We start from the raw sequence: 57671 nt of genomic DNA on the forward strand, positions 1-57671 counted from the left end.
GGCGGGCATATCAGCCACATTCGTTTTCAGCGCGTCTAATTCAGGTACGGACGTGTTTTTAGGGCCGTAGATTTTGCTGCTGTCGGTGGCCGTCAGATACATCGTAGCCGGGTAATTAATGGGCATATCGTGGTAGAGACCCCGGTGGCGTTTGGCGGGCTGAAACTCCGCGTGAACGGCTTTGTGGGAGAGATACAGGCAAAACGGCTGGTCTCGGACCGGCGTACCGGACGGACCGTTTCTCTTATTCAGCGAACCGAGCCATTTCAGGGCGTAGTCGGTGAGCAGATCGGTCGTGTTGCTGCTGTCGCCGTGCGTCACCCGCTTCCCGTTGATGTTAAACGTTGGGTTGTAATAAACGCCCTGCCCCTGGAAACTGAGCCAGTAGTCGAAGCCGGGTTGGGGACCATCGCCCGTGTTGCCCATGTGCCACTTGCCCAGAAACGCCGTTTTATAACCCGCCCGCTGCAAATACTGCGGAAAGAACGTCAGCCCTTTCGGCAGATCGGCAAAATTATCCACCACCCTATGCGTGTGGGCGTACTGACCGGTGAGGATGCTGGCCCGGCTGGGCGAGCAGAGGGCCGTTGACACAAACGCATTGCGGACGTGGGCACCTTCGCGGGCCAGCCGGTCGAGGTTTGGGGTCTGCAAACCGGCCACCTTGCCCGTGAAACCCATGAAATCATGGCGGTGATCGTCGGCTAAGATGTAAATGATGTTTTTGGGTTTGTTCGTGCCGGACCGTTTCACCGACGGGCCGGGCGTTTGCCCAGCCGTCAGTGCGGGCAGCAGAGCGAGGATAAGGAGCAGGTAGTTCATAACGACATCACTTGATTCGGTTTTTGCCCAACCAGCCATCTGGTCAACCGGTTTCGGGCAGCTACTGCACACGGAAGCAGTACCGGCTGGAACAGAAAAGGCGTTTACTCCTTCGGTTTACCAGTCAGCCCGTCGGGTACGACTGCGTGAATCGTCAGTCGCTGCCCGTAGCCATCGCGATGGTGCTGGGTTGCACTAACCCAGTGCGCCCGTTTTTACTGACAAGAGCAGGTGGCCGATGGCTATGTGCGAACGGGATGTGCCAGGTCAACAGGGGTTGAAGCAACTTAATAGTCAGGCCATTGCACAATAGTCCTTAAAGTAGATAGACTATTTCGTAACTATCTGGCAATCATTTTTTTAGCTTTTTATTGCGCCGTATTTTTTCATGTACCAACTTTGCCCGACTGCTACTCCGGCTGGAGTGGGCGGGAGCAGCAGTCGAGTCAGTGTCGCCACTGGCTTATTTCTTTTCCCGATTAATCTATTTTGTTTATAGAATACAAGTAGTATTAATTCTTGCTGGGGCTACGTAGATAATGCCGTTCTACAGGACGAACACTGCCGCATTACGGACCTGTCGGGTGCGGGTGAAACAAACCAATTGACGCATGAACGAATTATTGATTGAATCAAAGCCTGGGCCAGTCAACCCCTACGCGAAGGCGTTTTTTTGGGTTTGGGGACTGACTTGCGTAGCGCTGGCCGGTTTCCGGGCTGACAACCCCGCCTACCGCGAGCAACTCGACGGCTGGCACCGGCAGCGCGTTGAATCGCTCAGGGGCGAAAGTGGCTGGCTCAATCTGGCCGGGTTGTTCTGGCTCAGCGAGGGCCGCAACGAAGCCGGTACGGACCCCGGCCACGATCTGACGTTTCCCGCCGACCGCGCCCCCGCTCAGTTGGGCACGTTTACCCTGACGAAGGGCGTGGTTACCTTTGAGGCCGCTCCCGGCGCGGTGGTGCAGGCCGACGGGGCACCCGTGCTGGGCACGAGGACTATCTTCGCCCCCGGTGGAAACAAGCCCGTTACGCTGTCGCATGGCTCGCTGCGGTGGTTTGTCATCAAACGGGGCGACCGCTACGCTGTGCGCCTGCGCGACCTGAACAGTCCGCTGCTGACCACGTTTGCGGGCATCGACCGCTTCCCGGCCAACGAAGCGCTGCGGGTAGAGGCCCGTCTGGAAAAACCCACGACACCCCGCACCATCCCGATTGTGGACGTCACCGGCCAAATTGCTCAGCAGCCACTGCTGGGTACGCTGGTGTTCGATCTGGCGGGGCAAACCCACCGGCTCGATGCAGTGGGCGAAGGCACCGACAAGCTGTTTATTCTGTTCGGCGATGCCACCAACGGCCACGAGACTTACGGCTCTGGGCGGTTTCTCTACGCCGACCTGCCGATCCGGTCCGACGCTTCGGCCGACGGGCTGACGACGCTGGATTTCAACCAGGCCATCAACCCGCCCTGCGCCTTCACGCCCTTTGCCACCTGCCCGCTGCCGCCCAAACAAAACCGACTGACAGTGGCGATCCGGGCGGGCGAAAAACGCTACAGCGACCACTAAGCACTTGTGTTTGTGTTTTTAGTGCTTGAGCAGACGCGCTGAACGTCACGAAGATTACGTCCCGGCTGACGGGTGGATCTACCCCATTCCCCAGGCTGAAATCGACACCTACAACAACCCGGCGACGTTCGCACAAAATCTGGACTATTGAACCGTAGGGGTTCGACCCGGTGTTGGGTTGGCAAACGAAAAAAATATGGGTAACCCACAAAAATTGATCGGTATTTATCACGAACACCCTGACTGGTTCAGGCCGTTGTTCGCGGAGGTGTCGTTTTCAAAAAGCCGGGTCGTCAACCACATCTCGCAAATTCCGACAGCGCTGCTCAGTTGCGGTTTCCGCTGGTGGTGAAGGTCAATATTGGCGGGGCCGGGGCGGGCATCGTTCTGGTGTAGCGGAAAGAAGGATAATGTACTAAACCGGACTAATTTTTCATGCAGCCTACTCAATTGCTTCCGTCAAAACTTCCCCGCGTCGGCACCACGATTTTTACGGTCATGTCGAAGCTGGCGGCTGATACGGGGGCACTCAACCTGTCGCAGGGCTTTCCGAGTTTCCCGGCCGACCCCGCCCTGCTCGACCTGGTGACGAAGGCGATGCGGGCGAACCACAATCAATACGCTCCAATGGCGGGCGTTCCGGTGCTGCGCGAAGCCATCGCCCAGAAAACCGCCCAGTGCTACGGCATCGGGTATGACCCGGAAACGGAAATCACCGTAACCTCAGGGGCTACCGAAGCGCTCTACGCAGCCATAACGGCGGTTGTACAGCCAGACCGGGGCGCCGGACCGGACGAGGCAATTGTGTTTGAACCAGCCTACGACAGCTACGTACCGGCAATTGAACTGGCCGGTGGCAAACCCGTTTTCATAACCCTCACCCCGCCCGACTACGCCATCGACTGGGCGCTGGTCGCCAGCAAAATCACTCATCGAACGAGGCTCATCGTCATCAATACACCCCATAACCCAACCGGCCGGGTCTGGACCACCGACGACCTTGACCAATTAGCTGACCTGGTTCAGGAGCGGGACCTGTTCGTGGTTAGCGATGAAGTGTACGAGCACATTACCTTCGACCGGCATGACGGCGCGGGGCGGGTGCACGTTTCGGCCATGCAGCATCCGGTTTTGCAGGAACGGACGTTTGTGATTGGCTCGTTCGGCAAGACGTTTCACGTCACGGGCTGGAAAATCGGGTATTGCTTAGCGCCTGCCGACCTGACGGTTGAGTTTCGGAAGATTCATCAGTTTTTGACCTTCAGCGTGTCGACCCCGATGCAGTATGCCTTGGCGGAGTACCTGCAACAGCCGGAGCGGTATCTGTCGCTGCCCGCGTTCTACCAGCAGAAGCGCGACCTGTTTCTACAGGCCATTGCCGGGTCGCGGTTCGGGTACGTGCCCACCGAAGGGACGTTTTTCCAAAACGTATCCTACGAGGGGATCACCGACAAATCCGACTATGACTTAGCCATCCGACTGACGCGGGAAATTGGCGTTGCCTCGATTCCTGTTTCGGTTTTTTACGATCAAAAGAACGATTACAAAATTCTCCGCTTCTGCTTTGCCAAAGACGACGAAACGCTGCTCCGCGCGGGCGAACGCCTTGTGCAATGGACCCTAAAAAACTAACCTATTTATACTATGCCCCGCGTTAATCCACTGCCCGAATCCGACGCGTCGCCCGACCTGAAAGCCGCCTGGGCGCAGCACATTGCCGACTACCCCGGCTCGCGCATCACCAACATGAAAGCCACGCTGAGCCACTCGTCAGTGGCATTCGACGTGTACATGCAGTGGTATCCTCTATACTACGAAGTCATCCGCATTGTGGGCGAGCGGTCGGCTTATTTGTTTGCGCACGCTGTTTCGGAAGCGGCCGACTGCCCCCTCTGCACGACGTTTTTCCGAAAAATCATCATTGAACACGGCGAACGGCCCGAAGACCTGCACCTGACCGACGATGAGCAGCATTTGCTGAACTTCGGCGCTGAAATCGCCCGCAACCGGGGTGCTGTACCTGACAATGTCTACGAACCCATCCGGCAGCGATTTTCCAACCCGGAGGTCGTTATCCTCGTCGCTTTTGCGGGGCAGATGATCGCCACCAACCTGTTCAATAACGTGCTGGACGTTGCCATCGACGACTACTTATACCCTTATTTACCCCTGACACAATCGGACCGCCGAACCGCCGTAACTCATGCCTGAATCAGCCGAAAGTCGGACCGCCGGAAAGGTCGCCTTCATCACCGGTGCCGCTCACGGACAGGGCCGGGCCGTTGCCTTAGCCCTGGCCAAACAGGGCGTGAACATCGTGGCGTTCGATATTGCCAAGAACCTGACATACCCCGCTTACACTTTCGGCTCGTCGCACGAACTGAATTCATTGCAGCAGGAAGTGGAAGCCCTGGGCGCGTGGTGTTTGCCGGTGACGGGCGACGTTCGGTCGGATACTGACGTGACAAACGCCGTGGAGCGGGCCGTGGGCAACTTCGGGCGCATCGACATTCTGTTTAACAACGCGGGAATCTGTGCCTACGGACTGGCCCACGAACTGACCGAGGACGAATGGGACGCCATGCTCGACATTAACCTCAAAGGCGCATGGTTAGTGGCCCGGCGCGTGATTCCGGTAATGATTGAGCAGCAGTCGGGGGTTATTATCAACAACTCCAGCATTGCCGGGCTGCGCGGCATGAACCGGCTGAGTCACTACGCGGCCTCCAAGTGGGGTTTGGTAGGCCTGACCAAATCGTGGGCCATCGAACTGGCTCCGTACAATATCCGGGTCAACTCGATTCACCCAACGGGCGTTAACACGCCGATGAACGACGGACTGGCCGCGCTGGAAGGCACCACCACGCAGGCCATTGCCGAACGCTCGGCGGGGAACCTGCTGCCCGTGCCCTGGGTCGAGCCGGAGGACGTGGCCGGTATGGTGCTGTATTTAGTGTCGGAAGCGGCCCGCTACGTTACCGGTTCGCAGTTCGTGCTCGATGCGGGGCTGCTAACGCGGTAGTTTTTGCCCAATATTACTTTACCGAAAAATAAAGCAATACGGTACGTAATAACCCGATGCGACGAACGATGGCTGCGTCCTTTTTGCTCAATACCTAATAGTATATAGGTAGAAAACGGCCCTTTTTAAGCAGTCATCCTACACATACTTTTCCATCTCCTGTCTGCTATGTCGAAAGCTACCGGTGCTTCGTTGCTGATTTTACTGACACTGATTAGCGCTACGACTGGCTTTACCCAGCCGACACGGCAAACCCTTTTATTCAATGATGGGTGGACGTTTCACAGAGGTGATGTGCCTGATGGCAACAAACCAACGATCAATGGGCCCGACTGGAAACCCGTAGACCTGCCGCACGACTGGAGCATCGAAGGACCGTTTGATGAGCGGTGGGCCAGCGCCACAGCCTATCTTCCCGGCGGTATTGGCTGGTACAGGAAAGCATTTGACATTGCTTCCAGTATGCGTTCAAAGAAGATATTCCTCCACTTCGATGGTGTCTACAAGAATAGTGAAGTCTGGATAAACGGACATTACTTAGGTAAGCGCCCCAATGGGTTCACCCCCTTTCAATACGAGATTACGCCCTACTTAGCCAAATCCGGCAAAAATACCGTGGCAGTAAAAGCCGACCATACTCAGTTTGCGGATTCGCGGTGGTACACGGGTTCGGGCATTTACCGCAACGTGTATTTAGTAGCAACCGATCCGGTGCACGTCGATCTGTGGGGTGTTCGCTTCGTTACGCCGGAGGTAACGCCACAACGGGCCACGGCGACGGTTACGGTGTCCGTGGCCAATCAGTCTGGTACGACCAAACCCATCCTGGTCAAATCGCAGTTGATCGACTCAACCGGGAAAACAGTAGCCACTGCCCAGCAGCAGATATCGGTTCAGGCTGGTAAAAAAACGGACGCTTCTCTGTCGTTTACCGTGCCGAATCCGTCGCTCTGGTCGACGGAGCAGCCTAATTTATACAAGCTCCTTGTTACTCTAAGTGCTAATGGAAAGCAACTTGATAACCTGACCGAGAACGTTGGCTTTCGCTTCTTCCGATTCGATAAAGACAAAGGCTTTTTCCTCAACGGAAAAAACATGAAGCTGAAAGGGGTTTGCATTCATGACGACGCGGGGGCGTTAGGCGTTGCGGTGCCGGAAGAAGTATGGGTTCGCCGGTTGAAAACGTTGCAGGAGGTCGGCTGTAACTCCCTGCGGATGAGTCATAATCCACACGCCGATTACCTGTATGACCTGGCCGACAAAATGGGTTTTCTGGTTATGGATGAATCATTTGATGAATGGGAGGAAGGCAAAAACAAATGGATAAAAGGCTGGAACGTAGGCAAGCCGGGTAACGACGGTTCGTTTTCGGATTTTAAGGAATGGGCTGAGCGTGACGTAGCGGATATGGTCTTGCGCAACCGCAACCGCCCGTCGATCATCTTCTGGAGCATCGGCAACGAAATCGACTATCCGAATGATCCGTATACGCACGAAATACTCAATACCGGCCGGAATCCGCAGATTTACGGGAAAGGGTACACGCCCGGTCATCCGGCAGCGAGTCGGTTGGGCGAACTGGCCCGGCAATTGGCGGCCGTCGTTAAGAAATACGATTCCACCCGACCCGTAACGGCCGCGCTGGCCGGGGTGGTCATGTCGAATGAAGTTGGCTTTCCAGAAGCGTTGGATGTCGTTGGCTACAACTACCAGGAGTACCGCTACCCCGACGACCACAAAAAATACCCGAACCGGGTAATTTATGGCAGCGAAAACGGGATGGCCTACAGTGCGTGGGCTGCGGTAGCCGATAATGACTACATCTCAGGTCAATATTTATGGACCGGCATCGATTACTTAGGCGAAGCCCGTACCTGGCCCTCTAAGGGCAATCAGGCGGGTTTGATTGATCTCGCTGGTTTTCACAAACCTGAATTTTACTTTAGAAAAAGCCTCTGGACGGCTAACCCCCTGGTGTATATTGGCACGGCCGCTGTACCCGCCACGACTGGCACAGCGGCTTCGGCAAACCCCGCTGTTAACCGGCGGGCGCTTACAGCCTCCTGGAATTATAAAGAAGGGGATAGCATTCGGGTAAGTTGTTTCACGAATTGTGATGAAGCCGAGTTGCTGCTAAACGGAAAGTCGTTGGGCAAAAAACAACTAACGGATGCCCCTGAGCGGGTTATGACCTGGACCGTTGCTTATCAGCCGGGCGACTTGTCGGTGAAAGGCTATAAAAACGGAAAGGAGTCGGCGCAGTACGCCTTAAAAACGGCCGGTGACGCCTATTCAATTGAAGCAAACGCCGACCTGACTTCGTTCGATAAAACCAAAAAACAGCTAAGCCATATTGCTATTACCGTATTAGATAAGAACGGTGTGCCGGTTTATACGGCGGATAGTGAAATTTCGGTTAAAGTCGAAGGTCGGGCTAAGCTGATCGGCCTGGAAAACGGCAGTACCACAAGCCACGAAGCGTACAAGGCCGACAAACGAAAAGTCTTTAAGGGCAGGTTGCTGGCCTACATCCAGTCGCAGCAAAACGCGGGTCCTGTAACCATTACGCTAACGTCACCCGGTCTGCAACCGAAGATCATCACGTTTAGGTAAGCAACCCGTTCTTCCTACCGTTTATGCCTGACTCCCGGCAACTGTCTCTGGTGCCAGCCGCTACGGGTAGCGGCTGGCACCAGCTTAAATTGAATCCAATCAAATACAAAGAAAAATCTAACCTTAACCTGACAGTATTCGTTAAATATCATGATCTATATATTAACTATAGAATAACACAATAAAGGCTTACTCAACTCAAGAATACAACCATGAATAATGAAAATCAACTCAGCCGACGCCAGCTCATTGGCGGTATTGGTAGCGGCTTAGCGGCTACCGTAATGGCAGCTCCGGTGTTTGCCGCTTCGGAAGGGCAAGCGTCAAATGCGGGTGCTCCGGCCCCTTTGGTCGACCCAACCACCAAGTATCCTAAGCCTCCCTTTAAGAGCCAACCCCAGCCCTGGCCGGGTCTGGCCAGCAAAATGGACCCTCGTCCCGACCACGGCGAAACCAGCTACAAAGGATCGGGACGGTTGGCAGGCCGGAAAGCGTTGATTACCGGGGGCGATTCAGGAATAGGCCGGGCAGCCGCCATTGCCTACGCCCGCGAAGGAGCCGACGTGGCCATCAACTATCTGCCCGCCGAGGAGCCGGACGCGAAAGAGGTGATTGCGCTGATTAAAGCCGAAGGTCGCAAAGCGATTGCCATACCCGGCGATATGCGCGAGGAAGCGTTTTGCCAACGCTTAGTAGCCGAAGCCGTTCGGGGTCTGGGTGGTTTGGATATTGTGGTGAGTAACGCGGCCCGGCAGCAGGCAAAAGAATCGATTCTGGATATATCGACCCAGGAATTCGACGCGACAATGAAGACCAATATCTACGCACCATTCTGGATCATTAAAGCGGCTTTACCCCATATGAAGCCAGGATCAGCCATCATTGGCACGACCTCCGAGCAGGCGTACGACCCGTCAGCTAACTTATATGACTATGCGCAGACGAAGGCGGCTACCATGAATTTTGTGAAGTCGCTGGCCAAACAGCTTGGTCCAAAAGGAATTCGGGTGAATGGTGTAGCGCCGGGTCCTATCTGGACACCGCTGCAACCCAGTGGCGGAGCGACCGACGAAAAGGTGAAGACCTTTGGGGGTGATACTCCGCTGGGCCGACCGGGTCAACCGGCAGAATTAGCGTCTATTTATGTGCAGTTGGCTGCCACTGATGCCAGCTATGCTACCGGGCAGGTTTACGGGGCCGCTGGTGGGGGTGGACAGCCATAGCACAATTATTCTGTTATCATGAAAAAAGCCGCGTTCAGTTTTTTGCTGACGCGGCTTTTGGTGTATTACCCGATTTAAGAACTACTTGTGTCTGCTCGAACAGCGTCCGGCTGATAGCACGTCAGGACTCAGGAGCCGTTCGACCGGAATTGGTACTGGCGGTCAGCGCATTGTCCCGCCTATCGCTTACGCTACGGTAATCGTCTGCGCGGGGATGTTGGTCGCCGGGTTCTTGGGCAGAACAACCTTCAGGATACCATCGGCATAGCTGGCCGAAATTTGGTCGGTGAGGACCTTGTCGTTCAACCGGAAAGACCGCTCAAACGCGCCCCGATTATATTCCTGGTACGTGTAGTTCCCCTGCGTAGTCGATTCGGAATTGGTGCCCGCATCTGCGCCGGGGTAGGCAATCCGCAGTACGTCGTCCTTCACCACGAGGGTCACCTGCTCTTTAACGAGACCGGCGGCAAATAGAGAGATGACATAATCGGCGTCTGTCTCTTCGATGTTGACTGGTGGCTGGGCCGACCCGCCCGCGTGGCGTCCAAACGCTGGCCCGCCCCAAAAACCACCAAATTTACCCTGGCTCCAGGGGCCGCCAAATCGACCCCGACCCATCGGACCGCAATTACCTTTATGTTCACCCCGGAATGCTTGTTTGTTATACATGATTGTGTTTTTTTTAGTCGTGTGTTTACTTGTTTATGCTGTTGTTTACGCCTTCTATCGGCTTAACTGATGGAGATTACCCGTTCAAACCCGCCCCAGTTCGCAGCGGAACGGTAGGTTGGGTTGTCGATGGATATGATGTCGGTTTCTCTTCCGCCAACGCGCCCCATCCGGTGGTAAAACCGGCCCGCCAACTGCCTGCCAACGACCCGGACCAACAGGACCGTTACGAACGCGATCAGCATTAATTTAAAAAGGAGGGAAATCAGAAACAGGGCCAATCCGGCCATCAGGACTACGCCTGCTACTCGCCAAATGTTCATACGCTTATTTTGTTTAGTGACTCGTTAAAAGCAGGTAATTACCCGGCGCTGACGGCCCAACGCACTGTTCGCTGGTGTTTGTCAGAACCCGTACTCACTGCTCTACGGGGATAGTCGCACCAGCGAAAACTATATTTTAAGCAGGCGCTTATTTTTTTATTACAGCAGCCGCTTACCGGGGCAGCAGCCTGGAAACTGTCTTTTTATTTACCGAAAAATAAATAAAGTAATCGTCGCTATTCGTAGACAGACGGGCGTAGTGCATCGTTTGTGTATCTTGCTTGTCTACCGGGTTAGTATTTCTTCGTGATTCCACCCATGCCTGCTTCCACGTTTCCAGACGCCGAGGGTCAATTAGACCAGCTCATCGACCGGCTGAGTCAGCTTCCTACTTACACCATTGGTCGGCACAGCGCCAACGCGATTGTCGTCCCGGAGGGGAAGGTTAGTAGTCAGCACGCCCGGCTGATTCAATGCACGGATACCAGTTTTGTGCTCGAAGATTTGGACAGTAAAAACGGCACGTTCGTCAACGGGGTGCGGATCACGCGCAAAATCATTGATTATCAGGATGCTTTGCAATTAGCCGATACCAACTACACCGTCGCTCAGCTTCTTCAGTTGCAGCGGGTTGATCCAGCGCCAGCAGCTCCCGCCCCACCTCAGGTGCCCCCCCTATCCGGGCCGGGTCCTGACAAGCCTCCGCTCGACTTTACCGATCAGTTTGCCGATCTGAAACGAGTTTTTGAGCAGTACCCCCAACTCCGCCGGAACTGCAGCCACCGCGAAAAAATGATCCGTACGGGCAGCGTCATTCTTTCCTCCATCATTGGCATCGGGGCTGTCGTATCCACCGGGGGCGGGGCATTGCTGCCGATCATGTCGGGAGCGGGGCTGAGTATGTTGATTCCTACCTTGTGTTCAGCGCTTCTATCAACGGAGGAAAAACTGGAGATCATCGACAAAGAATACCGCGAACGATACCGGTGTCCCAACCCCGCCTGCCGCGATCCATTCGGTATGCGCGAATGGGAACTTCTCGCCCAGCAAAAGACCTGCCGCCGTTGCCAGGCCATCTGGGTCGATTAATTCTGAATTTTTCACTCACATTTACGCAGCCAGTCCGATTCATTTACGTACGAACACCAACTTTTTAGTTACCATGGCACAACTTTCCAACCAGGCTGGTTCATCGACCGACGCGTATTCGACCACTCCCTCAACGGCCGCGCCCAAAACGGGGCTTACGAATAACCCCAGGAAAATGGGTGCTATCGCTGCGGCCACCGTGCTGTTGGGTGGTGCAGTTGGTTTAGTAATTGCCCGACCTAAAGACGGCGATCCCTCCGGCCCGGTAACAGACGAAAATTCCTCACCCGTGACCAAACAACCGATAGGTACTATGCCGGAGGACATTGACGTAGCGGGTAAAGTCATCGACAGCATGTCGTTTGAGCAGGCTTTTGGCGCGGCTCGTGATGAGGTCGGTATGGGTGGGGTGTTTAGCTGGCATGGTCGCTGGTACAATACGTTCGAGAAAGAGGAATGGACCGGATTATCGCTGGAGCAGCGTCAGGAGTATACCGAAATGATTACTGGCGAAAAGCTTCCGGTCAAACCGTACCATTCGTTGAAACCTGCCCCGAAAGGAAGTACAACATCAGAAAAAACCCAACCGGATCCGACTATGATCGAAGGCTACCTCAATGGTCGGCGGGTCATGGGCCTCGACTATGACCGGGACGGCGTTATCGACACGTTGGTGATGGATGGACCGGATGGCCAGACGTACCGGGTGGTCGACGCGTCCGGTGATCAGGGCTTGGATACCGTCTACCGCTATGACTCGCTGGACGGTCAGCTAACGGGAGCCGTTATTCTGGACCATCCGGTTATGCTGTCGAACGACGATTTCAGTCAGGGGCTGGAAGCCAGCATGTCGAAGGAAGTGGTCAATTCGATTCTCGAATCAGACGAGCCGACACCAGCCGCACCAACTGAAATGGACGAAACGGGTGATTTAGAACCGGATGATACCCTCTACCTGGCTACTTCATCGGAGCCGGACGACACGTATATTAACAATGGCAACGTCCGCGATATGGACGAATAGGCGGCATGAGTACTTTCAGAACAATGCTCATTACCTGCCAGCAATGCGGCCGTCGGATTATGGTCCGGGCGACCGATGCCGAACGGGAGACCATCACCTGTTCGCACATCGGCTGCGGAGCAGTTAATACCCTCCAAACGGGGTTTCACTACGACGAAGCCATCGTAAACGGACTGCCCGACTTCGGACAATTGACCTACTTAGGTACGCCCGAAACGACGTACCCACTTCAGTTTGGGCCGAACATACTTGGCACGGCTGACGGCTGCACGGTGCGGGTAAATCGGTTTGAGCACGGCGGTCGCTGTTTTATTAGCCGGTGGCACTGCACGCTGACCGTCACATTCGACAAATGGACCGGTCGACTGCGCTATTGTGTGCAGGACGGGGCCATTGAGCCGGGCGCTCAGTCGATGCGGTTCAGCCTGAACGGTACGCTGCTCAACGGAAAGACCCTGTTGAAGACCGAAAACATCGACGTTGGCAATGGTGATGTGATCACGCTGGGCGGGGCGGACCGGTTCCGGCTGGTCCACGCCCACATTAACCCGGCCATGCTCGACACTTACAAAGTTGACCTGGCCTTCAACCCTGACCGCACCCAGTAGTTTATGCATATCGAACCGACCCTTCCACTCGCCTTTTCGCACGTTGGCCAACGAGTCATCAACCAGGACGTTCTGTATCCGGCGGTGGGAGCGGCTACGGAGCACACCGGGCTTTTTGTGGTTTGTGACGGCATGGGCGGGGCCGACAAAGGTGAAATAGCCAGCCAGTTACTCTGCGACACCATCACTGCCTATGCCCGGTCTTTCGATTACCCGGTCTTCGATGCAGTTCATCTGCGAACGGCGCTGGGCCTGGCACTCGATACGTACCGGGCTTATTTGCATGAGCACCCGCTCGTGAACCGGATGGGGTCCACGCTCGCGCTGTTGCAGTTTCACGAACACGGGGTCACCGTTGCGCACGTCGGCGACAGCCGGGTCTATCAGGTGCGGGCCGGTGTTATCCTCTTTCAAACCAAAGACCATAAGCAGGTGGCCGATATGGTTGACGCGGGCATCATTACCGCGACGCAGGCGCTGACCCACCCCTGGCGCAACCGGTTGAGCCGGGCCGTTGTGGCCGAACAAAACACGGTCGATGAGCCGCCGAAGATTCCCACGCCCGACGTCACGATGCTAACCGACGTGCGGGCGGGTGATTGTTTTTTCATGTGTACGGACGGGGTGCTGGAACAGTTAGACGACCAGATGTTGACGGCACTACTGGCTGATTCTGTTGCGGATCAAACTAAGTTACAGTCATTGGTCGCTTTGTGTAACGATGGCCAAACAAAGGACAATTATTCGGGCTACCTGATTGGGATCAATCAGGTACGACAAAACCGTCCCGTTCCGTCGGTTCAACTTTCGTGACTATGATACGGACACCCGCACGTATGCTGACAACCCTGTGTCTCCTAACGGCAGCAACGGCGGCTGTTTCCGCCCAGAGACAGACGTACGCCGTTGTTGTCGGTATTTCTGATTATAAGTTTTCGTCTGACCGAACCGGTGACCTGCGCTTTGCCGACCGCGATGCCCGGCAGGTGGTGGCGTTTCTGCAAAGTAAAAATGGGGGAAGCCTACCCAACGACCACATTCAGTTCCTGACCAACCAACGGGCTACCCGGTCCCGTATTCACCAGGCTCTGGCGTTGTTTCGACGGGCTAAACCAGGCGACCGGGTGCTTTTCTACTTCTCGGGTCACGGCCTTGCCGATAGCTTTGTGCCCTACGATGCCCGACTCAATGATGGGCCCAGTTTGCTAACGCACCGGGACATCAAAGCCGCGTTTCGCCGGTCGGCAGCGTCCACGAAGCTGTGTATTGCCGACGCCTGTCTGTCGGGGAGTATGACCCAGCCGCGCCAACCTGATTCGTCACCGACCCAAACCAGGCCGGTTGTTGGTGAGGGAAACGTGGCCATGCTGCTGGCCAGCCGCGCCACGCAGTACGCCATCGAAAGCCGACGCCTGACGGGCGGGGCCTTCACGCACTACCTGCTCCTGGGACTCAACGGCCAAGCCGACCGCAACGCCGACCGGACGGTGACTATCCGGGAGTTGCACCAGTACGTTGCTCCGCAGGTTCGGCGGGCCACGCACGGCCGACAGACCCCGGTTTTTTACGGTCGATTTTCGGATAATCTTGCTTTAGCGTATCTTTGAAAGGACTGTTCGGTTACCCGCGCTCCACGCCATGAATCAATCCTTTACCTCTTTTGCTGATTTCAGGCGACGGTATCCAATCCGTCCGAACGACGCGGGCGCGTTGCTGGGCAGTGGCTCCTACGGCCGGGTTTTCAAAGTGGAAGACCAGCTCGAAACGGAATGGGTAGCCATCAAAATCAGTGAGTTTAAGGGAAACGATACCAAGTCGCTGAAAGCCGAAGTCGATTTGGCCCAGGGCGTACCCCGGCAGGGTAACATTGCCCGCTACGACGCCTGCTACCGGCTCGAAACCGACACCAGCGTCAGCGATTTTGCCATCATGAAATACTACCCGGATGGCAATCTGGCCGATCTGCTTCAACGCGTCACGTTGACGCCTTCCCAGATTTATGACATTACGCAGGGCATTCTGCTGGGCCTCCAGCACCTGCACCGCCACCGCATTGTTCACCGCGATTTCAAACCGGCCAACATCCTCATCTCCCGCGACAATGCCGGGCGGTATATTCCTAAAATTGCTGATTTTGGGCTGAGCAAACTGGTTACCAGCGACGAATTGGACAACTCCGATTTCGACCTGAGCGACGGGCGGGGTACGCCATCCTACAAAGCCCCGGAGCAAATTGAAGGCAGCCGGGTGAGTTTCAACCTCGACCTGTGGGCGTTTGGCGTTATTCTGTACGAAATCATGACGGGTGAGAAACCCTTTCGGGCCGACCGGCGCAGCAACAGTGAACAGTCGGCCCGGCGCGAAATCGAAATGAAAATCATGTCAGTAGAGCTGCCGACCCGAATCAACCAGGTTGCCGAACCCTACGCGACCATGATCCGGCGGTGTCTGATCCGCGACATCCACGAACGCGTTCGAAAGGAAACCGAATTGCTGGACCTGCTGGATCGCATTCCGCAACTGCTGAATGAAGCCAGCGCATTCGTCAATAACCAGCAATACACCGAAGCGCTTGCCTTGTTTGAGCAGGTACTCGCGAAGCGGGAAAATCAGGCCGAAGCGCAACAGGGAGCGGATCAGTGCCGGGCGGCTCTTGAGCGGCAACGCATCAACAATTTGCGAAACGAAGCGGCTGTTTTAATCGAACAGCAGCAGTTTGACAAGGCTAAAATCAGGTACGAGCAAGTGCTCCAGCTTGACCCGATAGATACTGCGGCTGCTTATGGACTGGCGGTATGCATAGAGCGACTCCGACCCAGGCCGGTAACTTTTGAGCCTGAACTTACCGATGTGTATCAGGAAGAACGAACCGACGTTTACGAAGCGCCAACGGCACGGGTCACGGTAAAAAAGGAATCCCAACGGACGGTTCTCACCGAACCCGTTGCGGTTGAGACAGCTACGGTCAGTAAAGTTTTGCCGGATAGCTTACCAACCACACCGGCCACGCGGTTGCCGGTTGGGGGGCATCCGGCGCGGAGTTTCCCCTGGTGGTCGGCGGTTCCGGCAGCGGTGGTGGTGCTGGGCGGACTTGTTTGGTATTTAAACGGCAGGGACCCCGTTACTCCAGCAACTGATAGCGCCCGTGAATCGACTGAACAACAGGCAAAAATTGGGCTTACTACGATTCCTGATGGCTCTGTAACGAAAGACCTGGGGGCGACCGTACCAGTGCCTAAGTTAGGCTCGCTGTCGGGTGAAGCGAGAGCCGTTTTAACCAAACGAATTGATGTAGCGCTCGGAAAGGCCCGGCGGGCGTATCTGCAAAAGGACTATGACGGAGCGGTAATGCTGACAAACAGCGCGTTGCAACTTGATCCAACACGCAAAGACGTAGCCACGTTACGGACGGCTGCGGTTAAAGAGATTCAGAAGAAAGCAGCCGATGAGGAGAAGGCAACAAACACAGTTGCCCCCATTACCGAGTCGCCAAAAGCAGTTGAACCAGCACCCGAGACGAAAGCACCCGAACCAGCCGAAGATGCCAAAGAAAAGAGTTTAAACGAGAAACGGGAGCAGCAGAGCACCTACGACCAATTGATTGAGGAGGGTGTGAAAGCCATTGCCAACGGCAACAACAAGCCCAAAGCGATTGCCCTGTTCAACAAGGCGCAGGCGCTGGCTAAAGAGCATGAACTGAGTAATGACCGGGCCGATGCGGCTTATGTCTCCTACATGAATAAAGCCAATAAAATTTTCGACAATGAGGAGTACGAAGGCGCGAAAGATTGGTATGAAGTGGCGCGGGCGCTGAAAAACACCGACGAAGTCCGCCGAAGAATTAAACAATGCCTAAATCAGTAACCCAATTTCATGACTAAATCACTACCCAAACTTATCCTTTTCCTGTTGCTGTCGGTTGTGCTGCTGCCCTCCATCCGGGCGCTTGGTCGGGCACCAGCCGCAGCCATCGTTGTCGATGATGAATATGATCGGTACAGGAAACGGGGTGACGACTTTTTTAAGGAAGGCAAATACTTCGAAGCCCGCCGACAGTATCAGAATTGCTTAGAAGTGCCCGGTTTTGAGAACGACCCTTACGCAAAGGAGCAAATTGAGGAATGCACAACCGCCCTGACGCTGCGCCAGCAGGTTGATGAGGCAATGCGGCAGGGCAAAGGCCAGGAGGCTGTCAATTTGTTTACCCAACTCTTAAATCTTAATCCCGACGACGCCATTACCAAGGTGCAGTTGGCCGATTATTACGAACGCGAAGGCAACAAGCTGTTCAACCAGCAACGGTATTTAGACGCTAAATACAAGTACCGGGAGTCGCTCAGCTACGCCACCGAAACCAAAAAGGAAATCCTCTCGATTCAGATTGCGAACATCGACAAAATTCTTTATCCGAAACCCTCCCGACGCATCGGGCTAAAACTGCTTACGGGGGGCGTTGCCGTAGGAGCAGGCGTATATGCTTTACTCCTGCGAAACGATTATCAGTCGAAAATGGGTGCATTAAGCCAAATCAGCCAAACCACCGACCCGTCCGGCACGGGTGTCATCGCTAATCCCGATAGCTATCGGCAATGGAAAGCAGCCTACGATGCAGCAGAAGCGGCTCAACGAAAAAACGGGCTGTTCAAAGCGTGTCTGGGCGTGGCGGCCGTTGCCACAGTGGCCGAGTTGTATCTGCTGATGCGCCGACCCAAACCCCGCGCCCGTGCGCTCAACTGGCACCCTTCGTCAACGTCGTGGGGGCTGGCCGTTACGTTCGCACTCTGAACCATATCCACATGAAAAAAACGATACTATCTTACCTGCTTAGCGTACCGCTGCTTTGTCTCGGCGGGCAACTCCTGCTGGGCTGCGAGGCCTGGGAATTACCCGCGCGCAAGACCCAGCGCGACTGCGTCCCACCAGCCGGGAATCTGGACGCATCGGCGCAGCAAAAGCAGGTCAATTTCTCGATCAGCAACGCGTCGGGCACCGTCGACGAGGTGCTTTGGGACTTTGGCAACGGCAGCACCACCATCACCACCGGCCTGACCGCGACCTACACCTACCCAACGTCCAACACGTACACCGTGCAGGCAACGCTGTCGAATACCTGTAAGGTTAAAACCACACTATTGCGCACGATTGGGGTGAGCGATGCCACATTGCCAACGGTGAGCTTACAGGCAATCACGATTGTGTCGACCACTTCGGCAACGGCGGGCATGGCCATAACGTCCACGGGTAACGCAACCATCACCCGCTACGGCATCTGTTATTCACCGACCAGTCCAACGCCGGAGGAAGATAAAGACCCGAAAGAAGAGCGGACCGGAGCCGTAGCGGCTAACACGCCCCTATCGTTTTTATTGAAAGATCTGCAGCCCAATACCTTCTATTACGCCCGCAGTTACGCCGTCAACTCAACCGGCCCTAACTACAGCAGCCCGGTACAAACGTTCCGAACGGGCCAGAATCCGGCTGTAACGACCAACGGTACGCCGAACGTGGGTATTACCACCGCCACCGTCAACTTTATCGCCACCAGCCCCGGTTACCCGGCCGCTGTTAGCTACGGCATTTGTTACTCATCGACCACCAACGCGCCGGATGTTAACAGCCCAACGGTAGACGTGCCAAACCCCACCATTGCCGCTAACACGGTCGTGAACCTGACCAACCTCGCCCCAAACACGACGTATTATTATCGACCCTACGCCAAGTCACCATCGGGGGAAATTACGTACGGAGCCGTTGCAACGTTTAAAACGCTGATCGACACCATAATTCAGGACCTGATTGCCTCCGTATCGTTCACCGACGGCTCGGTTACGGACGTCAGCGGCTTGAACAACCACGTGATCCTGGTCAACAATCCAATTTTCACGACCGATCACCGGGGCCAGCCCAACTCGGCCATCCTGCTCAACGGTTCCGGTAATTACTTCTACATGGCGGACAACAGCAGTCTACGCCCGGAAGCCCTTTCGATTAGCATCTGGATCAGGCCCAACGCGATCAATAACGTGAACGACCGGATGCAGGTTTATAACAAATCGCGGTGGGATGACAGTGCGTTCGAGATGTACAGTTCGATGATTAAGAAGAATCCCGATGGTGGCCCTGGTCTCATATTCCTGACCGATATTAAGCAGAACAGCCAGTGTCAATCCGGCAAACAATGGCAAAGTTTTCAGTTTGGCAGCAACCCCCTGCTGAACGCCTGGCACCATCTGGTTTTTTCCTACTCGGGCCAGTCCGTTCGCATGTATTTTGATAATGTGCTGGTGGATCAACGGGACGATCTTCCCGCCAGCACAATCGACGAATGTCCGGGTGGCGAGCTAAAATTTGGTGCTCAGATCAAGGATCTTCCTAATTATTTCAGTGGGGCCATGGACGACATCCGAATGTATAAGCGGGCGTTGACGGCCGCCGAAGTGCAAACGTTGTATAATCAGTAAGCCTACTCAACTGATCTTTTGCAGCACCCGCTGCGCCAATGCCCGGAAGGGGTGGGCCTTGTCTGTACTGATCCGCGTCAGAATGGGCAAGGCTTTCTCATTCTGGTCATTCTTGACATAAGCCAGCGCCAGACACCATTCTACTTTCTGGCGAAGGGGAGCCGAGGGCGTGGCTAATGCGCTGCTTAGCAACGGGATCGCTTCGGGGGGCTGCTGGTTGGCTAAGTAACTCAGCCCCAGAAAGTAATCTTTATAATACACCGTCTGTTTGTCGGCGGGCACCGTTTTTAAGCGCTCGATAACCTGATCGTATTTGCCCGCTTTGTAGTTCGTCAGCGCATCCAGAAACTGAGTGCGAACCTGGGGCGGGAGGTTATCGGACGGAAACCCTTTGGTCAGCTCGTCGGTCATAGTGTCGGCGTAGGCAACGTCAGTGCGTTGACCAGCCGTCTGCTGGTAAGCGTAAAAGCCGACTCCCAGAACAAGCACCGCCGATGCGGCCACGGCCCAGTAACGCCAGGTCGACAGCGACCGGACAAGGGTCGGTTGCCAGTTTGCGTTGGCACGGGTCGAGTCGGGCAGGGGCAGCGTTGCCCGGTACTGCGTCCGCGCCCGATCCAGCGTTCGTTCGATGCCGATGGCCCGCAAGCCCAGCCGCAGGTCGCGCTGCCGGTCGACCTCCGTCCGCAAGTCGGCGTCGGTTGCCATGTCGGTTTCGAACGAGGTCCGGTCCGACGCCGACAACTCGTTTTTCAGGTAAGCTTCAATTAGCTCGTATTGTTCTTCCGTAAGTCTCATAGTCCTTGTTTGTGGGCGGCTTCCTGATACAACGCCTTTAATTTTTCTGCACAACTGTACCGTTTCGACCGGGCCGACGATTCTTTCATACCCATGCGTTCGGCAATTTCCCGCAGCGAGAGTTCATCGACGTAAAACCATTCAATCAACTGTCGACAATCGGCCTTGAGTTGCCCCAGCGATTCCCGCACGATGTTGACGATCTCAAATCGCTCCAGATCCTCAAGAACGTCGGCGGAGTCGGCCGTGTTAACCTCGTCGGGCATAGCGCCACGCGTTCGTAACCGGGCCGATTTCAGTTCAGTCAGCCATACCCGTTTACAGTACTCAAAAACGACGGTAGTGACGCGGGTGCCTGATTGAAACTGATATTTTCCCGTTTCTATGTTGAGTAAAAAACCGAGCATGCCCTTCTGAAACGCATCTTCAGCGTCCATCTCCGACGCACTATTGTTGAGCATCCAATACCGAAATGAGGGGTACGATTCCGCGTACAAGTAGGTATAGGCGCGTTCATCACGTCGGCTCAGTGCGTCGTATAAATCCTGGTCAGTTGCGTATGGAGATCCGTTTCGGTGTTGCATGAGTGGGTAAACTGGACGAAGCCGAAACCTAACTGCACTTACTTACTCCGCCAGTTTAAGAATCACACTGTGCCGGTTAATCGGAGATAAGCGAAAAAGGTCAGTCAGCCGTGATAAATAAATGGAGATTTCTGCTTGTTCGCCCGTCGTTTGTTGGGAAAAGAGCCAATGGACTTAACCGCGTGTACACCCGCGCTTCGTAGGGTTGCAGTTCGCCCCCACTTTCGCGCTGGTAGTTCGACTGAACTTGTATACTTCCTTGCAGTGCATCAGTTAGTTCGCCGGGCAATCCAATAATCTCCGCTGAGAAATTGGCAATCACCCATAACCGCGTGTCCGGTAGCGTTCGTTCAAAAGCCCACAGCAGCGGGTGATCGGGCAGCAAATCCTGGTAGGTGCCCGTGTGCAGGGCGGGTGTCTGCCTGCGCCAGCGCAGCAGATTTCGGTAGTACGCCAGCACCGAGTTTGGCGCGGCATCCTGCTGCTCTACGTTTATGGCCGTATAGTTTGGATTTACTTTCAGCCAGGGTTTTCCGGTTGTGAAGCCTGCATTTGGGGCGTCGCTCCAGTGCATGGGCGTTCGGGCGTGGTCGCGGGCAATGCGGTTGGCGGTGTCAAGAAACACGTCGGCCGGGTATTTTCCCGACGCAACCAGGGACTGCCAGGCGTTTTTCACCTGAATATCGTCATATTCCGCAATGGCGTTGAACAAACAATTGGTCATGCCAACTTCGTCGCCTTGGTAGATGGTGGGCGTACCGCGCTGGGTGAGCAATACGGTCCCCAGCATCGTAGCCGATTCAACCGGATAGCGGTCGGGATCGCCGAAGCGGGACAGAACGCGCGGGTTGTCGTGGTTACCGAAATAAATATTTTGCCAGCCACCCGTTGTTTCATCATCCAGCGCCCGGTTCCACTTGGCAAAGACGGCCTTCAGTTCGGTCAGCGTAAACTCGGATACTGGGTCAACGAAACAGGATTCGTGGCGCGGTACGGCATGATCGAAGTGGTAAATAATGTCCAGCTCGTGCCGGTCGCGGCCTACGTACAAACGGGCCTGCTCGGCCGTAACGCCAAACCCTTCGCCGATGCTGATGGGCGGTCCGTTGCCCCGGTCGTACGGAGTCAGAACCTCCCGGTTCATCTCCGCCAAAAACTCATGAATACGCGGACCGTTGGCATGAATGGTCAGATCACCGTAGCGACCAGCGGGATAATCCGGAAAGTCGGGGTCTTTGGACAGAAACGGGATCACGTCCATTCGGAAGCCATCGACGCCTTTATCGAGCCAGAAGCGCATCATCTGGTAAATAGCCTGTCGCAGCGGTGGGTGCTCCCAGTTTAAGTCGGGCTGCTTTTTGGCGAACAGATGCAGATAATATTCACCCGTGTGGTCGTCGAAGGTCCAGGCCGAACCAGAGAAAAACGATTGCCAGTTGTTGGGCGGACCACCCGCCGGGCCAGCCGGTTTCCAGATGTAATACGGCCGATAGGGATTATCCCGGCTCTTCTGGCTCTCCTGAAACCAGTGGTGCTCATCAGAACTGTGGTTAACGACCAAATCCAGAATAAGCCGCATTCCGCGCTGGTGAACGCCCGCCAGCAGCGCATCGAAATCCGCCATTGTTCCGAACTCGGGCATGATAGCCTCATAGTCCGAAACGTCGTAGCCATTATCGGCATTGGGCGACTGGAAAATAGGACTAAGCCATAAGATATCCACGCCCAGATCGGCCAGATAATCCAGTTTGGTCCTAATGCCGGGCAAATCGCCCACGCCATCGCCGTTGCTGTCGGCGAAGGAGCGTGGGTAAATCTGGTAGATAACGGCGTCTTTGTAATTCATTGGTCAACTACGATTGAGCGAACAACTAATTTGCTCGCTGGTGATCGGTTAAGTTACCGCCAAAGTTACTTCCGTAGACGATTCACCTGGGCAATACCGTAGCCAATGCCCGTTCGTTTATAGTCAATCAGGCCGGGTCTTTCCTCTGTCTCTTTTAAACAGGTGCGCGGAGGTGTACTTTTGCAGGCCGTACCGCGCCGGGCCAATGTATTTTTTATTATGCTCACTACACCCATTCAGGCCGTTACCATCCGTACCGAAAAGCGCATTTGCGAAGTCGCCTGGTTCGATGATCTGTGCGGAGGGGATACGGCCTTTCTCGGAACCATCGACCCCGACCGGCGCAGCAACTACCCGCACTGCGCCGACATCATGCGCACCGCCGACCGGCTGGGCTTCGAGAATATTCTGCTGCCCACCTCCTACTTAGTTGGGCAGGAAGTCATTCCGTTTGCCGCTGCCATGGCTCCGCAGGTGACCAACATTTCGATGCTGGCAGCCATCCGCACCGGCGAAATTCACCCGCCCATGCTGGCCCGGCACATTGCCACCCTCGACCACCTGCTGAAGGGGCGGCTCACCATCAACATCATCAACTCCGACCTGCCGGGCCTGAAAGAAAACCATGAATTTCGGTATAAACGCTGCAAAGAAGTTATCGAAATCCTGAAACAGGCCTGGACCCAGGACCGTATCGAGTTTGAGGGCGAGGTGTACGGGAAAATCAGCATGGATGCCGACCCCGTGAAGCCGTATCAGCAGAACGGGGGGCCGCTGCTGTATTTTGGCGGCATCTCGCCCGGTTCCAAAGAAATCTGCGCCAACTACTGCGACGTATTTCTGATGTGGCCCGAACCTGAAGAAGCCATTTACGCCACCATGCAGGACCTGAGCCACCGGGCCGCCCAGCAGGGCCGCACCATCGACTTCGGCCTGCGCATTCACGTGATTGTCCGCGACACCGAAGAAGAAGCAAAGGCGTACACCAAAACGCTGATGGCCAAATTCGATGCCGAAGTGGGGACCGCTCTAAAAAACCGGGCGCAGGATTCGCAGTCGGCGGGGGTACTGCGGCAGGACGAACTCCGCAAAAACGCCGATCCCGACGATTTCATCGAACCGATGCTCTGGACCGGCATTGGCCGCGCCCGGTCGGGTTGCGGGGGCGCTTTGGTGGGCACACCCGCGCAGATTATCGAGAAACTGAACCGCTACATGGACATGGGCATTCGGGCATTTATCCTGTCGGGTTACCCGCTCATTGAGGAGTGTGAATTGTTCGGCAAGCACGTGTTGCCGAACCTGCCAAACGTGAAGCTATCGGTTGAGCAAGGCCGCACGCCCGCCACCCCCCCCGTTACACCCCTGACCACCGGTCAGTTGCGCGTAGGAAGCAACCCCGACGTCGGGCAGGGTTCACCCGTAATTCAGCGGTAAAGCCAGTCCCGTCTCACTCTCCCATTGTCAGCACCCCCGCCAGTGCTTTTGCTAATTCCTTTTTGAACGCCACCCGGGATTGCCGGGCGATCTGAATGCGCTGGGCCTGGGGGCTGCCCGCGCCGTGCATACTCTCGGTGAGGTAACCAACGGCGTTGCGGCCCAGGGTCATGTTCTCGATCAGGCGCAGAATCCGCATCCGGGCTTCGGTGGGCACGTCGGCGCGGCCCTTGAGGTATTTGTCGAGCAGATGACCAACGGCTTCGCTGCGAAAATCGGCTTCGGAGGGCAGCGTGGCTACCAAGCCACCGGCCAAGTCCTGCGCCAGCCGCCCGATTTCGTAGGGAAGTTTCGTGACGTGGTGCTTGCAGACATTCGCGAGCAGGTCGTCGGGCAGGTACGCGCCCGATGCGGTGGGCTGGGACGAGTGCGAGGCCGCGATGCCAGTTGAGTAAATGGTCTCGTTCAGGAACGTCATCTCCACTAATTTGTCTTTTATGTGCGACGCCCCATCGGCTCCGTTATACTCGGCGATGGTGGCAGCGGCCCCGATCAGCACGTCGCCGACACCACTTTTGCAGACGTAACTCCGGCGGTGGTAGCATGTGAACCGCTCCACCAGCATCGACGCGTAGTCGTACTCGCCATCCATGAAAATCAGGTCGTTTGGAATAAATACGTCGTCTAAGATCACCATTGCTTCCTGCCCGCCGAACTGCGCGTTGCCCACGTCCATGGTGCCCGGCTCTAAACTGCGCGTGTCGCACGACTGCCGCCCGTAGATGTACGTAATGCCCGGCGCATCGACCGGAATAGCGCCCACAATGGCGTAATCACGGTCAGCTTCGGTGAGCCGGAGGGTAGGCATAATGAGCAGGTAGTGCGAATTGAGGCAACCCGTTTGGTGGGCTTTCGCCCCGGTGACGAACACGCCGTCGGCGGTTCGGCGGGTGACGTGCACGAACAGATCGGGGTCGGCCTGCTGGTGCGGGGCTAAGCTGCGGTCGCCCTTCACGTCGGTCATGGCCCCACCGATGACGTAGTTTTGCCGCTGCATGTCGGCAATAAAGTCCCGAAACCGGCTATGGTACGCGGTGCCAGACTGCCGATCCATCTCAAACGTGGTGGAAAAGAGCGAATTTAGCGCATCCATGCCCACGCACCGCTGAAAACACGTGCCAGTCAGTTGCCCCAGCCGACGCTGCATTTTATTCTGCATCACCACGTCCTCTGTCGATTGGACGATGTGCAGAAACCGGTTGACGCGCTCCCCCGTGAACGGCGACATGGCGGTGGCTAGGTCGGGATCTTCGAGGGCCAAATCGAAGGTGCGGGCCACGGCATTGATCGACGGCCGGATCAGGGGGTGATCCACGATGTTGTCGATTCGCTCGCCAAACAGGTACACAGTGAGGGTACGGCCGCGAAGGCTGTCGATGTAGTCGGCACCCGACTGGATCGGTCGGAAAGCCCGCTCCGGCCGGTGCGCCGGAGCGATACCGGCACCTCCGCCGTTGCGGGTCCCCGACTGGATGGTCCTGGTCTGGATTACTGTTTCGATGGCTTGCATATCAGATTTGGAAATCGGGACGGAACAAGAAGTACCGAAGTTAGACAAATCCGGTCAAAAGCAGATCGCTGCCTAAGTCCGTGATACCTTTGTACGGCTCTGCTTGTTTACTCATAAACGAACAGACATTCTAACCAATGTTCAAAAAAATTGCTCTTGTTGTGGTGGGGGTACTCGCCGTTTTGGTGGTCTGGCAGTGGGAGCTGGTCAGTTATGGCTACATGCAGGCGAAGGGACAACTGCGAATCATGCTGAATACAACTCCTGTTGCTGAGGTGCTGAATGACCCGACTTACCCCGATTCGCTGAAACGTCAGCTCAAACTTATCGGCGAAATCAAGCGTTTTGCTATTGATTCGCTGAAACTTGATCCGTCGAATAGTTACGAATCGTTTCACGATTTAAACGGTAAGCCGCTGATGTGGGTGCTGATCGGGTCAGAGAAGTACCGGCTCGTGCCGATGGAATACAGCGTTCCGATTCTGGGTAAGTTTCCGTACAAAGGGTTTTTCGACTACGCCCGGCTGCAACAGGCCGATACGCTGCTGCAACGACAAGGGTACGACACGCGAATCAATACGGTAGCGGCTTACTCGACCCTGGGATTCTTCAACGAACCGATTTTGTCCAATATGCTGGAGCGGTCAGAAGGCGATTTGGCGGAGTTGATTATTCACGAGTTAACGCACGGCACTCTGTTTGTGAAGAACAGTTTGGAATACAACGAGAACTTAGCTGACTTTGTCGGGGGATACGGGGCACTGCGGTTTCTGGCGCAGAAATACGGCAAGGCGTCCGTTGCTTACCGGGATTATCTGGCGACGAATGCATTTTATGAGCGGTACGATCAGCACATTCTGCGCGGCACCCGAACACTCAATAGTTTGTACCAGACGTTTAAACCCGGCACACCCGTTGCAGTCAAAGATTCGTTGAAGTGGCAGACAATTGCCCAAATCGTCTCCTCGTCGGATACGATTACCGACGAACGTAGCGTAACGAAGGCACGTTCAGTAAAAAAGCGCCCGTTGAACAAACTAAATTTACCCAATAATGCGTACTTTATAGGGTATTTGACGTACCGGAATCAACAAAATCGTTTCCGGCAGGAGTTTACCAACCGGTTTCGTGGCAACTTTAAGCAGTATCTGACATACCTCAAACAAACTTATCCATCGCTGTAAACGAGGCCCGGCCATTGGGTGACTGTTTTTATGAAGAAGTATTTAATTGGTCTTTGCGTTATTTCTATTTTGGGCACCGGTTTTTCGGCTCTGAATACGTACCGACGCGTGGTCAATACCAGTTTCGGGCTGGGTGAGCACCTCGAATACCGCGTTCACTACGGTTTTCTGAACGCGGCCGAGGCAATTGTCGATGTTAGCCCAACGCTGTATAAAGTGAACGAACGCCCTTGTTACCGCGTCAACGTCGACGGCCGCACGGTGGGGGCCTTCGACTTAGTCACCCGCGTTCGTGACACCTGGCGTTCTTACATCGACACGTCGGCCATTCTGCCCCAAAAGTTTTATTCCAGCATCCAGGAGAACAGCTACCGCAAAGAAGAAAACATTACGTTTAATCACACGGCCAACACCGTGAAAGCCGAAGAACGCACGGAACGCGACATTTTTAAAGTGCCCGACAATGTGCACGACCTCATCAGCGGCTACTATTTTCTGCGCACCATCGACTTCAACCGGCTTAGCAGTGGTCAGGTAATTGAAGTACCGGCGTTTTACGACGACACGGTCTATAACATGAAAGTCCGCTACCGGGGTAAAGACGTCGTTAAAACCAAGCGTGGTAAGGTCAATGTTATCCGACTGCATCCGGTGCTGCCCCAAAACAAACTCTTTAAAGACGAAGAGTCCATCCGCATTTTCGTTTCCGACGATGCCAACAAAATACCCGTCAAAGTAGAGGTCGACCTGTTCGTGGGGTCAATGGTGATGGACCTCAAACGAACCAATGGACTGAAGCAGCCATTGCGGTACTTTTAAGGGGTGTCACACCCTACCCAAACAGCGTCAGCAACGCCTTGATGCCCCTTTCTACAAGTGTCAACCGGCTCCAGCGTACTTCGCGGAACGCGGCTTCAACAGCGCCGAAACTCAGGTAAAAGTTCACGATTGATTCCTTCGGCGGACTTTCAAAATCGAACAGAACCGGCTTTCCCGAATTCGCCCGGATGAATTGGTCGATGAGCAGCGTTCGCGCATTTCCCCGACGACCCGTTTCCGACGCGGCATTGAACAGGTAGATAATCCGGTTTCCCTCCTGCACAAACAGAGCGCCTGCTTCAATTTGGCCGTTGCGCAACGCGTATTGGAGCGTTGCCAGCCCCCGCTGCTGCAGGGCCTGAATTAATCGGCGCAGCGTGGCGTAGGCCCACTCCCCCACCCCGCCGTCGATGCTGTTGGCATGATGGTCGCGGAACAAGGTCAGCAACGGTTCCGGGTCGGTTGAGTCGATAATGGTCCAGCCGTAATTTATAGCCCGGCGCAGGTTCAGTTTTCGGTCGTGGGTATAGTGGCGGGCGATGGCTTCGTAGCTTACCGACAGGTCGAGTACGTGCGTGGCCCGTTGCCGGACAAGGTCGAAATTTAGCGACGGATGAGGACAAGGACGAACGTTCAGTACCGATCCATACCGGTATCGTTGCTGAAGGGCCTCCAGAAAAGGAGTCGAGTCGAGGGTTTTATCGGGTGAGAAGACATCCAGGAACTGGCAAAACAGCGGCTGATGCACGACCCAGATGCCCTGTTTACGGCGCAGCGGCACGGGCATCACGGCCCGGTATGCATCTGCTTCGCCCATCAAAACCAGTCCAACCCAGCACCATGCTCCGCTGCTTGCCACCGCATCCAGATACCAGGCATACCCATAGAGAATTCGCTCCGACGAAGCCGTTACGCAGGCATCCCACGCGACCGTATCGACTTCGCTCCGGGATAGAAACTGTAGCATGGAGGGGTAGCGGAAACGTTTACCGAAACATCGCCTTCAACTTATCCAAAATTTCACGGGTTTCGGCGTGTTTGGCGGCTAAATCGCTGACCGTCTGGATGGCGTGGATGACAGTGCTGTGGTCGCGCCCGCCGAAATGATACCCAATCGACTTGAGCGACAGATCCGTCTTTTCTTTGGCTAAGTACATCGCTATCTGGCGCGGGTGTACCAGTTCGCGCTTGCGGCTTTTGGCTTTCAGATCGGCGATGGTGACGTTGTAGAAACCGGCGACGGCTTCCTGCACCGAGTCGATGGTGACTTCCCGCTCCGAATCGACGACGATGCTCCGCAAGGTTTGTTTGGCGAGTTCGAGGTCGATCTCCCGCCGGTTGAGCGATGCCTGCGCCATCAGCGACACAATGACGCCTTCCAGTTCGCGCACGTTCGTGTTGATGCTGTGGGCTAAGTATTCGATGACGGCGGCTTCGATGTAAACGCCCTCGGCCTGGAGTTTTTTCTGGATAATAACGATGCGCGTTTCCAGGTCGGGCGTCTGCAAATCGGCCGACAGTCCCCACTTAAACCGCGACAACAGCCGGTCTTCCAGCCCGTCGAGCGCCCTCGGTGCGCGGTCGGAGGTCATGATAATCTGCTTGCCCGACTGATGGAGGTGATTGAAAATATGGAAGAAAATCTCCTGCGTTTTCTCTTTCTTCTGCAAAAACTGCACATCATCAATCACCAGCACGTCGACCTGCATGTAAAAACTGGTGAAATCGCGGATGCCGTCGGAGCGAATCGCGTTCAAAAACTGGTTGGTAAACTTCTCCGACGTCACGTAGAGGACAAACTTATTCTGGTTGTTGTTCTTGATGAAATTACCAATCGCCTGCACCAAGTGCGTTTTGCCCAGCCCCACGCCCCCGTGAATCATCAGCGGATTGAACGACGTGATACCGGGTCGTTCGGCTACGGCGTAACCCGCCGACCGGGCCAGCCGGTTGCAGTCGCCTTCCACGTAGTTATCGAAGGTATAACTCGGATTGAGGTACGAATCGAGCGTGAGCGAATCGAGGTCTTTAAGCTGAAACGGACTTTTAAGAATATCGGGGTTGACGTTGTCGGGTTTGGAGGTGTAGGTCGATTTGGTCGTCGGCACATTGACCGTCAGGGGCCTGTTCTGTTCATTGCCCTTGTCCACGATAATCGAGTATTCGAGCTGCCCGTCGCGGCCAATGGCGGTGTCGAGGGCTTTGCGCAGGGCATGAACGAAGTTTTCTTCGAGCCATTCGTAAAAGAATTCACTCGGCACCTGAATCGTCAGCACGTGCCCGTTGAGCCGCATCGGCACAATCGGTTCAAACCACGTGTTAAAGCTCTGTTCGGGCACGATTTCCCGGATTACGGCCAGACAACGATTCCAGACCGTTATCACTTCACGCGGCATTCCTGGTTGATTCGATCCGTTCACTGAGTTACTGACTGATTACGGTGGGTGCCGCCGACATTCCAAGCGCCGAAAAAAGGGAGACAAATGTAGCTAATTATCTGACCGGGAAATCGTACCCGGTCCGCGTTTTTTTCGATTGCGCCACGCAGGTTAGCCTGACTATTCGACCGTCTGGCCCGGCCTGTACGCCCGGCGGTCCGGCGCTTGAGACGTGTTCGTTCGGGTTGCTTTGTTAAGCTAAAATTACGGGATTCGGGCGGAAGGTCAAGGCGGCAAATCAATCCCTTTGAATAATGCAAAATCACTCGCCCACCAACCCGTCAGAAGGGCACTTTGTCCCCGAAAAGAGAAAGCGCTACTTTTACGGATACATTGTCATCAACCATTCGATGGACTCGTTTTCGCGTACAAATTTTCCACCTGCCGATAAATCGGACTGGCTGGCCCAGGTGCAGAAGGAGCTAAAAGACCCGGCGGCCTCCCAAAGCCTGCGCTGGCACACCGGCGAGGGATTCATTGCCGAACCCTATTACACCGCCGACGATCTGCCGGAAGGACCGTTGCCGAATGTCCAAAAACAAACGGCTGGCTGGCTTAACACGCCGATTTATAGCCTGACCGACGATGCTCAGGCCGACAATAGCACGCTGCGGGATGCCCTGACACGCGGGGCCGATGCGCTGGTAATCAACATGCCGGATGCGCCTGGAACTGGTGACGCAGCCATTCAACGGTTGTCACGGGTTCTTAACGGCATCAAACTCAGCGACACGCCCATCTTTTTCCGTACCGACACCGCCGATGCCGCGACGCTGATAACGGCGTTGAAAACCGTTGCGCCCTACCAACTCAAGGGGGGGCTGCTCACTAACATGGGGATTCATACGGCTACTATAACCCGCCTGACGGCCGACTCACCCCAGTTCAGGACGGTATGCGCCAGCAGCCACGCGTTTCATAATGCTGGGGCCACCGCTACCCAGGAACTGGCCTTCACCCTGGCGACTTTAGCCGACGCATACGATTCCCTGACAGATGCAGGGCTGACCATCGACCAACTCATTCCCAAAACGACGTTGTCGGTATCGGTTGGCACGAGCTATTTTATGGAGATTGCCAAACTCCGCGCCCTGCGGGTGTTGTTCCGCCGGTTCATTACTCATTATTCATCACTCATCAATCATTCGTTAATCATCCACGCCCAAACCTCGGCCTTTTACGACGCAGCAGCGACGCCCTATACTAATCTGCTCCGGGCCACCACCGAAGCAATGGCCGCCGTTGTGGGTGGCTGTGATGCGCTGACGGTTCGACCATACGACGCCGTTTTGGGGCAACAAGCCGCCGACTCCGACCGTGAATTTGCCCATCGGATTGCCCGCAACGTGTCGGTATTGCTAAAAGAAGAAAGCTACTTCGATAAAGTGGCCGACCCGTCGGCGGGGTCTTATTACATCGAAACCCTGACGCATGAGTTGGCCGAAACCGCCTGGGCATTATTTCTGGACGTTGAGCAGCGCGGGGGCTTCGCCAAAGCATTCACATCCGGGTTCATCGCCGACGAGATTGAGCGAGCCTACCAGGCGAAAGTCGACGCCGTGCAGAATGGAAAGGTGCTGGTGGGCGTTACTAAGTTTCGGCACGATGAAACACCGGATCAAACTTGCAATGTCTTTAGAGACCTTACAGGTTTATTACCCAACCGACGATTGGCGGAGGAGTTTGAATAATGATCGTATCCATAATTTACTTACTTGCCACGCTGTATCTGCTCGTCGGTATTATTTATTTTGCTCACCACCGAAGTGACTATAGCCACGTGCGCCACACAATCAGCGAGTTAGGCGAAACAGAATCAGCCGACAGTCGGCTTGTAAGTCTTGGCCTTTTTCTGCCCACGGGGGGCATTCTGTTGCTGGTCAGTTTGTTCTTGTACCAGCGGGCATCGGAAGAAATAGACCCGGTTCTGGGCGGTCTGTCGGCTTGCGTTGGAATCGGCTATATCGTAGCTGCGTTTTTTCCGTGCGATAAGGGATCGCCGTTAAGCGGTACGACCCGGCAACAGATTCATAATCTGGGTGGTTTTGTCGAATACGCAGGGGGGGCTTTTTTTCTGATTCAAGCCGCCGACCGTCTTCCCGGTAGCTGGTTCGACACAATTGGTTATACGGTACTGGCGGGTGCTGTTCTGCTGTCCGTACAAGCTCTGTTTCCTTGGCGGGGTATGATTCAGCGCGTCGCCGAAAGTTGGCTGTTCGGGACATTAATCGTTTTAAGTTTACCACAGTAACGAAGCTGACAAATGAGACCCACCTTTACAAACCCGCCCCCATCCCCGGCAATTAGTAGCGACTCGACTACAGATACCACCAATAAACCCTACACAACGCCGGAGGGCATAAAACTCAAACCCCGGTTCACGGCCGCCGACGTAGAGACACAAAATTTTGCGTCCCTACAAGCTGGAATTCCGCCATATCTGCGGGGACCGTACGCCAGTATGTACGTGCGGCAACCGTGGACGATTCGGCAGTATGCGGGTTTCTCAACGGCCGAAGCGTCGAATGCGTTTTACCGGCGTAACCTCGCGGCCGGGCAAAAAGGGCTGTCGGTGGCGTTCGATCTGGCTACCCACCGGGGTTACGACTCCGATCACCCGCGCGTGGTGGGCGACGTGGGCAAGGCGGGCGTGGCCATCGACACGGTCGAGGACATGAAAATCCTGTTCGACCAGATCCCCCTCGATCAGATGTCGGTGTCGATGACCATGAACGGGGCCGTGCTGCCGATCATGGCGTTTTTTATCGTCGCGGCCGAAGAGCAGGGCGTTCCGCCGGAGAAGCTGTCGGGCACGATTCAGAACGACATTTTGAAGGAGTTCATGGTGCGCAACACCTATATCTACCCGCCCGAACCGTCGATGCGCATTGTGGGCGATATTTTTTCGTACACGGCTGGGCACATGCCCAAATTCAACTCCATCAGCATCAGCGGCTACCACATGCACGAAGCGGGTGCCCCGGCCCACCTCGAACTGGCCTACACCCTCGCCGACGGTCTCGAATACATCCGTACGGGTTTGCGGTCGGGTATGGGCATCGACGATTTCGCCCCGCGTCTGTCGTTCTTTTGGGGTATTGGCATGAATCACTTTATGGAGATTGCCAAACTCCGGGCTGGGCGGTTACTGTGGGCCAAAATCGTGCAGCAGTTCGAGCCTAAAAATCCAAAGTCGCTGGCCTTGCGCACCCACTGCCAAACGTCGGGCTACAGCCTGACCGAGCAGGACCCGTTCAACAACGTCGCCCGAACGACCATTGAAGCCCTCGCGGCCGTGCTGGGCGGAACACAGAGCCTGCACACCAACTCCTTAGACGAAGCCATTGCCCTGCCCACCGACTTCTCGGCCCGCATTGCCCGCAACACGCAGTTGTATTTGCAACACGAAACTGACATTACCCGCGCTGTGGACCCGTGGGGCGGCTCCTATTACGTGGAGTATCTGACAAAGGAATTGACTGAAAAAGCGTGGGCGCTGATTGAGGAAGTGGAACAGTTGGGCGGCATGACGAAGGCTATCGAAACGGGCCTGCCCAAACTCCGCATTGAAGAAGCAGCCGCCCGCAAGCAGGCCCGCATCGACGGAGGTAAAGACGTGATTGTGGGTGTCAATCGATACAAACCCGCCACTGACACCCAAATTGAACTACTAACTATTGATAATCAGGCCGTTCGCGAATCACAGCTTGCCCGGTTAGAGCGGGTAAAATCAGAACGGGACGAGGAGAAGGTGAAAAGGGCGCTGGACGCGCTTACGGGGGCGGCACACAACCCCTCACCCCCAGCCCCTCCCGCAACGGCGGACCGCCCCAAAGGAGAGGGGAGAAGGACTCCGGTTGCACACCCCTCTCCTTTGGGGCGGTCCGCCGTTGCGGGAGGGGCTGGGGGTGAGGGTAATTTACTCGCTCTGGCCATCGAAGCGGCCCGCCACCGCGCTACCCTCGGCGAAATATCAGACGCAATGGAAAACGCATTCGGTCGGCATAAAGCCACCATCCGGGCGGTATCGGGTATTTACTCCGCCGAAGTATCGGACGATGAGAACTTCCGGCTCGCCCGCGAAATGAGCGACCGCTTCGCCGACCTCGATGGGCGTCGACCCCGCATCCTGGTGGCCAAGATGGGGCAGGATGGCCACGACCGGGGCGCTAAAATCATTGCCACCAGTTTTGCCGATCTGGGCTTCGACGTCGATATGGGGCCGCTGTTCCAGACGCCTGACGAAGTGGCCCGGCAAGCGGCTGAAAACGATGTGCACATCGTGGGTGTGTCGAGCTTAGCCGCCGGTCATAAAACGCTGGTGCCGCAGTTGATTGACGAACTTAAAAAGATCGGCCGCGACGATATTATGGTCATTGCGGGGGGCGTTATTCCAGCCGCCGACTACCAATACCTATACGACGCTGGTGTGAAGGGCATCTTCGGGCCAGGCACGGTGATTTCGATTGCGGCCCAGAAGATCCTGAGCGAGTTGATGACAGACTGATGAGGTAGATGGCATTTTTTCATTGTAGAGCCTCGTCTTCCCCAGCCCAATCCTCCCGTTCAACCCCAAAAAACCGGCATTCGGCCAGATTGATTTCCCGGCGTAAGTACGCCTTCGCACCTTTGGGCATCAATCTGAAACGCACACAACCGACTGCTATGAAAACCCTGTTACTCGCCCTGCTCCTCGTTAGCTCAACCACATTGTTTGCCCAGTTTCCGGGAGGGGGTGGCCCCGGCGGTGGTCGTCCGGGTGGGGGCGGTAACAGTGACGAACGGCCCCGGCGCACCGAAGCAACCGGATTGGGATCGGAGTCGGACCCGCTGCCGCGCGGCAATGGTAAAATAACGGGTGTGCTCATGGATTCAACCACCGGCAAACCCGTTGAATACGCCACCGTTGCGCTGCTCAATGCGGAGACGAATAAACCCATTGACGGGGCGACGTCCGACGGAAAAGGAAAGTTTGTGCTCGGTCGGCTGGCTCCTGGCACCTACCGGCTTCAGTACTCATTCATTGGCTACCGCGACAAACGGACCGCTCCGATTGTAGTCGCCCGTGGTACGGATCTCAATCTCGGTTTGGTGAAACTCGCCACCGACACCCGTACGCTTAACGAAGTGAACGTGGTGGGTCAGTCGGCGATGATTGAAGAAAAAGTGGATCGGCTGGTTTACAACGCCGACAAAGACATTACGGCCAAAGGGGGCGATGCGGGCGACATTCTGCGCAAAGTGCCCATGCTGTCGGTCGATCTGGACGGCAACGTGAGCCTGCGCGGCAGCGCTAACGTGCGGGTGTTGATCAATAACAAACCGAGTACCATCGTCGCCAGCAGCGTCGCCGATGCGCTGAAACAGATTCCGGCCGACATGATTAAGACGGTGGAAGTGATCACCTCGCCTTCTGCCAAGTATGATGCCGAAGGATCGGCGGGTATTATCAACATCATCACCAAGAAAACGACCTTGCAGGGTGCCACACTCGACGTAAACGGGGGTGCGGGCAATCGGGGCGCTAACCTCGGCATCAACGGTAACTACCGTGTCGGTAAAATGGGTTTTTCGCTGGGCGGCTTCGGGCGGGCGGAGTACAACGTTCGGGGAGCATTCAGCAACGACCAGACCACGGCCTCGCCCACGGGCACTATACGGACGCTTCAGTCGGCCAGCACCCTCAATCAGCGGCTATTCGGCAACTACCAGTTGGGCTGGGACTATGACATCGACAAGAATACTTCGCTCACGGCCAGCCTGCGCTACGGTGCCCGCAACGGCATCACCAACCAGAACAATCTGCTGACGCAGACGTTCCTGCCCAATGGTTTCTTCCCGATTGTTAACAACCGAAACGTCGAAACCAAAGACCTGTCGGGTACGGTGGATGCCAACTTAACGTACCTGCGAACCTACAAACCGCAGCAGGAACTAAGCGTGCTGGCGCTCTATAGCCGCAACAACCGCACGAACAACTTCGTAGCCGACATTCTGAGCGGAGTCGATTTTGAAACCATTACGTCCCGGCAGCGGAACGACAACCTGAGCTATAATCAGGAATCAACGTTGCAGGTCGATTATCAGACGCCCATAAAAACCAATCAGTTGGTGGAGTTTGGCGCAAAAGGTATTTTCCGACAGGTCAACAGTGAATTTGAGTACCTGCGGGCCGACGGTGCCGATGCGCCATTCGTGACCGACAACAGCCGCCCCGCCAATACGCTCTTCTACGATCAGAACATCGCGGCTACGTACCTGTCCTATACGGTAACGACCAAGAACAAGTACACGATTAAAGCCGGAGCGCGGTACGAATACACGTTCGTGAACGCCCGGTTCAGCAACACGTCGGACGAGGTGACGAATGCCGAGGGAACAACGGCGATACCCAACTACGGCAATCTCGTACCGAGCATCAACGTCTCAAAAAGCTTAGGCGGTGGCCGGATCATCAAATTAGCCTACAACCGCCGGATTCAGCGGCCGGGCATTCAGTTTCTGAACCCCAACATCAACGCGGCTAACCCAACCAACATTACCGTTGGCAACCCGTACCTCTCGCCCGAACTGACCGACAACCTCGAACTCAGCACCAGCGCGAATATCAAAGGCCTGTACATAAACGCATCGCTGTTTGCCCGGCGCACCAACAATGAAATCACGGCCGTTCGCGACACGGCAACGCAGGCGTTCGGCGATGTGGTCAACCCGGTATTTCAGCAGGTTATCCGTACGAATTACCAGAACGTGGGGCGGCAGGACGCCTACGGGCTGAACCTGTTCGGTAACGGCACGCTGTTCTCGAAGTGGCAGATTGGCGGGGGCGTCGACATTTTCCACGTCAACCTGACTAATAATAATAGCAATCCAATTTACAACGCGTCTAACTCCGGCTGGATCGTGTCGGGCCGGATACAGAGCAGCCTGACGCTGAAAAACGGCTGGGGTGCGCAGGTATTTAGCGGGATGCGGGGTCGGCAGGTGCAGTTGCAGGGTTACCAAAGCACCATGTTTTTCTACAGCTTTGGCCTGCGAAAGGATTTCAACCAGAAGAAAGCCAGCCTTGGTTTAGCCGCCGAGAATATCTTCAATCATCCATTTGTGCAGCGGACCGAACTGCGGTCACCCATCCTGTCGCAGTCCAGCACGAACAATTTCTACAATGCCGGTGTTCGGCTGACGTTCAGCTACAAAATTGGTAAAATGAGTTTCGATTCTCCGCGCAAACGCCGGAAATCCATCGACAACGACGACGTGAAAGGCGGTGAGGGTGGCGGAGGCAACGACAGCCAACCGCAACAGCAATCGGCTCCGGCCGGTGGCGGTGGCCGTCCCCGCTCGTAGAAAGTACATTACCAGATAGTCAGACCTTGCAGGTTTCAAAAACCTGTAAGGTCTGACTATCTTTGGGGTGTATGATTGTTTCGGTGTTTCACCCCCCGCCCTAAAGGGAGCCTGCTGACGCAAAAGTAGGCTTACGAGTCAGCATGCTCCCTTTAGGGCAGGGGGTGAAACACCTAAATACTTGAATTACAGAGTATTTACTTTAGGGTGTATAAGTGTTTGGGGGTGTACGTCCAACTGCGCTAACACTCAAACACTAAACACCCATACACACTCATCTTAACCGTACGATTCTGTGAAATCCAAAAATCTCGTCAGCCTGTCGGTGGCGCTCATCTTCCTTGTTTTGTCCGTAACGGGGCTGCTCATCTACTTTGCCCAGGGTTCTCACGCCGTCGACCACATTCACGCCTGGTTTGGCATCCTGTTCGTAGCCGCAGCCGTGTTCCACGTCGTTAACAACTGGTCGTCTATCCGGGGCTACACCAAAAATCGGCGAACGGGCGGCATCCGGCAGGAGTTTGTGATACCGGCCCTAATAGCTGTTGTGTTCGCGGGTGGCATTGCGGCCGATCTGCCCGTTTTCAGCAAGTTGGCCAATGCCGGTAAGACCCTGGTGCGGGGCGACAAACCCAAACGGGGTGGCCCATTAGCGCAGCCGACCGTCGACTCCATTGCCCGCGTCACCGAAACCGCCTACGCCAACGCATTCAGCAAAGGTGATACGGCAGCCATTGGAAAACTTTTAACCGAAAAAACGGCTATACTCACCGAAGACGGAACGCTGACCAGCGGATCTAATCGGCTTACGTCCCCCAGTGAGCCAATGCAGCCGACCATTGACCGGGCCGAAGCCCTTGACGACAACGTGATTGTGGTTCAGGGCACGTCGACCAACGCGGCCAAAACCAGCACAGTCATTTATACGCACGTGCTGAAGCGGCAGGACGACGCCTGGCGGATTGCCGCCATGCAATCGGCCCGCCCGGTGAGTAAATTAGTGGAGACTACGGCGGCTAACTGATGATGCAGTTCAGGTTTTGGTAGTTCGTTTAGTCGAGACGAAATGTGATAGGCAGTTCAACTAAGCTGCTAACCGCCATGCCCGACCGGTGTGCCGGATACCAGCGGGGCATCAGCGCTACGGCCTTAACGGCTGCTCCGTCCAGCACCGCCCCATGGGACTGCACAACCTCGATGTCCGTTAAATCACCGCTGGCCTGCACCCGAAACCGTACCCGCACCGTTCCCTCGGCAAGAATTAGGCGCGCCTGATGAGGATACAGGCGGAGACTCTTTAAATGCTTCTCTAAGGCTGATTTACCGCCCAAAAAGAAAGGCTCATTGCTCGAAAGAGCAAATTCTTCGGCCGGTTGGGCCGGTTGAATAGACAGTGCAGGGCCGGATTTATCGTCGTAAACGATTGATGCAGACTTGCTGTCGCCCAGTAAAACGTCCGGTGACTGAGCCGTGACGCTCGTACTCAAGGCCGTTAAACAAGCAGCGGCCAGCGAAATTAGTTTAGTCAGTTTCATGGTAAAGAGGAGTTAAATTGTTGACAGTCAATGCTGAAATTATCCAGCAATCCAGTTGCGTATACAAGCCTTTCGTACCCGCTCTGGACAGTGTAAAGGTCTGCTGACCGGCGTAGAACGAATAGCTGCTTTGAGTAAGAAGCTATCTAATTTGGGAACTGAGCCGTTTGAGGCTGCAACGAGATTCGGTCGGCCGGCGTACCGACTACTAAAGGATGCCAGTCTGACCGGTATGATTTCAACCGTCTCTATAAAAATTAACTGATTAGTAAACTCTGTTGACTAATTTTAGGTTACCCGGTATGATTGATAATCCACCAACAATTGAATGAAATTACCAATACACGTTCTCGCTGCGTTTGGCTTCGTGCTGCTCATTAGCGGGTCAGTATCGACATCGGCCCAGACGACGTATGCCATCAGCGGGCGCGTGACCGACGCCCTTACCGGCGAGGGTATCCCCTTCGTCAGCGTCGCCGTAAAAGGCCAGACGACAGGCACAACGTCCGACGTTAATGGCCGCTATTCACTCAAAATTAAGCAGGCAGCCGATTCGCTGCTCGTTCTCAGCTTAGGCTATCGCACCCGGTCCTACCCCATTGTAGCCATCCAGGCCCAGACGATTGACGCGCAACTAACGCCCGCAGCAACCAGTTTGCAGGAAGTGCGGGTCTACGCCAAAGGGGGCGACCCGGCCTACCGCGTCATCCGCGAAACGGTGGGTCGGCGGGGGCAATATGATCCCTCGAAACTAAAGGCGTACCAGTATGACAGCTACACCAAGATTGAGGGGTACATCAACAACTTCAGCAAAAAGCGGAAAAATAACCGTCGGCCGGGGCCGGTTGGTCGCTTGCTGGGCAAGCTACCGGCGCTGACGGACGACAACGGGCAACCCGCCGTGCCGGTTTTCATCTCCGAAACGTTTTCTAATTTTTACGCCCGCAGCAACCCTGAGAAAGTTAAAGAGGTTGTTTTGAAGTCCCGCGTGACGGGCGTGGGGGTGAGCGACGGTGGCCTGATTGCTCAATTTACGGGAGCTTCGTTTCAGCAGTATAACTTCTACCGGAACGCCCTCAACGTGCTCCGTAAAGATATTCCCTCACCGATAGGCGGTCAGTGGGAAGCCGTGTACTCGTTCCGAATGAAAGACACCGCCCTGCTGGGTAATTCGATCTGCTACGAAATTGAGTTCACGCCCAAACGCGTTACCGATCTGGCCTTCACCGGAACGGTTTGGATTGATACGCTCCGGATGGCACTGGCGCAGGTGGATGCGCGGGTCGATAAGCGGGCCAATATCAACTTTGTCGATGAACTGCATATTGAGCAGGAATGGGACCCAACGCCATCGGGAATGCTTTTTCCGACGCAGACGCAGGTAACCATCGACACCGACGAACCGACCCCCCGCTCTCCCGGTGCGCTGATTCGTTTTTTCGGCACATCCCGTAACATCGCCGAAAACGAACCCAAAGAGGTTGGTTTCTACGATCCAGCCGTTGAATTAGCCGACGATTTCCGCACGGCCGATGCTAAATTCTGGAAAAGTGTCCGGCCCGATTCGCTCTCGTCCAATGAGTTACAGGCCATTCGCATGGTGGATTCCGTACGAAATATACCGTTCGTGAAAGTGGCGGGTGAGATCATTAAACTCGGCGTGCTGGGCTATGTACCCATCAACGGGCTGAATATTGACCTGGGGCCGGTCCTGTATTCCTACGCCAACAACGACGTGGAAGGCATCCGCTTCCGGCTGGGCGGACGGACGAACATCGGCTTCAGCCGAAAGTGGCTGCTCAGTGGCTACGTGGCCTACGGAACCCTCGACCGAACCTTCAAATACGGATGGGGGGCTGAGTACATCCTGAATCGAAAACCCTGGACGGTGGTGGGTGCCCGGCGGTCATACGATCTGGAGCGCGTTGGCGTCTCGGCCGATAACATCGGGAACAACTCACTTTTTGGGGCCTTTTCGCGCTTCGGCACCATCCGGCGGCCATATTTTCAGGGAGAAAATTTAGTGTATTTCCGGCGCGAAATGGGCCGGGGCTTCACTCAGACATTGGCCCTGCGCAACCGGGCGTTCGAGCCGCTGTTTCCGTTTGCTTTCCGCCCACAGCCCGGTGATAACGATCAGGCCATTCGGACCACGTTCTGCACGACCGAACTGATCTCAGAAACGCGCTTCGCTCCCGACGAGGTCATGCTCCAGAACGACAACGTTCGGGTGAGCGCCGGGGCCACGCGCAAGCCGATTTTTACGTTTCGCTACGCCATCGGCATCCGCGACGTGCTGGGCAGCGACTTCACCTACCAGCGCATTGCCCTGACCATGCGGCATTCGGCGCGGTTGGGGGTGCTGGGCCGGACGTATTACACGCTGGGCGCTGGTGTCATTCCATCAACCGTGCCCTATCCCCTGCTCTATACCCCGCTGGCCAACGAATCGGTGTTTTACGTCGACAACGCCTACAACCTGATGAATTACTTTGAATTCATCTGCGACCGCTGGGCCACGGTGCAGTTCGAGCACAATTTCGGCGGGTTGCTATTCAACCGACTTCCGCTGCTCCGGCAGTTGAAATGGCGCGAACTGATTACGGCGAAGGTGCTGGTGGGCAGCGTTTCGGGGGCTAATCTGGCGACGATTCCGACCGCCGACGCGCAGGGTCACCCGGTGGAGGGGTTCAGCTCGCTCAACCGAACGCCCTACGTCGAAGTGGGCTACGGCATCGACAACATATTTAAAGTCCTGCGTGTAGATGCCGTTCACCGGCTCACGTACCGCGACAACGTCGGGCGCACCGGCATCCCCGTTACGCCATTCGCGATCAAACTGTCGGGTTGGTTAGCGTTTTGAGCTGATTCCATGTAGGTGTGGAAGTAACTGGCCCGTAGCAGGCCACTTGCTAACCCTGAATTCTCCTATTTCAAGTATTTGCTGATAACGTCCTGGATCAATGGGCGGGCGGTGGCTGAGTTGTAGCCTGGTTTTTGCGCCGTTGCGGCCAGTTCGTCTAATTCACGGCCCAATACGTTGCCTTTCACCTGCCCGCGCAACGCCACCCCATCCCGCTTGCTGAGCACCTCATCCCATACGGCCCGTACATCGTTCCAGTATGTCCGATTTTTGGCCCACCAGTCTTTGGCAGCCTGGCACTTGGTCTCGTCGGTGCGCTTGTACCTATTTATTCCTTTCTCGGAAACTAACAGTTGGTCGCCCGCTTCGGAGCGAATGAGTTTGTCGTTGTCCTGCTCATGGACGTAACCGTCGGGCCAGATTTCGTGATGATTCGTCCGGCGCATGACGTTGTAATCAGTGCGTTTGGTGTACTCGCGCCGGGGCAGTGGGGCATCGACGGTGCTCTCCCAAAAATGCCGACCATCGGCATGAATCCAGGTGGCCGACCCTTCGTAGCGCGGGCTGTCGTCTACTTCAAATACCTTCTGCGTCCACTGTCCTTTGGCCTGTGCGGGTGTTAGATTGGCCCGTTTCCACGACGCGCTCTGGTCAAATTTGAGCAGGGCCGTATTCTCATACAACCAGTCTTCGCGCCAGTGCTTAATCACCATCGTGTCGTTGGCGACGAGCAGGTGCTGGATCACGATTTTGCCGGGCAGGTCGGATGGCTTTGCGCCCGGCGTTCCCGACTCTTCCACGACAAATACCCATTCCGTACCCTTGGCGGTGTAGCGGTCTTTGAAGGTGTACGTCTTTTCGGGAGCGAATGTCTCGGCGTACAAAAAGTTAACGTCATGGCAGCCGCACTGCCCTTTGATAGCCGCGATGTCTTCCGGTTTCGGAGCAGATTGGGCCAGTGCGTCCCTGCCTCCCAGCAATAGTACTAACGCAAGAAGTGATAATCGCATAATAAACAAACGGATAGGTGAACGGATTGGTCGGTACAAAACTATGCTTATTTAGAAAGATTTCAAATAAATGCTGAAATTATTTGGACGGATTCTAAATAGACTCTACGTTTGTGCCGTTGATGCCATCCGTAAGACGTAAGTCCTACCAATTTTCGGCTGGTCTACCTGCCATATCCGTATGTTCGTACCGCTCCTTCTCAGCCTGTCACTCGCGCAGCAACCCCTTCCTGACACGCTCGCAACGCGGGCTGGTCAGGCGCTGGATGAGGTCGTGGTGACGGCAACGCGCTCCGAGCGGCCAATGGGTGCACTGCCTCTGCCCGTTACGGTGATCAGCGCGAAGCAGATTCGGCAGATGGGTAGCCTGCGGCTCAGCGACGTCCTGCGCGAACAAACTGGGCTGGCCGTCGTAACCGACCACGGGCAGGGCATCCAGATTCAGGGATTCGGGCCGGACTATACGCTGATTTTGGTGGATGGCGAACCGCTTGTGGGCCGCACGGCCGGTACGCTCGACCTCACGCGGCTGGCGGTGGGCAACATCAAACAGATCGAGATTGTGAAAGGTCCGTCGTCGAGTTTGTACGGCTCGGAAGCACTGGCGGGCGTGGTCAATATCATCACCGAAACGGCCGGGGGGCAACTTTCCAATCAGCCGGAAAAATCGAACCAAAGTGGAAGTTTCGCTACCCGCTACGGAGCCAACCGAACGAGCGACCTATCGGGCGACGTCAGCAGTCGTTTCGGCAAGCTGGGTATCTACGTCTTCGGCAATCGCTACCAGTCGGCAGGGTATTCGCTGCCCGATGCGACGGGGCAGATAGATGCTGGTAATCAAACCGTTGCACCCTTTGTGAACTACACCCGCAGCGGTCGGCTCACGTACCGTTTCTCGCCGAAACTGAATCTGTCGGTATCGGGCCGGTATTTTACCGAGCAGCAGAACAATGCCTTCGTCCTCAACGCATCTGAGCGGGTGGCGGGACCGGGAACGGTACGCGACTACAACCTGAACCCCGTACTGACACACCGGCCAACGGACCGCTGGAAGTTCACCTACCGCTACTACCGCACAGGCTATCAGACCAATACCAATCTGCGCTATCTCGGGACGGACAAATCGTATGACGACAGTTTCTTCCGCCAGACGTTCGACCGGCCCGAAGTCGTGGTCGAGCGTATCATCAATCCAGAGCATATTCTGACGGCAGGTGCGGGCCTGATTATGGAGAGTGTGGAGGCTACCCGCTACACGAACCGGCAGCGATTTACGACGCGCTACGGGTTTGTGCAGCACGAATGGATGCCAACGGCGCGGTGGACCGTCATTGCCGGAGGACGTTTCGACGCGCACAGCCAATACGCGCATCAGTTCAGCCCGAAGGTGTCGGGGCGGTACGAACTCTCGAAAAGCGTTGCCCTGCGCGGCAGTGTAGGCGCTGGGTTCAAAGCCCCCGACTTCCGGCAGTTGTACCTCAATTTCGACAATGCCGTGGCGGGTTACAGTGTTTTTGGCACCCAGGAATTGGCGGCTGGCATTGCCCGGCTGCAACAGCAGGGACAGATTGCCGAAGTGCTGCTCGACCCCGCCCGGTTTGGCAGCATTCGGGCGGAGCGTTCGGTGGCGTACAATTTAGGGATACAGATCAAGCCTGCTACGGTTCTGAAAAACTTTACTGGGTTGAACGTGAACGTGTTCCGTAACGATATCAGCAACCTGATCGAAACGCAGGTGGTGGCCCGCAAAACCAACGGCCAGAACGTGTTCAGCTACACCAATCTGAACCGGGTGTTTACGCAGGGAATCGAAGTTGACGGTGGCTACCGATGGCTGGTCGGTGCATCCGGGCGGTTGACCATGAGCACGGGCTATCAGTATTTGGTGGCCAGAGACAAAGCTGTAGTGGCGGCTGTGGCGGCCGGAACGGTTTATCGGCGCAACGTGGAGACGCTCGTCAGCGAGCGCGTCCGGCCCGGCGATTACGGTGGTTTACTGAACCGCTCGAGGCACATGGCCAACGTTAAACTGTTTTACGAACACCAAAAAACCGGTCTGTCGGCGTCGCTGCGGGGTATTTACCGGGGGCGTTACGGATTCGCAGACCGCAACGGCAACCTGATCTTAGACAGCGACGGCGAATATGTGCAAGGTTACGTAACCTGGAACGCATCGGCCGCTAAAACGTACAAATCACTCACCTTCCAGGCAGGCGTCGATAATGTAACGGGCTATACCGACCCGCAATTTATTCCCACCCTCGCCGGGCGGCTGTGGTACACGTCGCTGCGGTGGGCGTGGGGAGCGCAGACAAAATCCTGACCAATTAATGAATACAACCTTATGAAACGAGTACTTTATATTGCTTTTCTACTGCTGACTACCGGGCTTAGTCAGGCTCAACCCGACCCGTCGAACCGATCCCTAAAAGGTACCGTTCGTGGTACAATCACCACCGCCGATGGCCAGGCGGGTGCTTTCGTCAACATCGTCCTGAAAGGCCAAAACCGGGGCAGCCTGACCGACGAAGCCGGACGGTTTACCCTCAAAAATGTGCCAACCGGTCCGCAGACGCTGCTCATCTCGCTGATCGGTTACCAACCCGAAGAACAAACGGTTGAGGTTCGGGCCGGTGAAACCGTAACGACCAACGTCAATCTGGCCGAAACGGCTCAACAGCTACAGGCGGTCACGGTGCTGGGAGAAGCTACTAACCGCTTCGCCCGCCAGGAAAGCGATGACGTGGCCAAACTGCCGCTCAAAAATTTAGAAAATCCACAGGTCTACAATACTATCGGTAAGGAGCTACTGACCGAACAGTTGGTTTTTTCGGTAGACGACGCCCTGCGCAATGCGCCCGGTGTGCAGCGGATGTGGGAAGCCACCGGCCGGTCGGGCGATGGCGGCAGCTACTACAGCAGCCGGGGCTTCATTGTACAGAGTCAGCTTCGCAACGGGCTGGCAGGGAACGTATCGGGCAGCATCGACGCGGTGAACTTAGAGAAACTAGAGGTCATCAAAGGCCCCTCGGCCACCTTGTTTGGCAGTACGCTCACGTCCTACGGCGGGTTAATTAACCGGGTCACGAAAAAGCCCTACGAGACGTTCGGGGGCGAAGTGGCGTACTCTGCGGGTAGCTTCGGTTTACAGCGGGTGAGCGCCGACGTAAATACGCCCGTAAACAAGAGCCGGACGCTGCTGTTCCGGCTCAACACGGCGGGCCAGTTCGAGCGGTCATTCCAGACCCAGGGCTTTGCCCGCAGCGTGGCCGTAGCGCCCAGCCTGCTCTACCAACCCAACGACCGGCTGTCGGTGCAGGTGGATGCCGAGTTGTTCCAGAGCCGCAACGTGGGCAAACAGATTATCTTTTTCTACTTCCCGGCGGCTGCTTTGGGCGCATCCCGAGCCGATGAACTGAACCTCGATTACCGGCAGTCGTACATGGGCAACGGCTTGTCGCAGCAGTCGCGGAGTGCTAACTTATTTGGACGGGTCACGTACCGGCTGTCGCCCCGCTTCACGTCAACGACGCAGCTCACGTCCAGCCACAGTTTTTCGGACGGTTTCGGGCCGTATTTTTACCTCATTCCCAACGCCGTTCAAACGCAGAATGCCACCGCTACCGGTGCCAGCTACTTAGCGCGGGCCGACCAGTCGACCGCCAACAGCCGCAACAACGTGCTGGAGATCCAGCAGAATTTCAACGGTGATTTTCGGCTGGGCAGTCTCCGTAACCGCGTGGTGCTGGGCTTGGATTACCTGCGCATCAACGCGAACCAGACGTTCTTCGGCAGTCAGCTCGACGTAGTACCCATCAACGTGCCGGGTTACGATTACAGCACGTTCAACGGGGCCGCGCTGACCGCACTGTATGCCGCCGGGCCACCGCAGTTTACGTACCCCATCAACACGTTGACCAATACGTACAGCGCCTTCGCATCGGACGTGCTAAACCTGACCGACCGGCTCAGCATCCTGGCGGCCCTGCGCGTCGACCGGTTCGAGAACGCGGGTGGTCTGGTCGGGGGCGAGGTTACCCCATTCCGGCAGACGGCCTTTTCCCCCAAGTTCGGCGTGGTGTTCCAGCCGGTGCGGGAGCAGGTGTCGCTGTTTGCCAATTACCAGAACAGTTTCAACAACCGGGGGACGTACAACGCTTACGACGCAACGGCTACCGATAGCCTGACGCAGCGCATCGCGAAGCTCGAACGGGCCAACCAGTTCGAAGCTGGCATCAAGCTCAACACCGCGTCGGGTAAACTGACCACCACCCTGAGTTACTACGACATCCGCGTGCAGGACATCCTGCGTGCTGACCCCAATCCCCTGGCGGCTGCCCGCTTCGCGCAGATTCAGGACGGCACCCAGCGCAGCCGGGGTATCGAGGTAGACGTGATCGCCAATCCGTTCCGGGGTTTCAACGCGGTAGCGGGTTTCAGCTATAACGATTCGCGCCTGACCCGCGCCGACGCCGACGTGAACGGCCGCCGACCGTCCACGGCTTCGTCGCCCTACTTAGCTAACCTGTGGCTGAGCTACCGCCTGCCCGAGACACTACTAAAAGGGGTAGGCATCGGCTTCGGCGGCAACTATGCCAGCGACAACAAGATCCTCAACAGCGTCAGCCAGGGCGTGTTTGTCCTGCCCGCCTACACAGTGCTGAACGCGTCGGTGTTCTACGAGCAACGGGCCTTCCGGCTGGCGGTGAAGGCCGACAACCTGACCAACGAGCGGTACTGGATTGGCTACACGACCATGAACCCGCAGAAGCCGCGCAACGTCGTGGGCAGTCTGGCGTATAAGTTTTAGGTGGATATGAACGTGAAAAAACTCATCGGTACGCTTCACCTCTGGCTCGGACTGGCCTCCGGGCTGGTGGTGTTCGTGGTAGCCGTTACGGGCTGCCTGTACGCTTTCAAGACGGAAATCGAGGACCTCACCCAGCCGTACCGATTCGTGGCCGAACGAGCAGCGCCGGTGCTGCCGCCGTCGCGCCTGAAAGCAGTGGGTAGCCGGATTTTGCCGGGTAAAAGCCTACACAGCGTGACTTACCTCGTCGACGGGCGGGCAGCCATGCTAACGTTCTACCACTACGAGCCGACGTACTATTACGTAGCTTACGTAAATCCTTACACGGGCGACGTGTTGAAGGTCAAAGACATGAGCTGGGATTTTTTCTACCAAGTACTCCAGGGACATTATTACCTCTGGCTGCCGCCCACCGTTGGGCAGCCCATTGTAGCGTCGGCAACGCTGATATTTGTGGTGCTGCTCATCAGCGGATTAGTGTTATGGTGGCCCAAAAACAAGGCCGCGTCCCGGCAGCGGTTTCGCTTTGCGTGGAAGCCAACCACCGGATTCAAGCGCAAAAATTACGATCTGCACAACGTGCTGGGCTTTTACGCTGCTCTTGTTTTACTGTTGCTGGCCTTCACGGGTCTGGTCTGGGGCTTCCAGTGGTTCGCGCAGTCGGTGTATTGGGTAATGTCAGGCGGTAAAACGGCTGTAGCCTTCTATGAACCCCACGCCAACGGACCGGCTGCCGCGTCTCCCCTACCCGCCGTGGACCGGCTCTGGCGGCAGACCGTAGCGACGCACCCGAACGCGAAATCCGTCGAAGCGCACTTTCCGGAGACCGACAGCGCGGCCATCGCCATCAGCATCAACCCCGAAGCCGGTACCTACTGGAAAGCCGACCACCGTTACTATGACCAGCGGACGCTACAGGAAATCCCGGTGACCCACCAGTACGGCCGGTTCAGTGAAAGCCTTTCTGTAGCCGATAAATTGGCCCGGATGAATTACGACATTCACACGGGCGCTATCAAAGGTCTGCCGGGCAAAATTATTGCATTTCTGGCCAGCCTGATTGCGGCTTCCCTGCCCGTTACGGGTTTTCTGATCTGGCTGGGCCGACGTGGATACGGCCGACGAAAGAAGAGAGGCAAACCAGCCCCCCGCGTCCAAGCAAAGGCTTCTGCCCCGCTGCTAACCCATAAAACCACATCCTGATATCACTCTCTTACCTGCACGTACGATCATGAACGTTCTCGTTTCCCAGACCAACATCAACACGGACGAGCTCAATTAAATTTAAAAACCATGCACACCAACCGACTGATCTTTGCCGCTCTCATCAGCCTTACTTTTTTCGCCTGTGAAGACGACGAAAACGTTATCACCCTACTGCCCGTCCGGTCGGAGACGGTGCGCAATCTCGCAGCCGACCCCACCACGGGCGTGAACCCCACCACCGGGCAGCCCCTCGGCACCACGGGCAAATACACGCTGTATAGCCTGCGCGACAACGCCATCGTTGTCAATACGGACTCGGCTACCAACAAATGGGACGTGGGTTTCAACGGCACCCGGATCATCGTCAACGGTGGGGCCATCCGCACCGGGCAGGGGGGCGCTTACGTGCACACGGGCACCTTTGAAGAGCTGACCACCGTGCCCACCTCGGCCACTTTCGCGCAGGACCAGAGTGCGGGTAGCCTGGCTATTCCGGCCCGGTCGGGAGCAGGGTGGTACAATTATAACCAGGCCGCCAACGTCATCTCGCCCATTCCGGGCCGGGTGCTGGTCGTGCGAACCGGCGATGGTAAGTACGCCAAGATGGACGTGTTAAGCTATTACCAGAATGCGCCCGCCACGCCCGATGCCAGCAGCGTACAACGGTATTACACCTTCCGCTACGTGTATCAGCCCGACGGGTCCACAAAACTCAACTGACCAAACCGCAGCCCTGCGGTACCGTAAAGTCCTGTAGTGGGGCGGCTGCCCGACCGACACCCTCACCTCCGGGCCACGAAACTGCCTACACCACCGCCAGCCGGAAGTAGAACGCAGCGCGGTCGGTTACGGACGTGTCCAAACCAATCTGGTGACGTAACAGGCACCCAACCAACCCGGTAACAGTATCCATTTTACAGTATTCTTTCGCTTTACGATAGAATAACCAGGTCCGTGTCGGACTCTGAGAGTTTGTTCAGCAACTGATTGAACGCGAATGTCCGCAGGATAATCTGGGTCAGGCTGAAGTGAGGCTTGCCAATGCAAACCGTAGTGATGTTTCGTTTTTCTACTTCTTCCATGATGCAGCTCACCACGTTATCGCCCTTCGCCTGAATCACTTCCGCACCCAGTTCGGTCGCTAATTTTAAGTTATTAATCAAGTGCCGCTGCAGGTCGAGCTTGATCCGGTCGGAGGCTTCGTTGGGCGTCTGCACGTACAGCACGTACCAGTGCGACTGATAATACGATGCCAGCCGGGCCGTTTTCCGAATCACGCGCCGGGCAATGTCCGGATTGCTGCTGATACTCGCCAGAAACCGTTCGCCTTTCGGCTGGGTGCCGGGCGGCAGGCTGGCCCCGATTTTCCGCTCCACCGCCGAGGCCACTTCGCGCAGGGCCAGTTCGCGCAGCTGCAGGATTTTCTCGGATTGAAAAAAGTTGGCCAGTGCGGTTTGCACCTTACCGGGATCGTAGATTTTACCGTCTTTCAGCCGCGTAATCAACTCGTCGGCGGTGAGGTCGATGTTGACAACCTCGTCGGCTAACTGGAGAATTTTGTCGGGCACCCGCTCCGTCACGTCGATGCCCGTGATGTCGCGTACTTCGTCGTAAAGGCTTTCGATGTGCTGAATATTAACCGCGCTGATGACATTGATGCCCGCGTCCAAGATGTCCAGCACGTCCTGCCAGCGCTTTTCGTTTTTGGAGCCGGGAATGTTAGTGTGCGCCAGTTCATCCACAATCACCAGTTCGGGATGGGTGTTCAGAACGGTTTGCACGTCCATCTCATCGAGTTCGCGGCCTTTGTAGAACAACCGGCGCCGGGGAATACCGGGCAAACCGGCTACCAGCGCCTGCGTTTCGGTCCGGTTATGGGTTTCAATAAAGCCGATTTTCACGTCGATGCCGTTGCGCAACAGCGCGTGCGCTTCCTGAAGCATCCGGTACGACTTACCCACGCCCGCGCTCATGCCGATGTACACCTTTAGCCGTCCGCGCCGTGATTCGCGGATCAGGTTCAGGAATCGTTCGGCGTTCTGGTCGTTGGGAGTCATGTTGGTCAGTGGCCCAGTACGTTAGCACACAAGCCGGAGGTTACCCGACGGGCTGCTTCAACTTCGATGGAATCCGCTCCAGTTGAATGTCGCCCGGCGACGACAATAGGAGTGGTACATCCTCGGTTACGACGTTGCTGGTGTCTAAGCCGTAGGTTGCCTGCGGGGAGAGGGAAATATTCCGCAGCATCAGGTGGCCCTGCATCGTGAGTCGGTCGATGGTTGACAGGTCGTTGTCGTACGAGAGGAAACTGCGAAATAGCACAAACCGAAAATCACCCGCCACGCGGTGCGTTTGCAATGACTGGTATCGACTTTCGACGGTTACTTCGCTGTTGCGCACCAGATCATCGACGACCAATCGGAACAGCAGATTGATGCGCGGTTCAACCCGAAACCCTAAATAGAATGTTACGAAATATGCGTCTTCGTGCGCCAGCGTATCGACTTTGTAGCGCATACCATACGGAGCGTCTTCTACGCATACGTGAATAAACCAGTAGATATCAGCGCGTTTGGGTGCCCGGTTCAGAATGGAATAGAGTGTTTCGGATTCGATGTTCCGATAGTCATCCGAACGGGTCAGGTACACTAAATGGGTGGCGAATTTAGGAATGTGGGTATCGTTGCTGAGCGCTTTGAGCAGGGGCAGATTATCGGGCAGCGGATCAAAACGGGTGAGTCGGGCCTTGAGCGCTTCGCCCCGGTACCAGAACAGCATCAGCCCCATCAGCAGCACACCGAGCGTGACGGAAATGTAACCGCCTTCTTCAAACTTGACTAAGTTGGCAATCAGAAATGTGATCTCGACCGTCAGAAAAATGGCCGTGATGCCGTAGCGCAGGAGCGCATTGACGCGCTTCACCCGCAGGTATTGACTCACCAGCACCGTGGACATAAGCATCGTCAGCGTAACGGCCAGCCCGAAAGCCGCTTCCATGTTCTTCGACTCGCGGAAGTGCAGCACGATCAGGATGCAGCCGACCATCAGACCCCAGTTCACAAACGGCACGTAGAGCTGCCCGCGCTCGTTGGACGGATAGGCTACCCGCTGCCGGGGCCATATACTGAGCCGCATGGCCTCACCCACCAGCGTGAAGGCCCCGCTGATGAGCGCCTGAGAAGCAATAATCGTCGCCAGCGTGGCCAAGCCGATGCTGAACACCGTCAGGCTGGGCGGCACGATGCTGTAAAACGGGCTGGTTTCGCCCAGCCGCTGACCGAGGTGCTGCATGAGCCAGGCCGACTGCCCGGCGTAGGACAGCAGCAGCATTAGTTTGACGTAACCCCAACTCGCCTGAATGTTTCCCCGGCCGCAGTGACCCATGTCGGAATAGAGTGCTTCGGCCCCGGTGGTACATAAAAACACACCCCCCAACAGCCAGAAACCGCCTGGGTACTCGGTTAGCAGCCGGGCCACCCACACCGGATTCAACGCCTGCAACACCGACGGCTGACTCGTCAGCGCCAGTGCCCCAATTATGCCAATGAACGTGAACCAGACCAGCATCACCGGGCCGAACAGCCGCCCCAGCCACTGCGTTCCGAACTGCTGACTGGCAAATAACAGGATCAGAATCCCAATCACAATCGGTACGGTATCGAGTTCAGGATAAAAAATCAGCAGTCCTTCAATGGCCGACGAAACTGAAATGGGGGGCGTAATCAGTCCATCAGCCAGTAGAAAAGCCCCGCCAATAATCGCCGGGGCCAGCAGCCACCGGCCCGAATGCCGCCGGACCAGCGTGTACAGCGAAAAGATGCCACCTTCCCCGTTGTTATCGGCCCGGAGCGTAATGATCACGTATTTGATGGTTGTTTGCAGGGTGAGCGTCCAGATAACCGCCGACAGGGTGCCCAGCACGAGGGTTTCGTTTAGGTCGCGCCCGCGCATGACGGCGGAGAGGGCGTAGAGCGGTGACGTACCAATATCACCGAAGACGATGCCAATGGCGACCAGCAACCCCTGCACCGATACCTTATTTAAGTTGGAAGTAGATGATGACACGAGTGGATAGGGTTTGTGAATTTGTGGTTTGTTGGTGGATGAACCACAAACTATAAACCACGACCTTTTGATTTCTACAAACTTTTGATTTCGTCAAGTTTTCGGTACAGCGTGGTCAGGCCGATTCCCAGTAGCCGGGCCGCTTCGGCTTTGTTGCCATTGGTGTGGCGCAGCACCCGCCGAATGTGTTGCTGTTCGAGCGTAGCCAGGTCAACAATCGTGTTGGGATCAGTGGGAATCGTCCCATCCTGCATCTCATAAGGCAGCAGATCGGGGGTCAGTTCGGTTGATCCGTCGGCACGGGTGTCAGCTAAAATCACGGCCCGCTCAATCACGTTCTTCAACTCCCGGATGTTGCCTTTCCACGGGTGTTGTCCTAATTTCTGGACGAAGGCCGGGCTAAGCCGGATATTGCGTCGGCCCACTTTCACGGCGTCCTGCCGGGCAAACAGGTCGGCCAGTTCGGGAATGTCGTCGCGCCGGTCGCGCAGGGGGGGCAGTTCTATGCTAAACACCGACAGCCGGTAGTACAAATCCAGCCGAAAGTGTCCGGCGTTCACTTCCTGATCCAGACTTCGGTTCGTGGCGGCCACAACCCGCACGTCGGTTTTGGTGGGTTTGGTATCGCCCACGCGCAGAAACTCGTGGGTTTCCAGCACCCGCAGCAGTTTGGCCTGCAGGTCGAGCGGCATCTCACCAATTTCGTCTAAGAAAATGGTGCCTTTGTCGGCCTCGGCAAACAGGCCCTTCTGATCGCGGCTGGCCCCGGTGAAGGCCCCGGCACGGTGGCCGAAGAGTTCACTCTCCAGGATGTCTTTACCCAGTGCCCCGCAGTTGATGGCTACAAAGGCGCCCGACCCGCGCGGACTGGCCTGGTGAATAGCCTGCGCAAACACTTCCTTGCCGGTACCGGTCTCGCCCGTCAGCAGCACGGTGGTGTCCGTAATTGCTACTTTGCGGGCTAAATCAACGGCCTGCTGAATTGCCTTCGAGCGCCCAACAATGCTCTCGAAGCCGTACCGACGACTCATCTGGGCTTCGAGTTGCCTGATTCGGAACTGTAGGTTGGCTTTCTCGACGGCCCGGCTCACGAGCGGAATAATCCGGTCGTTGTCGTCGCCTTTGGTGATGTAATCGAAGGCACCATTTTTGATGGTCGTGACCCCGTCCTGAATGGTACCGTAAGCCGTTAGTACGATGACTTCGGTAGCCGGATAAAGCTGCTTGATCTGGGCGGTGAGTTCGATGCCGTTTTTGTCGGGCAGTTTCACGTCGCTGATGACTAATTGAACCGTTTCCCGTTCGAGCGTTTTCAAACCAGCGCGGGCGTTTTCCGCTTCCAGAACGGTATAGCCCTCCAACTGCAGAATCCGGGCCAGCAGTTGGCGAAGGCGGGGTTCATCGTCGATCAGCAGAATCGTAGCCGTCGCACTCATTGATTCCCCCCTTTCATTAACACCTCGTCCACCGTCAGCGCATCCAGCGAAGGCACCACCAGATCGGCCTGCATCAGTACGTCGGGCGAACCCAGCCCAACCACGAACATACCACCCCGCTTGCCCGCTTCAACCCCCGCCACGGCGTCTTCAAACACCACGCACTCGGCGGGCAAAACACCCAGTTCGGCCGCGCCTTTGGTGAACACCTCCGGGTCGGGCTTGCCTTTGCTGATTTTATTGCCGTCGATGATGGCGTCGAACACGTCGGTCATGCCGATGCGCTCCAAAATCAGAGGAGCGTTTTTGCTGACCGAGCCGAGCGCCGTCTGCAAACCCGCTTTACGCACCTGCGCGAAAAAGGGCGCCACGCCGGGCAGAATGTCATCCGAACTCATGCGGCTAACGAGTTCCAGATACCACTCGTTCTTCTGGGTAGCTAACCGGGTTTTTTCCTCGTCGGGCAGCGTCAGATTACCGTGGGCCAGAATAATGTCGAGCGAATCGGTACGGCTGACGCCCTTCAGCCGCTCGTTGAATTCTTCCGATATATCGAAGCCGAGGTCGTTGGCGAGCCGTTTCCAGGCCTGGTAGTGATAAATGGCCGTGTCGACGATGACGCCGTCGAGATCAAACAGAAAGGCCTTGATGGGCATGTAGCTGATGGTTAGTAGCGCGGGCAAAAGTACGTAGATTGTAGCGGCTTTTCGACCAGAAACCCACTGCGTAAAAGCCCTTGCCAGCCGGTGTTAGAAGTGAAATTGAAAAATAATCGACTGAATAATTGGTCGTTTGCTCTTTTTTACTTTGTATTGCAAAGTACTTTCAAATACATAAAAAACAAATGGAACACACTCCCGCTTCCGACCCGTCGATTTCGTATTGGGACCGCATCAATCATTGGCTGCGTACGTCTATCATGCTTAAACTTATCGTTATTGGCATATTGGTTCTGCTGTTGCTCATACCGACGAGTATGTTACAGTCGCTCATCCAGGAACGCGAACAAACCCGCAACGAAGCGGTGGCGGAGGTGAGTTCGAAGTGGGGTGGTGAACAAATCGTTGGCGGGCCGGTGCTGTCGGTCCCGTACGTGATTGTGCTCAAAGACGACAAAGGCAATGCGCAGCCCCCCGTTACCGCCTATGCCCACTTTCTGCCCGACGACCTGCAATTCGACGGCGACGTACGGCCCGAACAGCGGAGCCGGGGCATTTTTGCGGTCATGCTCTACAACACGCGGCTAACCGTTCGGGGGCGCTTCAGGAAGCCGTCGGTGACCACACTGGGCGTAGACCCGGAGGCTATTCAATGGGATAAAGCGTTTTTGTCGCTGGGCATCAGCGACATGAAGGGCATTCGGAACACGATTCAGTTTCGGGTCAACGACCGGGTTGTGGCGGCCGAACCCGGTATTCCCAGTAACGACATTCTGCCGTCGGGCGTGAGTGCACCCATCACGCTCAACGCCGAAACGTACCGGTTCGAGTGCGTTCTCAACCTCAACGGCAGCACTCAACTGAGCTTTTTACCGCTAGGCAAAGAAACGGCCGTGCGGCTGCGTTCGCCGTGGGCAACGCCGGGGTTTACCGGCTCGTTTCTGCCCGATCAGCGCCGGGTATCGGCAGAGGGCTTTCTTGCGTCGTGGCGGGTGCTCCAGTTCAACCGGAACTACCCGCAGCAGGGTCTGGGCAACTTCTTCGACCGGTCAGAAACCCAGTCGCGCGTTGACCCGGCGCGGGGTGAGGTGGCCCAGGTTCAACCGGTGCGAGCTGACCCGTCATCGTTTGGGGTGAAGCTCCTGCTGCCCGTCGACGAGTACCAGAAAACGATGCGCTCGGCGAAATACGGCATCCTGTTCGTGATCCTGACGTTTGTGGCGTTTTTCTTCGTCGAAATTCTCGACCGTCGGCGCATTCACCCCATTCAGTACCTGCTGGTTGGCTTCGCCATCTGCCTGTTTTATTTGCTGCTGCTGTCCATTTCCGAACACGTTTCGTTCAATTGGGCGTACCTGATCGGGGGCGGTATCATCCTGACGCTGATTACGTTCTACGTCCGGTACGTGTTCCAGAATCTCCGCCTGACAATCCTCTTCAGTGCTGTGTTGGCCCTGCTTTACGGCTTTTTCTATTCGCTATTGCAATTGGAAGATTACTCACTGCTGCTTGGCAGTTTCGGCCTGCTGCTGATCTTAGGCGTCGTGATGTACCTGACCCGGCACGTCAACTGGTACCGGGCCTATGAGCCGGAGCAAACGATAGGGTAGTTATGAACAGCATGAGTTGGCTGGACGGTTGTAACATCGAGGCTATGTATAATTTTCAACCGTGACGGGGCGGTGTTGTATCCTGGACGGCCACGTCCGGACGAAGAAAAAGGTACTCTTCGCCCGGACGTGGCCGTCCAGGATACACTAAACAGAATAATTTTGCTTACTTACCCAACTCCAGCACGACCGCCGATTTAGCAGGTAGCTTGATCGTTTTCAAGTCGCTCAGCGTGGCATCGGTCAGGACGTTTCGGGCGGACGAGAAGCCTTTCGTGCGCTCGGCGAAGCGGGCCGTATCGAGCGTAATTTCCTTGTCGTTGGTGTTGGTGGCGACCATCACCGTCTTGCTGCCGTCGTAGCGAAAATACACGTAGGTGCCTTCCTGCGGCAGAAACTGCATCAGCTTGCCCGTGTGCAACACCGGATTGTCGCGCCGGTAGGTGGCTAACTTCCGGACGAATGAGTGGGCGTCGTTTTCCTGCTTGTTGCGCCCGGCCGTCTCAAATTTGTTTTCCTTATCGCCGGGAAAACCACCTGGAAAGTCGCGCCGGACCTCGGCATCGGACGGGTCTTTGAAGTTCTTCATTAGAATTTCGGTGCCGTAGTACATACTCGGAATGCCGCGCGTGGTCAGCAGCCACGTCAGGCCAATTTTGTACTTGTCAAAATCGTCTCCGATCACTGAGAGGTAGCGGTCGGTGTCGTGGTTGTCTAAGAACGTCACGAGTTTGGTTGGGTCCACGTACACCGCGTCCTGGGCCAGTGCCTCGTAGAACCGGCTGGCCCCGTCGCCCCCGCCCGATTTTTGTCGGAGTACGTCGAGCATGGCGGCATAATTAACGAAATCCAGTCCGCCCGGCTGGTTCGATTTAAACGGAAAATTGATGGTACTGCGGGTGTAATACGACTGATCGACCACGTTGTTGACCCACGACTCACCGAAGATGTGAATTTTGGGGTACTCGTCCATCAGGGCCGCGTTACAGCGGTTCATAAACGGCATGTCGTTGTACATGTACGTATCCACGCGCC

At 55.9% G+C, this 57671-nt stretch carries 45 protein-coding genes (2 of these 45 running past the window's edge); 29 read left to right on the forward strand and 16 right to left on the reverse strand.

Going from position 1 to position 57671, the window contains the following annotated elements; all coding sequences use genetic code 11:
- Positions 1 to 822, reverse strand: the 5' portion of a protein-coding gene (locus ACYVHB_RS09320; RefSeq protein WP_461051435.1) for a sulfatase family protein. The gene continues 753 nt to the left of window position 1, outside the view; only the first 822 of its 1575 coding nucleotides appear in the window; the start codon lies at positions 820 to 822; the stop codon falls past the left edge of the window.
- 611 nt (positions 823 to 1433) lie between these two features.
- Between ACYVHB_RS09320 and ACYVHB_RS09325 the strand changes: the two genes are divergently transcribed.
- From ACYVHB_RS09325 to ACYVHB_RS09355, 7 genes are all read left to right on the forward strand, one after another.
- Positions 1434 to 2387, forward strand: a complete 954-nt coding sequence (locus ACYVHB_RS09325) for a DUF1684 domain-containing protein (protein ID WP_461051436.1) — start codon at positions 1434 to 1436, stop codon at positions 2385 to 2387.
- A gap of 196 nt (positions 2388 to 2583) precedes the next feature.
- Positions 2584 to 2739 carry a hypothetical protein gene (locus ACYVHB_RS09330; RefSeq protein ID WP_461051437.1) on the forward strand — a complete coding sequence of 52 codons (156 nt, stop codon included), beginning with the start codon at positions 2584 to 2586 and terminating at the stop codon, positions 2737 to 2739.
- 83 nt (positions 2740 to 2822) lie between these two features.
- A complete protein-coding gene (locus ACYVHB_RS09335; RefSeq protein ID WP_461051438.1) occupies positions 2823 to 4019 on the forward strand; it encodes a methionine aminotransferase in 1197 nt (398 codons plus the stop codon).
- A gap of 12 nt (positions 4020 to 4031) precedes the next feature.
- Complete coding sequence (locus tag ACYVHB_RS09340) at positions 4032 to 4598, forward strand: carboxymuconolactone decarboxylase family protein (protein ID WP_461051439.1); 567 nt, start codon at positions 4032 to 4034, stop codon at positions 4596 to 4598.
- Positions 4591 to 5409 carry a mycofactocin-coupled SDR family oxidoreductase gene (locus ACYVHB_RS09345; protein ID WP_461051440.1) on the forward strand — a complete coding sequence of 273 codons (819 nt, stop codon included), beginning with the start codon at positions 4591 to 4593 and terminating at the stop codon, positions 5407 to 5409. The genes ACYVHB_RS09340 and ACYVHB_RS09345 overlap by 8 nt, the downstream gene beginning before the upstream one ends.
- A gap of 168 nt (positions 5410 to 5577) precedes the next feature.
- Positions 5578 to 8022: a sugar-binding domain-containing protein gene (locus tag ACYVHB_RS09350; RefSeq protein WP_461051441.1), complete on the forward strand. Its 2445-nt coding sequence runs from the start codon at positions 5578 to 5580 to the stop codon at positions 8020 to 8022.
- Between the two features lie 212 nt (positions 8023 to 8234).
- Positions 8235 to 9245, forward strand: a complete 1011-nt coding sequence (locus ACYVHB_RS09355; RefSeq protein WP_461051442.1) for an SDR family oxidoreductase — start codon at positions 8235 to 8237, stop codon at positions 9243 to 9245.
- A gap of 186 nt (positions 9246 to 9431) precedes the next feature.
- Here the strand turns inward: ACYVHB_RS09355 and ACYVHB_RS09360 are convergent, their stop codons facing one another.
- Both ACYVHB_RS09360 and ACYVHB_RS09365 read right to left on the reverse strand, forming a co-directional pair.
- Positions 9432 to 9914, reverse strand: a complete 483-nt coding sequence (locus ACYVHB_RS09360) for an Hsp20/alpha crystallin family protein (RefSeq protein ID WP_461051443.1) — start codon at positions 9912 to 9914, stop codon at positions 9432 to 9434.
- A gap of 62 nt (positions 9915 to 9976) precedes the next feature.
- Positions 9977 to 10237 (reverse strand): hypothetical protein, encoded by a 261-nt coding sequence (locus ACYVHB_RS09365; RefSeq protein ID WP_461051444.1) that lies wholly within the window; start codon positions 10235 to 10237, stop codon positions 9977 to 9979.
- 318 nt (positions 10238 to 10555) lie between these two features.
- On the opposite strand from ACYVHB_RS09365, the gene ACYVHB_RS09370 reads away from it, so the two are divergent.
- The 8 genes from ACYVHB_RS09370 (at position 10556) to ACYVHB_RS09405 (ending at position 19419) form a co-directional block, all read left to right on the forward strand.
- Positions 10556 to 11326, forward strand: a complete 771-nt coding sequence (locus ACYVHB_RS09370) for an FHA domain-containing protein (RefSeq protein ID WP_461051445.1) — start codon at positions 10556 to 10558, stop codon at positions 11324 to 11326.
- Between the two features lie 73 nt (positions 11327 to 11399).
- Positions 11400 to 12350, forward strand: coding sequence for a hypothetical protein (locus tag ACYVHB_RS09375; RefSeq protein WP_461051446.1), 951 nt, complete (start codon positions 11400 to 11402; stop codon positions 12348 to 12350).
- A 5-nt stretch (positions 12351 to 12355) separates the two neighbouring features.
- Entirely contained in the window at positions 12356 to 12958 is a 603-nt protein-coding gene (locus tag ACYVHB_RS09380; protein ID WP_461051447.1) for an FHA domain-containing protein, read from the forward strand.
- Positions 12959 to 12961: 3 nt separating this feature from the next.
- Positions 12962 to 13771 (forward strand): PP2C family protein-serine/threonine phosphatase, encoded by an 810-nt coding sequence (locus ACYVHB_RS09385; protein WP_461051448.1) that lies wholly within the window; start codon positions 12962 to 12964, stop codon positions 13769 to 13771.
- A gap of 23 nt (positions 13772 to 13794) precedes the next feature.
- Positions 13795 to 14565, forward strand: coding sequence for a caspase family protein (locus ACYVHB_RS09390; protein WP_461051449.1), 771 nt, complete (start codon positions 13795 to 13797; stop codon positions 14563 to 14565).
- Positions 14566 to 14596: 31 nt separating this feature from the next.
- On the forward strand, positions 14597 to 16822 hold the full coding sequence (locus ACYVHB_RS09395) for a serine/threonine-protein kinase (protein ID WP_461051450.1): 2226 nt from the start codon (positions 14597 to 14599) through the stop codon (positions 16820 to 16822).
- 9 nt (positions 16823 to 16831) lie between these two features.
- Positions 16832 to 17743: a tetratricopeptide repeat protein gene (locus tag ACYVHB_RS09400; RefSeq protein ID WP_461051451.1), complete on the forward strand. Its 912-nt coding sequence runs from the start codon at positions 16832 to 16834 to the stop codon at positions 17741 to 17743.
- Between the two features lie 11 nt (positions 17744 to 17754).
- On the forward strand, positions 17755 to 19419 hold the full coding sequence (locus ACYVHB_RS09405; RefSeq protein WP_461051452.1) for a LamG-like jellyroll fold domain-containing protein: 1665 nt from the start codon (positions 17755 to 17757) through the stop codon (positions 19417 to 19419).
- A gap of 6 nt (positions 19420 to 19425) precedes the next feature.
- Here ACYVHB_RS09405 and ACYVHB_RS09410 read toward each other — a convergent pair whose 3' ends face one another.
- The 3 genes from ACYVHB_RS09410 to ACYVHB_RS09420 all read right to left on the reverse strand — a co-directional run bounded on the left by ACYVHB_RS09410 (position 19426) and on the right by ACYVHB_RS09420 (position 22647).
- Entirely contained in the window at positions 19426 to 20217 is a 792-nt protein-coding gene (locus ACYVHB_RS09410) for a hypothetical protein (RefSeq protein WP_461051453.1), read from the reverse strand.
- Positions 20214 to 20801 (reverse strand): RNA polymerase sigma factor, encoded by a 588-nt coding sequence (locus ACYVHB_RS09415; RefSeq protein WP_461051454.1) that lies wholly within the window; start codon positions 20799 to 20801, stop codon positions 20214 to 20216. The genes ACYVHB_RS09410 and ACYVHB_RS09415 overlap by 4 nt, the downstream gene beginning before the upstream one ends.
- A 100-nt stretch (positions 20802 to 20901) precedes the next feature.
- On the reverse strand, positions 20902 to 22647 hold the full coding sequence (locus tag ACYVHB_RS09420) for a glycoside hydrolase family 13 protein (protein WP_461051455.1): 1746 nt from the start codon (positions 22645 to 22647) through the stop codon (positions 20902 to 20904).
- Positions 22648 to 22809: 162 nt separating this feature from the next.
- Between ACYVHB_RS09420 and ACYVHB_RS09425 the strand changes: the two genes are divergently transcribed.
- Positions 22810 to 24084 (forward strand): LLM class flavin-dependent oxidoreductase, encoded by a 1275-nt coding sequence (locus tag ACYVHB_RS09425; RefSeq protein ID WP_461051456.1) that lies wholly within the window; start codon positions 22810 to 22812, stop codon positions 24082 to 24084.
- 13 nt (positions 24085 to 24097) lie between these two features.
- On the opposite strand, the gene ACYVHB_RS09430 is transcribed toward ACYVHB_RS09425, so the two are convergent.
- Positions 24098 to 25654 carry a 4-hydroxyphenylacetate 3-hydroxylase family protein gene (locus ACYVHB_RS09430; RefSeq protein ID WP_461051457.1) on the reverse strand — a complete coding sequence of 519 codons (1557 nt, stop codon included), beginning with the start codon at positions 25652 to 25654 and terminating at the stop codon, positions 24098 to 24100.
- 137 nt (positions 25655 to 25791) lie between these two features.
- On the opposite strand from ACYVHB_RS09430, the gene ACYVHB_RS09435 reads away from it, so the two are divergent.
- Both ACYVHB_RS09435 and ACYVHB_RS09440 read left to right on the forward strand, forming a co-directional pair.
- Positions 25792 to 26838, forward strand: a complete 1047-nt coding sequence (locus ACYVHB_RS09435) for an aminopeptidase (protein WP_461051458.1) — start codon at positions 25792 to 25794, stop codon at positions 26836 to 26838.
- A 30-nt stretch (positions 26839 to 26868) separates the two neighbouring features.
- Entirely contained in the window at positions 26869 to 27657 is a 789-nt protein-coding gene (locus tag ACYVHB_RS09440) for a DUF3108 domain-containing protein (RefSeq protein WP_461051459.1), read from the forward strand.
- A gap of 13 nt (positions 27658 to 27670) precedes the next feature.
- Here the strand turns inward: ACYVHB_RS09440 and ACYVHB_RS09445 are convergent, their stop codons facing one another.
- Positions 27671 to 28624: a GNAT family N-acetyltransferase gene (locus tag ACYVHB_RS09445; RefSeq protein WP_461051460.1), complete on the reverse strand. Its 954-nt coding sequence runs from the start codon at positions 28622 to 28624 to the stop codon at positions 27671 to 27673.
- A gap of 19 nt (positions 28625 to 28643) precedes the next feature.
- Positions 28644 to 30053 (reverse strand): chromosomal replication initiator protein DnaA, encoded by a 1410-nt coding sequence (gene dnaA, locus ACYVHB_RS09450; RefSeq protein WP_461051461.1) that lies wholly within the window; start codon positions 30051 to 30053, stop codon positions 28644 to 28646.
- 296 nt (positions 30054 to 30349) lie between these two features.
- On the opposite strand from dnaA, the gene ACYVHB_RS09455 reads away from it, so the two are divergent.
- The 5 genes from ACYVHB_RS09455 (at position 30350) to ACYVHB_RS09475 (ending at position 38466) form a co-directional block, all read left to right on the forward strand.
- Positions 30350 to 31786, forward strand: coding sequence for a methylmalonyl-CoA mutase family protein (locus ACYVHB_RS09455; RefSeq protein WP_461051462.1), 1437 nt, complete (start codon positions 30350 to 30352; stop codon positions 31784 to 31786).
- Positions 31786 to 32346: a DUF998 domain-containing protein gene (locus tag ACYVHB_RS09460; protein ID WP_461051463.1), complete on the forward strand. Its 561-nt coding sequence runs from the start codon at positions 31786 to 31788 to the stop codon at positions 32344 to 32346. Before ACYVHB_RS09455 ends, ACYVHB_RS09460 begins: the two co-directional genes overlap by 1 nt.
- A 12-nt stretch (positions 32347 to 32358) precedes the next feature.
- Positions 32359 to 34602: a methylmalonyl-CoA mutase gene (gene scpA, locus ACYVHB_RS09465; RefSeq protein WP_461051464.1), complete on the forward strand. Its 2244-nt coding sequence runs from the start codon at positions 32359 to 32361 to the stop codon at positions 34600 to 34602.
- A 158-nt stretch (positions 34603 to 34760) separates the two neighbouring features.
- The gene (locus tag ACYVHB_RS09470; RefSeq protein WP_461051465.1) at positions 34761 to 37442 is read left to right on the forward strand and encodes a TonB-dependent receptor; all 2682 of its coding nucleotides are present in this window, start codon (positions 34761 to 34763) and stop codon (positions 37440 to 37442) included.
- A gap of 295 nt (positions 37443 to 37737) precedes the next feature.
- Positions 37738 to 38466: a DUF4405 domain-containing protein gene (locus ACYVHB_RS09475; RefSeq protein ID WP_461051466.1), complete on the forward strand. Its 729-nt coding sequence runs from the start codon at positions 37738 to 37740 to the stop codon at positions 38464 to 38466.
- Positions 38467 to 38494: 28 nt separating this feature from the next.
- Here ACYVHB_RS09475 and ACYVHB_RS09480 read toward each other — a convergent pair whose 3' ends face one another.
- Positions 38495 to 38977 (reverse strand): energy transducer TonB, encoded by a 483-nt coding sequence (locus tag ACYVHB_RS09480; RefSeq protein WP_461051467.1) that lies wholly within the window; start codon positions 38975 to 38977, stop codon positions 38495 to 38497.
- A 328-nt stretch (positions 38978 to 39305) separates the two neighbouring features.
- On the opposite strand from ACYVHB_RS09480, the gene ACYVHB_RS09485 reads away from it, so the two are divergent.
- Positions 39306 to 41840 carry a DUF5686 and carboxypeptidase-like regulatory domain-containing protein gene (locus ACYVHB_RS09485; RefSeq protein WP_461051468.1) on the forward strand — a complete coding sequence of 845 codons (2535 nt, stop codon included), beginning with the start codon at positions 39306 to 39308 and terminating at the stop codon, positions 41838 to 41840.
- 65 nt (positions 41841 to 41905) lie between these two features.
- Here the strand turns inward: ACYVHB_RS09485 and ACYVHB_RS09490 are convergent, their stop codons facing one another.
- Positions 41906 to 42850, reverse strand: coding sequence for a DUF6607 family protein (locus ACYVHB_RS09490; protein WP_461051469.1), 945 nt, complete (start codon positions 42848 to 42850; stop codon positions 41906 to 41908).
- Between the two features lie 181 nt (positions 42851 to 43031).
- On the opposite strand from ACYVHB_RS09490, the gene ACYVHB_RS09495 reads away from it, so the two are divergent.
- From ACYVHB_RS09495 to ACYVHB_RS09510, 4 genes are all read left to right on the forward strand, one after another.
- Positions 43032 to 45173 carry a TonB-dependent receptor plug domain-containing protein gene (locus ACYVHB_RS09495; protein WP_461051470.1) on the forward strand — a complete coding sequence of 714 codons (2142 nt, stop codon included), beginning with the start codon at positions 43032 to 43034 and terminating at the stop codon, positions 45171 to 45173.
- A 21-nt stretch (positions 45174 to 45194) separates the two neighbouring features.
- Positions 45195 to 47660, forward strand: coding sequence for a TonB-dependent receptor domain-containing protein (locus ACYVHB_RS09500; RefSeq protein ID WP_461051471.1), 2466 nt, complete (start codon positions 45195 to 45197; stop codon positions 47658 to 47660).
- Between the two features lie 6 nt (positions 47661 to 47666).
- On the forward strand, positions 47667 to 48863 hold the full coding sequence (locus ACYVHB_RS09505) for a PepSY-associated TM helix domain-containing protein (protein WP_461051472.1): 1197 nt from the start codon (positions 47667 to 47669) through the stop codon (positions 48861 to 48863).
- A 90-nt stretch (positions 48864 to 48953) separates the two neighbouring features.
- Positions 48954 to 49586, forward strand: coding sequence for an HmuY family protein (locus tag ACYVHB_RS09510; protein WP_461051473.1), 633 nt, complete (start codon positions 48954 to 48956; stop codon positions 49584 to 49586).
- Positions 49587 to 49798: 212 nt separating this feature from the next.
- Here ACYVHB_RS09510 and ACYVHB_RS09515 read toward each other — a convergent pair whose 3' ends face one another.
- From ACYVHB_RS09515 to pgmB, 4 genes are all read right to left on the reverse strand, one after another.
- Positions 49799 to 50923 carry a sensor protein KdpD gene (locus ACYVHB_RS09515; RefSeq protein WP_461051474.1) on the reverse strand — a complete coding sequence of 375 codons (1125 nt, stop codon included), beginning with the start codon at positions 50921 to 50923 and terminating at the stop codon, positions 49799 to 49801.
- A gap of 40 nt (positions 50924 to 50963) precedes the next feature.
- Positions 50964 to 52931 carry a KUP/HAK/KT family potassium transporter gene (locus ACYVHB_RS09520; protein ID WP_461051475.1) on the reverse strand — a complete coding sequence of 656 codons (1968 nt, stop codon included), beginning with the start codon at positions 52929 to 52931 and terminating at the stop codon, positions 50964 to 50966.
- A gap of 74 nt (positions 52932 to 53005) precedes the next feature.
- Positions 53006 to 54367 carry a sigma-54-dependent transcriptional regulator gene (locus ACYVHB_RS09525; protein WP_461051476.1) on the reverse strand — a complete coding sequence of 454 codons (1362 nt, stop codon included), beginning with the start codon at positions 54365 to 54367 and terminating at the stop codon, positions 53006 to 53008.
- Positions 54364 to 55023 (reverse strand): beta-phosphoglucomutase, encoded by a 660-nt coding sequence (gene pgmB / locus ACYVHB_RS09530; protein ID WP_461051477.1) that lies wholly within the window; start codon positions 55021 to 55023, stop codon positions 54364 to 54366. The genes ACYVHB_RS09525 and pgmB overlap by 4 nt, the downstream gene beginning before the upstream one ends.
- Before the next feature lie 188 nt (positions 55024 to 55211).
- On the opposite strand from pgmB, the gene creD reads away from it, so the two are divergent.
- Positions 55212 to 56636 carry a cell envelope integrity protein CreD gene (creD, locus tag ACYVHB_RS09535; RefSeq protein WP_461051478.1) on the forward strand — a complete coding sequence of 475 codons (1425 nt, stop codon included), beginning with the start codon at positions 55212 to 55214 and terminating at the stop codon, positions 56634 to 56636.
- Positions 56637 to 56802: 166 nt separating this feature from the next.
- Here creD and ACYVHB_RS09540 read toward each other — a convergent pair whose 3' ends face one another.
- Positions 56803 to 57671: the 3' portion of a glycoside hydrolase family 13 protein gene (locus tag ACYVHB_RS09540; RefSeq protein WP_461051479.1), read on the reverse strand. It continues 1006 nt past the right edge of the window; the window shows 869 of its 1875 coding nt (coding positions 1007-1875); its start codon lies beyond the right edge, outside the window; its stop codon occupies positions 56803 to 56805.

This window comes from Spirosoma arcticum (genome assembly GCF_054779955.1).

Excerpts from the sequence above, each read along its gene's own strand:
- ACYVHB_RS09325 (WP_461051436.1), top strand. The coding sequence starts at position 1,434 with ATGAACGAATTATTGATTGAATCAAAGCCTGGGCCAGTCAACCCCTAC.
- ACYVHB_RS09330 (WP_461051437.1), top strand. The coding sequence starts at position 2,584 with ATGGGTAACCCACAAAAATTGATCGGTATTTATCACGAACACCCTGAC.
- ACYVHB_RS09335 (WP_461051438.1), top strand. The coding sequence starts at position 2,823 with ATGCAGCCTACTCAATTGCTTCCGTCAAAACTTCCCCGCGTCGGCACC.
- ACYVHB_RS09340 (WP_461051439.1), top strand. The coding sequence starts at position 4,032 with ATGCCCCGCGTTAATCCACTGCCCGAATCCGACGCGTCGCCCGACCTG.
- ACYVHB_RS09345 (WP_461051440.1), top strand. The coding sequence starts at position 4,591 with ATGCCTGAATCAGCCGAAAGTCGGACCGCCGGAAAGGTCGCCTTCATC.
- ACYVHB_RS09350 (WP_461051441.1), top strand. The coding sequence starts at position 5,578 with ATGTCGAAAGCTACCGGTGCTTCGTTGCTGATTTTACTGACACTGATT.
- ACYVHB_RS09355 (WP_461051442.1), top strand. The coding sequence starts at position 8,235 with ATGAATAATGAAAATCAACTCAGCCGACGCCAGCTCATTGGCGGTATT.
- ACYVHB_RS09360 (WP_461051443.1), bottom strand. The coding sequence starts at position 9,914 with ATGTATAACAAACAAGCATTCCGGGGTGAACATAAAGGTAATTGCGGT.
- ACYVHB_RS09365 (WP_461051444.1), bottom strand. The coding sequence starts at position 10,237 with ATGAACATTTGGCGAGTAGCAGGCGTAGTCCTGATGGCCGGATTGGCC.
- ACYVHB_RS09370 (WP_461051445.1), top strand. The coding sequence starts at position 10,556 with ATGCCTGCTTCCACGTTTCCAGACGCCGAGGGTCAATTAGACCAGCTC.
- ACYVHB_RS09375 (WP_461051446.1), top strand. The coding sequence starts at position 11,400 with ATGGCACAACTTTCCAACCAGGCTGGTTCATCGACCGACGCGTATTCG.
- ACYVHB_RS09380 (WP_461051447.1), top strand. The coding sequence starts at position 12,356 with ATGAGTACTTTCAGAACAATGCTCATTACCTGCCAGCAATGCGGCCGT.
- ACYVHB_RS09385 (WP_461051448.1), top strand. The coding sequence starts at position 12,962 with ATGCATATCGAACCGACCCTTCCACTCGCCTTTTCGCACGTTGGCCAA.
- ACYVHB_RS09390 (WP_461051449.1), top strand. The coding sequence starts at position 13,795 with ATGCTGACAACCCTGTGTCTCCTAACGGCAGCAACGGCGGCTGTTTCC.
- ACYVHB_RS09395 (WP_461051450.1), top strand. The coding sequence starts at position 14,597 with ATGAATCAATCCTTTACCTCTTTTGCTGATTTCAGGCGACGGTATCCA.
- ACYVHB_RS09400 (WP_461051451.1), top strand. The coding sequence starts at position 16,832 with ATGACTAAATCACTACCCAAACTTATCCTTTTCCTGTTGCTGTCGGTT.
- ACYVHB_RS09405 (WP_461051452.1), top strand. The coding sequence starts at position 17,755 with ATGAAAAAAACGATACTATCTTACCTGCTTAGCGTACCGCTGCTTTGT.
- ACYVHB_RS09410 (WP_461051453.1), bottom strand. The coding sequence starts at position 20,217 with ATGAGACTTACGGAAGAACAATACGAGCTAATTGAAGCTTACCTGAAA.
- ACYVHB_RS09415 (WP_461051454.1), bottom strand. The coding sequence starts at position 20,801 with ATGCAACACCGAAACGGATCTCCATACGCAACTGACCAGGATTTATAC.
- ACYVHB_RS09420 (WP_461051455.1), bottom strand. The coding sequence starts at position 22,647 with ATGAATTACAAAGACGCCGTTATCTACCAGATTTACCCACGCTCCTTC.
- ACYVHB_RS09430 (WP_461051457.1), bottom strand. The coding sequence starts at position 25,654 with ATGCAAGCCATCGAAACAGTAATCCAGACCAGGACCATCCAGTCGGGG.
- ACYVHB_RS09435 (WP_461051458.1), top strand. The coding sequence starts at position 25,792 with ATGTTCAAAAAAATTGCTCTTGTTGTGGTGGGGGTACTCGCCGTTTTG.
- ACYVHB_RS09440 (WP_461051459.1), top strand. The coding sequence starts at position 26,869 with ATGAAGAAGTATTTAATTGGTCTTTGCGTTATTTCTATTTTGGGCACC.
- ACYVHB_RS09445 (WP_461051460.1), bottom strand. The coding sequence starts at position 28,624 with ATGCTACAGTTTCTATCCCGGAGCGAAGTCGATACGGTCGCGTGGGAT.
- dnaA (WP_461051461.1), bottom strand. The coding sequence starts at position 30,053 with ATGCCGCGTGAAGTGATAACGGTCTGGAATCGTTGTCTGGCCGTAATC.
- ACYVHB_RS09455 (WP_461051462.1), top strand. The coding sequence starts at position 30,350 with ATGCAAAATCACTCGCCCACCAACCCGTCAGAAGGGCACTTTGTCCCC.
- ACYVHB_RS09460 (WP_461051463.1), top strand. The coding sequence starts at position 31,786 with ATGATCGTATCCATAATTTACTTACTTGCCACGCTGTATCTGCTCGTC.
- scpA (WP_461051464.1), top strand. The coding sequence starts at position 32,359 with ATGAGACCCACCTTTACAAACCCGCCCCCATCCCCGGCAATTAGTAGC.
- ACYVHB_RS09470 (WP_461051465.1), top strand. The coding sequence starts at position 34,761 with ATGAAAACCCTGTTACTCGCCCTGCTCCTCGTTAGCTCAACCACATTG.
- ACYVHB_RS09480 (WP_461051467.1), bottom strand. The coding sequence starts at position 38,977 with ATGAAACTGACTAAACTAATTTCGCTGGCCGCTGCTTGTTTAACGGCC.
- ACYVHB_RS09485 (WP_461051468.1), top strand. The coding sequence starts at position 39,306 with ATGAAATTACCAATACACGTTCTCGCTGCGTTTGGCTTCGTGCTGCTC.
- ACYVHB_RS09490 (WP_461051469.1), bottom strand. The coding sequence starts at position 42,850 with ATGCGATTATCACTTCTTGCGTTAGTACTATTGCTGGGAGGCAGGGAC.
- ACYVHB_RS09495 (WP_461051470.1), top strand. The coding sequence starts at position 43,032 with ATGTTCGTACCGCTCCTTCTCAGCCTGTCACTCGCGCAGCAACCCCTT.
- ACYVHB_RS09500 (WP_461051471.1), top strand. The coding sequence starts at position 45,195 with ATGAAACGAGTACTTTATATTGCTTTTCTACTGCTGACTACCGGGCTT.
- ACYVHB_RS09505 (WP_461051472.1), top strand. The coding sequence starts at position 47,667 with ATGAACGTGAAAAAACTCATCGGTACGCTTCACCTCTGGCTCGGACTG.
- ACYVHB_RS09510 (WP_461051473.1), top strand. The coding sequence starts at position 48,954 with ATGCACACCAACCGACTGATCTTTGCCGCTCTCATCAGCCTTACTTTT.
- ACYVHB_RS09515 (WP_461051474.1), bottom strand. The coding sequence starts at position 50,923 with ATGACTCCCAACGACCAGAACGCCGAACGATTCCTGAACCTGATCCGC.
- ACYVHB_RS09525 (WP_461051476.1), bottom strand. The coding sequence starts at position 54,367 with ATGAGTGCGACGGCTACGATTCTGCTGATCGACGATGAACCCCGCCTT.
- pgmB (WP_461051477.1), bottom strand. The coding sequence starts at position 55,023 with ATGCCCATCAAGGCCTTTCTGTTTGATCTCGACGGCGTCATCGTCGAC.
- creD (WP_461051478.1), top strand. The coding sequence starts at position 55,212 with ATGGAACACACTCCCGCTTCCGACCCGTCGATTTCGTATTGGGACCGC.